The organism is Ruminococcus sp. AF37-20, assembly GCF_003460465.1.
In the GTDB taxonomy this organism is placed as follows: Bacteria; Bacillota; Clostridia; order Oscillospirales; family Ruminococcaceae; genus Hominimerdicola; species Hominimerdicola aceti.
The window spans coordinates 115,343-173,013 of the sequence record NZ_QTVE01000003.1 but is presented as its reverse complement, the minus strand read 5'-3'; the positions used below and the strand labels follow the sequence as shown (position 1 = coordinate 173,013).

Sequence of the window (57,671 nt, the reverse complement as noted above, 5' to 3'; positions counted from 1 at the left end):
TTACTATAAACTATGAGGGCGGAAAGATAGCCGCCCAGATAAACTGCCTGGGCGAGCATAATGTAAAGAACGCTCTTGCGGCGTTCTGCGTGGGTCTTGCGCTTGATATTCCTCCTGAGGATATTGTAAAGGGCATTGCTCAGTTCAAACCGGAGGGTTTAAGACAGAATGTTACCGTCATTGACGGAGTTACATATATAGTTGACTGCTACAACGCTGCGCCTGACTCGATGAAAGCGAGCCTTTCGGTGCTTTCACAGGCACAGGCGGAGGGCAAGCGTATTTGCGTGCTTGGAGATATGCTGGAGCTTGGCAAGAACTCAAAGACCTATCACAAAAATGTGGGAGAGTATGTTGCGGCTTCAAAGGCTGACCTGCTTTACTGCTTTGGCGAGGACTCAAAGTGTTATATAGAGGGTGCTGAGAAAAAGGGCTTTGCAAAGGAAAATTGCAGGCACTTTGAAAGCAGAGATGACCTTGCGTCGGCTTTGAAAGAGGTAGTTGCAAAGGGCGACGCTGTGCTTTTCAAGGGAAGCAGAGGAATGAAGCTTGAAGAAGTGTTCAATGCGCTGACAAAATGAGTTGGAGCGTGCAGGCGGTGATACTGGGGTGTGAAATGGTGCTGGGATATGTTCTCGGCAGAGTGTTCATACCATATTTCCGCAGGATAAAAACAGGCAAATTCGATTTTTATATAGGCGACAGGTTCGCAAAGGACGGCTCTGAGCCAAAATTCGGCGGAGTTGTCATAATGCTCTGCGTTATATTCGGCATTGTTACGGGAGTTATATTTTATGGCTCGCAGACGGTGCTGAGTTTTGAGAACGGAGAGTTTTCAAGGCGTGTGTTTATCGCTCTGGGCGGAGTTTTGATGCTCACGGCTATCGGGCTTTCGGAGGACTATGTTAAGGAGAAAAAGCTTGGCATAGGCATGAAGCCTTTTTACAAGATATGTATGGAGTATCTTATATGTCTTGGAGTATGCGTGGGGCTTAGATACTGTGGAGGAGTGCAGACGGCTGTGCTTATGCCTTTTCACTTGGGCTATGTGCAGTTCGGCGGGCTTTTTTATCCGCTTTTTCCGCTGTTTATGACAGTGGGGATAAACATGGTGAAGATACACGATTGCGCAGGCGGTAAGACCGACACGGGTGCTGACGGGCTGTGTGCTGTAACGGCTTTGATATTTTCGGCAGGATTGTCAAGCGGTCTTGCGGCAGGGGCAGGCTCTGACGCCGCTCAGCTTTTTGCTGTTTGCACAATGGGTGCGGCAGGAGGCTTTCTCTTTTGGGGGTGCAGTCCTGCGAAGCTTTATTTGGGCGAGTCGGGTGCGCTGGCGATTGGTGGTCTTATGACTATGGCGGTGCTGCTTTCGGGAGAATATTTCGTTTTCCTGCTGGCAGGTGCGGCGGTGGTCGTTGACGGAGCTTGCGGGCTTTTGCAGTATATCGTGTTTAAGGCAAGAAAAAAGCTGCTTATGAGGGGCTATACGCTTCATGAGCATTTGCAGAAAAAGGGTCATGGGGATCACACCGTGATCGGGATATTCGCTGTGATGTCTGTGGCAGGGGCTGCGGCGGCGATAGCATTTTTGATATATTCGGGAAAGTTTTTCATATAGAGATTTTGTTGGGAGGTTGTTTGTTTGGCTATAAGAGGTCCTAGACGTGAGCGTGACGGAAGCATAGTGTATAATAGTCACGTTCCTCTTAAACAACCTGTGGCACAGGCAAAAAGAAAACATAGATTCAGATTTATACTTACGGAGATAGACAAGCCGTTTTTCATTCTTGTAATGGTATTGCTTGTATTCGGACTTCTGATGATGTTTTCTGCAAGCTATGCGTGGGGTCTGAGTGAATATAACGATGGATATTATTATCTGGTGAGCCAGCTCAAGTCTGCCGGACTTGGTCTTCTTCTGATGTTTGCCACGAGCTATCTTGACTATCACTTCTTTCAGAACACTAAGATAGCATATATTGCGTTTATCGCCACATATCTTCTTACGTTTTATACAGCTCTTTTCGGAATAGACGTTGCCGGTGCAAAGCGTTGGATACAAATAGGTCCGATCAGCTTTCAGCCGTCGGAGCTTCTGAAGGTAACGTTCATTATTATTTTCGCATACATAATGTCGGTAAATTATCCTAAGTTCAAGGATTGGAAATTCTGTATTATACCGTTTACTGTGATAATGGGCGCGGTGGCGCTGGTGCTTATTTTTCAGAGGCATATGTCGGCTGTTATGCTGGTGGGTATCATGGGAGTGTCTATGATGTTCATAAGTGGTATGCCAAAAAAGACCTTCTGGAAATTTATCGGTGTGTGTGCTGTTTTCGGGGTGCTGCTGCTGATATATAAAATGGCGTCAGGCTCAGGCTTTTCTTATATTTCAGATCGTATACAGAGCTGGAAAAATCCTGAATCCGACCCTAGCGGAAAGACCTTCCAAACCTATGAATCTCTATTGTCTATAGGCTCGGGCGGCTGGTTCGGACTGGGCTTTGGCGAGTCAAGGCAAAAATACTATCTCCCTGAGTCACAAAACGACTTCGTTTTCGCTATTATCTGCGAGGAGCTTGGCTTCGTGGGTGCAATGGTAGTGGTACTGCTGTTTGTGCTTTTTATAATCGAGGGCTTCATGATCGCTTCAAGAAGCAAGGATCGTTTTGGTATGCTTCTTGCGGCTGGTATAACAATACAGATAGGCTCGCAGGCACTTTTCAACATTATGGTAGCCTGCAACGCTTTCCCTAACACGGGTATTTCACTGCCGTTTTTCAGCTACGGCGGTACTGCACTGATGATACAGCTTGCAGAAATGGGTATCATGCTCAACGTTTCACGTCAGTGCATCAAAAAAAAGTAAAGAGGTATTAGTTCTATGCTCAGAGTTTTACTTGCAGGCGGCGGTACGGCAGGTCATGTAAATCCTGCTCTTGCCATTGCGGAAATAATAAAAAAACATTATCCTGACGCTGAGATAAGCTTTGCGGGAAATCCTGAAAAGCTTGAAGCTAGGCTCGTGCCTGCGGCAGGATATAAGTTCTATCCTATAAAGATAGAGGGCTTTCAGAGAAAGCCTAACTGGGTAAATCTCAAAAGAAATATCCATGCGGCAGAGTGTCTTGTAAAGTCAGGAAGCACTGCAAAGAAGATAATAAAGGAAGCAAGACCTGATCTTGTTATAGGAACCGGAGGCTATGTTTCAGGGCCAATAGTCAGAAAAGCTGCTAAAATGGGCATAAAGACGGCTATTCACGAGCAGAACGCTTTTCCGGGCGTGACAAACAAGATACTTGCAAAGTCTGCAGACGTTGTTATGCTCACTGTAAAAGAGGCAGAAAAGTATATGCCCGAAAATGCTAAGACGGTGGTGACAGGTCTGCCTGTAAGGGGGGCTTTCAACACCATGTCAAAGTCGGAGGCTAAAAAACAGCTTGGCTTTGATGAAAATGAAATATGTGTGCTTTCAACAGGCGGAAGTCTGGGTGCGAGAGTGCTTAATGAGAATATCGCAAAGCTGCTCAAATGGTATCAGGACAATGATGTTAAGGTGTGTCATATACATTCCTACGGCACTTATCAGGGATATAAGGACTATCCTGAAAAGCTCAGGGCTATGGGCATAAATATCAACAACAGCAGACGTATCATAAAGGATTATATCAATATGCCTGTGGCAATGGCTGCGGCTGACCTTGTTATATCAAGGTGCGGAGCGGCTTCGCTGGCGGAGCTTGAAGCAATGGGCAGAGCTTCTGTGCTTATCCCGTCGCCTATGGTGGCTGAAAATCATCAGTATTACAACGGCATGGTATTGCAAAACGCAGGAGCAGGCTTTGTTATCGAGGAAAAGAATCTGACGGAAAAGCTTTTCATTGATACTGTAAAGGGGCTTATAGAAGACCCTGAGAAGCTAAGACAGTGCTCGGAAAACGCTGCAAAGCTTCATGTTGCCGATACTGAGGACAGGATATTCAAGGCTTTAGAGCCACTTATTAAGGGATAAGGAACGTAAAATTTAAGGGGATAAAATAATGGATAAGAATTACAGACAGTATAACAAGAGGGCTTCAATGGACAGCATTGAAGTGCCTGATGTTGACAAGATAAAAAAGCTGTCAGATAAAAAGTTCAAGGGCAGCGGAGTGAACCGCACCGCCGACGAGATTTTTGACGGAGAAAAGTTCAACAAGGCAGGGGAGTTCGACCGTGCCACAAAGACTTACGATGACCCTACCAAGCACAAGGAAGAGGACGACAAAGAGGACGATTTCCTTGAGGACGCTGCGGCTATGCCTGCGCAGGCGGCGACAGGACTTAGCAAAGGAGTAAAGGTAAGAGGAGCATATGTAAAGCGTGGCAAGGTGATAAAGGTGATCGTTACGGTGGTCATCATACTTGTGCTTATGGTGTTCTTCTTCCCACCGCTGTTTTTCAACGACGCAGACAAGAGCGTGGTGAGATATGACGACAACGTGTTCAAAACAATGGGTATGACGGATTTTAAAACATATGCGCTGTCAAATTATTCTGTATACAACGAAGAAGCTTTTGGTTCTGAGTTGAGTTCAAGCTATCGTTTTGCAGATATAGTGTTCAATATCAAAAACCCGTCTCCTTTTGAGATAAAGATACCGCAGTATGAGATCAGCCATGTTTCTTCTGAATATGACAACGCGGTATGCTATGCGACCAGCGTTACAACAAACAGTGACGGTGAGGTCATAGGCGACACTGTTCCTCCGTTTTCCAGCAAGGAGGTCACTGTAAGGATACTTGTGAATATCACTGATATGGACGATAGTACATTTGACGATTGCGTTACCGGCATGATACTTTCAACTAAGGATATGAAAAAGAAGATAGGCAAGGACTCCTATCTGCCTTGTCTGCCTGCTTTTATGCCTGTTTCAAACGCTACAGAGATATATATCAACAAATAGCTTTAACCTATATGGGCGATCCTGCATAAGATAAGTCAAAACCTTAAAAGGAGCGACGCTTATGCAACGGCTTATCATTCAGGGAGGAAGCAGGCTGAACGGAGAGATAACCGTTCAGGGAGCAAAAAACGCAGCTCTGCCGCTGCTGGCAGGGTGTGTTCTTATAAACGGAGAGATCAGGCTACATAACTGTCCTGCACTTTCGGACGTATTTGCGGCTTGCCGCATTCTGTCGGTGCTTGGGGCAAGGTGCAGCCGTGAGGACGGCTGTGTTACTGTGGACGCAAGGGGTGCTGTAAAGACCTTTGTGCCAGATGAGCTTATGAGAGAGATGCGTTCGTCTATCGTTTTTCTGGGAGCTGTTCTTGGAAGAACAGGTGAATGCAGGCTGTCATTTCCGGGAGGGTGTGAGCTTGGTCCGAGACCTATAGATATGCACCTGTGCGCACTTAGAAAAATGGGCGTCAGGATAAACGAGGAGTATGGCGTGCTTAGCTGCACCTGCCCGAGAGGGCTTAGAGGGGCGAGGATAGACCTTTCGTTCCCCTCTGTGGGAGCGACTGAGAACATCATGCTTGCGGCTGTTCTGGCAAAGGGTGACACGGTGATATACAATGCGGCAAGAGAGCCTGAGATATGCGATCTTGCGGAGTTTCTGAACTGCTGCGGTGCAAGGATAAGCGGCGCAGGGGGCGGAACGATAACAATAAGCGGTGTGGAAAAGCTTCACGGCTGTGAATACTCTGTCATGCCCGACAGGATAGTTGCGGCGACTTTTATGAGCGCGGCGGCGGCAACAGGCGGTGAGATAGGTCTGCTTGGAGCAAGGGCAGGGGATATCCGTGCGGTCATTCCTATATTTGAGCAAATGGGCTGTCAGGTATTTCTTTATGAGGACAGGATATTTATAAAAGCGCCTAAACAGCTAAAAGCTGTGCGGACGGTGAGGACTATGCCTTACCCGGGATTCCCTACGGACGCTCAGGCGATAGTCACGGCGGCACTTGCTAAGGCAAAAGGCACCAGTGTGGTGGTGGAAAATATTTTTGAAAACCGCTACCGCCATGTTGACGAGCTTGTGAGAATGGGTGCGGATATAAAGACAGAGGGAAAAGTGGCTGTTATCGAGGGCGTGAAGGAGCTTTACGGAGCAAAAGTCCGTGCGCCTGACCTTAGAGGCGGTGCGGCGCTGGCTGTGGCGGCGCTTTCGGCAGAGGGAGAAACATCTCTCACTAATATAAAGCTTATGGACAGGGGCTATGACTGCATTGAAAATGCTTTTACGCTTCTGGGCGGAAACATAAAACGTGTAAATTATTAGCAGTTAGGAAAGAGAAAAATGAACGGAACTTACAAGGAAAACAGAATGAACTCACAGCAGCCTGCGGCACGTCGGCAGACAGTGAATATGCGCAATGTGTATGTTGCCGGATTTTTTGCGGCTGCGGCGCTGCTGCTGGTGCTGAGTATGTTTTTGTTTTTTAATGTGTCGGAGATAAAAATAGAGGGCGTTACCCTTTACGAGCAGGATCAGATCCTTGGCGTGGGGGGCGTTTCAACGGGACAGAACCTTGTGAGGACGAATACGGATATAGTTGAAAAGCGTTTAAAAGATACTCTTGTGTATCTTGATGATGTCAAGGTCACAAAGAAATTTCCGTCAACACTTGTTATAACCTGCACAGAGGCTGAAAAGGCGGCTGATATCGAGTATAAAAATTCATACTATGTGCTGTCTGCTTCGGGAAAGATACTTGAAACGAAAAATCCTGCTCCGACAGGGGATATACCTGTTGTAAAGGGCTTTGAGCTTAAAAGCCTTAGTCAGGGCGACAAGCTTGCTTCTGAGGATTCATTTAAGGCGGATATCCTTAAAGAACTTCTGAATGATCTTCATGACCTGAAATTTAAAAATATAGACTCTATTGACCTGACCACCCGTTCGGATATTAAGCTTATGTATGATGGCAGGCTTGAAATAAAGCTTGGAAGCTCAGTGGATATGGAATACAAGCTTACATATCTTAAGGCGGTAATTGACAAGAGCATTACTGACGATTACGAGGGTACGCTTATTTACAATGGTGCTGACAGCGGCATTTCGGCTATTCCGAAATCGCAGGACGAGTCGTCAAAGCCTGACGACACAAGCTCTGCAAAGCCTGATGACAGCAGCAGTGCGGTGTCGGCTGATACTAATATTGATGACGGCAACACATGGAACAATGGTGATGCTTGGACGGGTGACGATAACCAAGGCTACGACGATGATACCAACGCATGGGACGGCAATAATGACGCCGACAATGCAGGCACAGATCAGTGGACAAACGAGAACGGAAACACCGACTGGGAATATGATAACGGCGGCAATCAGGGGTATACCGACAATGGATATGCTGACAACGGCTATGTGGACGATCAGACGAACACAGATTGGTAGGGGTCAGGATAACTAATTGTATAGTATACACAAATGAAACTGAAAAATCAGTCGTTTTATTGATAATTAATAAAAAATTTATAATGGTTTCATTTAAGTTCTTTACTTTTTGACAAAAGTATGATAATATATTATTGTATCTATTTATGTGCATATTCGGCACATAGGCTTTTTTGCATTTTATTTTTGATTTGATAAATTGATATGTAAAAATACGGAGAAGTATGAAAATTCGCTTTTAGGAGGAGTTCTATTATGGGTTACGAGTATGTTGAAGAGCCAGTCGTAGGCGCAAAGATCAAGGTAATCGGTGTCGGTGGCGGCGGTGGAAACGCACTTAACTGTATCGCACAGGCAGGCATCGAGGGAAATGTTGAATATATCGCTGTTAATACTGATATTCAGGCACTGCATAAGTCAGCTGCACACACACAGATCCAGATAGGTGAGAAGCTTACTCACGGTCTGGGCGCAGGTGCAAAGCCTGAGATCGGCGAGGCTTCCGCTCAGGAAAGCAAGGACGAGATCGAGAACGCTATCAAGGACGCTGATATGGTATTCATCACAGCAGGTATGGGCGGTGGAACAGGTACCGGTGCTGCACCTGTAGTTGCTGAGATCGCTCAGTCACTTGACAAGCTCACTATTGCAGTTGTTACAAAGCCTTTCAAATTTGAGGGAGCAAAGAAGATGGAGAGAGCAGAAAAGGGTATCGAGGCTCTTATCAAGCACGTTGACGCTCTTATCGTTATCCCTAACCAGAACCTTATCACAAACGAGATGCGCCTCACTATGAAGCAGTCTTATGCTATCGCTGATGAAGTTCTTAAGACAGACGTTATCGCTATCGCTGAGATCATTACAAGACATGATGAGATCAACGTTGACTTCGCTGACGTTACTACTATTCTTAAGGGTGCAGGCAGAGCGCATATTGCTATCGGTCACGGCGAGGGCAAGGATAAGGTACAGGATATCATCAATCAGGTCATTTCTTCTGACCTTCTTGAAACTTCTATCAAGGGTGCAAGAAGACTTATCGTAAACGTTACAATGAGCGAGGATCTCCTTATCAGTGATATGGACGAGCTTACTGCTGCTATAGCAGACGCTGCTGACGATAACGTTGAGATCATTTTTGGTAACGGTACAAATCCTGATACCAAGGACGCTATGGACGTTACTGTTATCGCTGCTGACTTTGTTGACAGAGATGACGTTCCTGAGGCTGCTGCACCAAAGGCTGCGACAACATATACTGCAAATTTTACTCAGAAGGCTGACGACGCAAAGGCTGACGCTGAAGCGATGCACAAGGCTGGCGTTAAGGCTGCTGATAATCCAAATTATTACGACGATATCTTCAATATCTTCAAGAACAAGTAGTAATGCTTTTAAAGGCGGATCGGCGTTTACGCTGTCCGCCTTGTTTGAATCAAAATCGGAAAACGTTTACATAGTTAAAGAGATTTTCGTATTCTCAGAAAGTTATCATGATATTGAAAATTTTTCGCAAAAGCACTTGAAATCTTACGGAAAATTTGATATAATTATTCTGTGATAAATATGATTTTAAGACATTTTGTATAAATTTCAGTTGCTATTTTGTATGGAATAATGAAATTTTTGAAAACGGCTTAAATCAGTTGAAAAATAACGTGGTTTATTGTATAATAGAGATAATCACTAATGTGGAGGGATTGAAATGGCTAGTAATGGTTATTTAAGAACGGTTAGAGTCGGCGGATTTGATAAGCAGGACGTTCTTGCTTATGTAGACGACCTTACTTCTAAAATTTATACTCTTGAGGCTCAGGTCAATGACCAGAACGAAACTATCGAACGTCTTGAGAAGCAGGGCGGCGCTCAGAAGCAGGACTTCGAGGGCAAGAAGGAACTTGAGAAAAAGGTAGAAGAGGCTAAAAACAAGATAGCCGAGCTTATGGCTAATACTGATACAATGAAGGTTCGTATCGCTGACTATGAGCAGCAGGTAACTGAAAAGGACGCTGAGCTTGAAAAGCAGAAGCAGGAGATCGAGGATCTTAAAGAGAAGCTCGAAACTGCTGAGGCTAATGCCGGCACAGCTACTCCTGCATTCGATCTTGGAAGCGTGTTCATGGAAGCTCAGAACACAGCTAATAAGGTCGTTCAGGAAGCTAAGAAGGCAGCTAAGCAGATGGAAGATGAAGCTAAGCAGCTTCAGGATCAGGTTCTTGCTGACGCAAACGCACAGGCACAGAAGCTTGTTACAAATGCCCAGACAGAGGCTGATACTACACTTCAGACAGCTAAGTCAAGCGCTGCTGCAATGACGGCTGCTGCTAAGCAGGAGGCTGAAGCTGTTACAAGCGCAGCTAACAAGCAGGCTGCCGAGGTAACTTCTAAGGCTAACGCTGAAGCTGAGGCTGTTACATCTAAGGCTAACGCAGAAGCCGCTGACGTAACATCAAAGGCAAATGCTGAGGCTGCAAAGGTAGTAAGCGACGCTAAGAACGAAGCTAAGAACATCAGAGCGCAGTCTGCTGATCTGAGAGAGTCTGTTAAGACACAGTTCACAAGTCTGAGCGAAACTGTTCAGCAGCTCGTTACATCACTTAACGATCTGTATGGCAATAGTATCGGTGCTGTAAACACTGCAAGAGATCTTATTGACGATGGTCTTTCTCTTGTAAGCGATGATGACGCTGAATAACAGTTTGTCATGTCTGAAATAAGAAAGGTGCGTTCCGAGGAGCTTAAAGCGGTGAGCGGAGAGCTTAAATGCGGTGACAAGATATTGCTTTCGGGCGTTGTGTACACTGCAAGGGACGCTGCACATAAAAGATTCAATGCTTTGCTTGACGAGGGAAAGGAGCTTCCTATCCCTTTGAAAGACGCTGTTATCTACTATGCCGGACCTACTCCTGCACCTGAGGGAAAGCCTATCGGTTCATGCGGACCGACCACTTCGGGAAGAATGGACAGGTTTGCACCGAGGCTGCTTGATCTTGGATTGGGCGGAATGATCGGCAAGGGCGAGAGATCACAAGAGGTTAGGGACGCCGTGATAAGAAATGGTGCGGTCTATCTCTGTGCTATAGGCGGTGCGGGCGCACTTGCCTGCAACTGCATAAAGTCTTGTGAGGTAGTGGCTTTTGAGGAGCTGGGCTGTGAATCTGTGAAAAAACTTTACGTTGAGGATTTTCCTCTTGTTGTGGCTGACGATTGCCACGGAGGGGATATTTTCAGCGATGGCAGAGCAAAATACTGCCGTGTATAACATCAAAGTTGCGTAAATTGCGGTCAGCCGTGTATTTCGACACGGCTGACTTTTTGTTTGTTGAAAATCACAAGAATACATTCTTAAAACTGTGGTATGTTACAAATATTTTCACAGGGACGGCGGATTTCGTCAATTCTCTTGACTTTTATGGTCTAAAATGGTATCATAACATTACGCAGGCAATAGAAGCACGTCTTGCGGTAATTTCTATGATTAGGTGGGCGGTATTTTTTGAGAGGCGATCGGCAGGATCAGCAGAAAAAGCTTTCAGATGAGCAGCTTGTGCTAAATGCACAGAGTGACAAAACGGCTATCGGTGAGCTTATTGCGAGATATATCTGTACGGTGGAGTTTCTGGCAAAAAAATATGGCGCCGAGGTTCACGAGGATCTTGTCCAAGAGGGGCTTATGGGGCTTCTGGGTGCGGTTAGGACCTATCGTGAAGACAAAAATGCGAAGTTTTCAACTTACGCTACAAAATGTATAAAAAATAAGATCATTTCGTCTGTTCACAGAAATGCACTTCTTTCAGGCGGCGAGGAAGCTGACCTTGAGGCTATTCTTGGCGGCGGTGGCACTGTACCTGAGGAGGTCGTAGTGGAGCGTGAGGAGCTGAATGAGCTTTATGATAAGATCACTTCTGCACTTTCGGAGCAGGAGTGGCAGGTATTTCAATCGTTTTTGAGAGGAATGTCATACAATCAGATAGCATTAGGCTTGGGCACGTCGGAAAAGGCGGTAGACAATGCAATGCAGAGAGTCAGACGGAAATTGAGATCACTGTTGAGATAGGAATATGGCCGTATAGCTTAATAGCAGAGCGTTGTTTATTCAAAGGTGTCGGTGCAAATCCGACTAGGCACAATTTTATGTAATGAGGTAAGAACCATGTACGAAGACAAGACATTAGTATGTAAGGAGTGCGGAAACGAGTTCGTTTTCACAGCAGGAGAGCAGGAGTTCTATGCTGAGAAAGGTTTCGTAAATGAGCCACAGAGATGTAAAGCTTGCAGAGATGCAAGAAAGGCTGCTACAAAGTCTGAAAGACAGACTTATACAGCAACTTGTGCTTCTTGCGGCGGCGAGGCTGTTATTCCTTTCAAGCCAAGAGAGGACAGACCTGTTTACTGCAGCGAGTGTTTCGCTAAGATGAAGGAGCAGGGCTAATTTTCTGCATAATTGAGCTGCCTTTGGGCGGCTCTTTTTTTGTTTGTGGTTATTTGATCTGGCGGAAAGCGGAGGGGGTCATGCCCTCGTATCTTTTGAAAAGCTTGCAGAAATAGCTTTCTGAGCAAAAGCCTGTTTCCTCGGCTACCTGCTCGATGCTTTTTTCTGTACCGGTGAGCAGGGCTTTGGCTTCTTGGATACGACGTTTTGCGATATATTCCATTGGACGCATACTGAGTTTTTTGCGAAAAAGCAGACAAAGGTGCTGTTTAGTTACTCCTGACACACTGCAAAGCTCGTCCATTGTGATAGGGGAAAAATAGTTGTAGTTTATGTAGTCCAGTGCTTTCATAAGGGCGGAGGATACTGACGTGGCAGGGTCTTTGTATGCGATAAGGCGGTAAAACTCCATAAGAAAATCATACAAATAGCCGGAGGCTTTGTAATTGCCGAAAATACTGTCGGTTCGCAGAGCATTGTGCATTTTGCGGAAAATATGCTCGAGCATTTTTGTGTCGCTGAGGTGAAAGGTTTTAAGCTCGGTAAGGCCGAACTGGGTAAGGATATCCTTGGCGGCATATCCGCAGGGGACTATCCAGTGGATATCCCATATATCCTCTTCCGGATAGTATTCGTGGGGCGTTTCAGCGGGTATGAATATGGCGGTATCATGTGGTATGGGAATGGCTTTATTCTCAAAGATAAGCGTGCCGCTGCCTTTGGTGCAGTAGAGGATCTGGTCATAGTGGTAGCCCTCAGGTCTTATAATGTGATCCTGACAGTGCTGCTGACCCATATTTTGCAGATATAGCGGCAGGGACTTTTCGTTTCCCAGGATAGGATAATCGGCAAAGAACAAAAATATCAACTCCATATTCATATTGTTATAAATTAATAATATCATTCATTGACTTGCCTGTCAATAGCTGATAAAATAATTACAGTAATTTATAAACTTGTAAAGGAGAACAGCTATGGATATTTTTAAGCTTGCGTCGGAAAATTCGCCAAGATCGAAAATGATATATCATGAGGATACTCAGGCGCTGCACATTGGCACGCTTGATAAGCACTGCTATTTTGTGCCGTTTGCAAAGGGGCAGGATCCTTTTGAGGATCGTAAAAATTCTCAGCGAATGGAGCTTTTAAACGGCAACTGGGGTTTTCGCTATTATGACAGCATAATAGACCTTGAGGACGATTTTATTCATGAAAAGTTTGAGAACACTATCCCAGTGCCGTCAAACTGGCAGCTTTACGGCTATGACAAGCCGCAGTATACGAACGTGTGCTATCCAATACCATTCGACCCGCCTTTTGTGCCTGACGATATACCTGTGGGAGTTTATCAGCGTGAGTATTGCTACTCACATGACGGCATGGACAGGGTGCTTGTGTTCGAGGGCGTGGATAGCTGTGTTTATTTGTATGTGAACGACAGCTTTGTGGGATATTCACAGGTTTCTCACGCTACGGCTGAGTTTGATATTACACCATATCTTGCTGAGGGCAGGAATATCATTACTGCCGCTGTGCTGAAATGGTGCGACGGAACTTATCTTGAAGATCAGGATAAGATAAGGCTTTCGGGAATTTTCAGAGATGTTTATGTGCTGTCAAGACCGAAAATGCGTCTTGAAAATTATATCGTGAAAACTGTTCTCGGTGAAAATGGCTCTGCAAAGCTTAGCTTTACGGCTTTCGGCTGTGATGTTTCTGCAAGGCTTTGCGATGATGATGGTGTTACAATGGCTCAGTTTTCGGCTTATGACGGTGAGAGGGCTGAGATAAAGTTAGAAAACGTCAAGCTTTGGAGTGCTGAAACACCTTATCTTTACAGGCTTACTATCAATGCAGGCGACGAGGTTATCGGCGAGGAGGTTGGCTTCAGAGATGTAAAGGTGGATAATGGCGTTGTTAAGATAAACGGCAGGGCGGTGAAGTTCAAGGGTGTAAATCGTCATGACAGCTATCCTGACACGGGATATTATGCTTCTTATGAGCAGATGAAAGCTGACCTTGTGCTTATGAAAAAGCACAACATAAACGCTGTGAGAACGTCGCATTATCCTAACTCCCCAGTGTTTTATCAGCTTTGCGACAGACTGGGGCTTTATGTTATTGATGAAGCGGATCTGGAGTCACATGGCTGTGTGGAGGTCTATTATGATTACAAGTGGGACTATTCCGATTATAACGGCATTGCAATGCTTGCCTGCGATGAGAGGTTTGGCAATGCCATAAAAGATCGTGGGGAATGTCTTGTAAAGCGTGATATAAACCGCCCTTGTGTGGTGTTCTGGTCATTGGGCAACGAGAGCGGATATGGCAAAAATATGCTCGATGAAGCTGAGCTTATAAAGAGGCTTGATGATACAAGGCTTGTGCATTATGAAAGCACACACTGCCTTGACGGAACTTCCGACAGCGTGCTTGACGTAGTTTCAGGTATGTATTGGGATCTAAACGGGCTGAAAGGCTATCTTGAAAAGCCTGAGGAAAACAGACCTCTTGTGCAGTGTGAATACTGCCACGCCATGGGAAATGGTCCGGGAGATCTGGAGGATTATCACAATGTGTTCTATTCCAATGAGCGTTTCTGCGGTGGCTTTGTGTGGGAGTGGTGCGACCATTCTGTACCGCTTGGTAAGACGGCTGAGGGTAAGATAAAATACGGCTATGGCGGTGATTTCGGAGAAAGACACAATGACAGCAATTTCTGCATGGACGGTCTTGTTTATCCTGACAGAACGCCACACACGGGACTGCTTGAGGTAAAGCAGGTATACAGACCTGTGCGAGTAACAAAAGGGGAAAGCGAGGGAAGCTTTGTTTTTTCAAGCACGCTGGAGTTTGTGAACGCCGGGGATATTCTCGATTGTCGCTATGAGATAACGGACAAAAACGGTATTATACATATCGGCAGAGTGGATTTTGACATCGAGCCTATGGGAAGCACTGTGGTGAATGTTCCCAATGATACAGCGGAGTATGAAAATGAAACATTCATAAGGTTTATTTTCACTGCAAAGGAGGACACTGACTATTGTGAAAATGGCTATGAGGTGTGCTTTGACCAACTGAAAATAGCTGATGGCAGGAAAGCGGTTGTGGAAAAGGCGAAAGCTAAGGTAAAGGCGGAGGAAACTCCACTTTGTATCACTGTGACAGTGGGAGATGTTGTTTACCGCTTTGACAAGCGTAAGTCGGCGTTTGTTTCTGTGAAATTCGGTGGCAGAGAGCTTCTTGACAGACCTTTGCAGTATAACTTCTTCCGTGCGCCTACGGATAATGATGTCATGAAGTACAATTGGTACAAGGTGCATCTTAATGACTTTGATGTGAAAAGCTACGGCTGTGAGCTTTCAGCGAGCGAGAACAGAGCGGAGATAAGCGTCACACAGTCTTTTGGCTGGTCCATACAACAGCCGTTTTGCAGGCTGAAAGCTGTTTATGTTATTGACGGCAGTGGGCTTGACATAAAATGCGAAGCGGAGTTTTCAAATAAGATAGATATGCTTCCAAGGTTCGGCATAAGGCTTTTCATGCCAAAAGATTTTTCAAGGGCGGAATATTTCGGATATGGTCCTACAGAAAGCTACATCGACAAGCGTCAGGCTTGCTATGTGGGCAGATTTGCGGCTGATATAGGGGATATGCACGAGGATTATATAAGACCGCAGGAAAATTCATCGCACTATGGGTGCAGATATCTCACTGTGAGCGGTGTGGACACTGAGGTGAAGTTTACCGCTGACAAGGATTTTTCATTCAACGCTTCGCAGTTCACGCAGGAGGAGCTTGCGGCAAAGGCGCATAACTATGAGCTTGAAAGGTGCGAGAGCAATGTTATCTGCGTTGACTATGCAATGGCAGGGGTCGGTTCTAACTCCTGCGGGCCAAGGCTTGCAGAGAAATATCAGCTTGAAAAGCCTTTGATAAACGCAAATTTTCATATTCAGATAAGTAAAATATAAAGGAGTTTTTATGGATATCTGCGAAACATACTCAAACAGAAAGCTTTTTTGCAATGATTGGGAATTTTACAAGGCGGCTTTCGGCTCTGACTACTCAGAGGACTTTGCATTTAAGCCTGTGGACATTCCTCATGATTGGCTTATTTATAATACAAATGACCTATATGAAACTTCTACAGGCTGGTACAGAAAGAATTTCTCTTACCAAAAGAAAGAGGGCATACGCACTTTTATCCGCTTTGACGGAGTTTACATGGACAGCAAGGTGTATGTGAACGGCACTTTGGCAGGGGAGTGGAAATACGGCTACTCGGCATTTATGTTCGATATCACCGACCTTGTTAAGGACGGAGAGAACATTATTACTGTCCGTGTGGATCACCACTCGCCAAACTCAAGGTGGTATTCAGGAGCGGGCATTTTCAGAAAGGTTTGGCTTTGCGAAAGCCCTGAGATACGTTTCGGCAATGACGGCATTTATATCACCACGTCAAAGCAGGAGGACGGCTGGCAGGTGACTGTGAAGGCTGAGATGCTTCGTCCTGTGGGTACTCCTCTTGGTGGCATACGCATCAGGAACACTATTTTTGACAAGAACGACAAAAAGGTAGCAAGCTATGAGTCTGACGCTTGTGGGGCGGATATTTCCTGCATACCTGAGGCGGTGCGTGTGAAAGGCGTGAGCTATTCTCTCACCGCTCAGACCATGACAGTGAAAGACCCTGAGCTTTGGGATATCACCTCGCCTGTGCTTTACACTATGGTGTCTGAAATTCTTGTGGACGGCAGCTGTGTACAGCGTGTAAGTCAGAAATTCGGCTTCAGGACTATCAAATTCAAGTGCGACAGCGGTTTTTATCTCAATGGCAGACACGTTAAGCTCCACGGCTCATGCGAACACCATGACAACGGCTGTCTTGGGGCAGTTTCCAATCCTGCGGCTATAAGGAGAAGATTTAAAAAGCTACGCAAAATGGGAATCAACGCTATCAGAACCTCTCACAATATGCCTGCGGAGGAGTTTATGGACATCGCTGACGAAACAGGTATGCTCATTCTCTCTGAGGGCTTTGATATGTGGGAGAGGTCAAAGACTGACTATGACTATGCTAGATTTTTTGATGAGTGGGTAGAAAAGGACGTTGCTTCATGGGTGCGCCGTGACAGAAACCACCCTTCTATCATAGGCTGGAGTGTGGGAAATGAGATTTTTGACACTCACGCTGACGAGAGAGGTCAGGAGGTAACGGCTTGGCTCAAAAGGCTCGTTAGGCTCCATGACCCTGATGGCAACGGCTATGTCACATTCGGCTCTAACTATATGCAGTGGGAGAACGGTCAGAAATGCGCTGATATTCTCAAGCTTGCAGGCTATAACTACGGTGAAAGACTTTATGAGGAACACCACGCCGCTCACCCTGATTGGATGATATACGGAAGCGAAACGGCTTCTGTTGTTCAGAGTCGTGGAATTTATCATTTCCCGCTGTCTGAAACCTTGCTAACTGACGATGACGAGCAGTGTTCATCTTTGGGCAACAGCTGCACAGGCTGGGGTGCAAAGAACACTGAGGCTTGCATTATCCCTGACCGTGACGCTGAATACTGTGCAGGTCAGTTCATTTGGACAGGCTTTGACTACATAGGCGAGCCTACTCCATACAGCACGAAAAACTCATACTTCGGTCAGTTCGACACAGCAGGCTTTGCAAAGGACAGCGCATATGTTTTCCGTGCAGAGTGGACAGACTATAAGGCTGAGCCATTCGTGCATATTTTCCCATACTGGGATTTCAGCGACGGACTTCCTTGTGACGTGAGAGTTTGCTCAAATGCTCCGAGAGTTGAGCTTTTCAAGGACGGCGTTTCAATGGGTGCATATGATATCGACCACAAGCATGGCAAGGAGCTGACAGCGAACTATATCATACCATATGAAAAGGGCGAGCTTAAAGCTGTTGCATATGACGAGAATGGAAAAATCATCGCAGAGGATATCCAGCGTTCATTCGGAGACGCTGTTAGGATAGAAGCTGTTCCTGACAAGACAGAGATACTTGCAGACGGCTCTGACCTTGTTTATATTGAGATATCTGCATTTGACAAGGACGGCACTTTCTGCGCAAATGCCAACAATCGTGTGAATGTAAGCGTTGAGGGTGCGGCAAGGCTTATGGGTCTTGACAACGGCGACAGCACTGACTATGACCAGTATAAAGGCACATCACGCAGACTTTTCTCAGGAAAAATGCTTGCTGTTATTGGTTCGACTGATAAGACGGGGGAGATAAAGGTAACGCTTACATCAAAGGGTCTGCCTGACTGTGTTGTGACCCTTGAGGCTGTTAAGGCAGAATATGACAGCGGTACATCATCGCTTGAAAACGTGGGCTTTGCTCCTACTGAGTGTGGAAGAACAGACGAGATACCGGTGAGAAAGATAGAACTTTATACTGATACTCTTACTCTTGACAAGGATAACCCTGAGATAACAGTGAGATATAAGGCACTCCCTGCCAATTCGGATTATGCTGAGGATATAGAGTTCAGGGTAACAAATGAAAAGGGCATAACATCTAATCTTGCAGAGTGCGAGGTAACAGCAGACAGCATTAAGGTGAAAGCAAAGGGTGACGGAAGCTTCTGGCTTCGTGCAATGTGCAAAAACGGCACTGAGCGTTATCACATCATTTCTATGCTCAAATTCACTGCTGAGGGTCTTGGAAACGCACTTACCGACCCATATCAGTTTGTTATCGGCGGACTATTCACAAGGGCGAGCGACAACGTTTCAAGCGGCATGAAAAAGGGTGTAGGCTTTGCAATGGGCAAGGTAACATCATGGGCGGCATATGATAATCTTGACTTCGGCAGTGCAGGCTCTGACACTGTTACGGTGCAGATATGGGCGAACACTCTTGACCCTGTTAAGATAAGCTTCTATGACGGCATACCTGAAGAGGGCGGAAAGCTTCTTGGCACGTTTTGTTATCACAAAGAGCCTGAGTGGATGATCTTCAAGCCTGAAACTTTCAAGCTTTCAAGAAAGCTCAAGGGTATTGAGACCCTTTGTATTCTTACTGAGGACGGCTTCCAAGTGGGCGGTTTCAACTTTGAAAAGGTGAGCCGTGAATTTGCGGTGAATAATGCGGCTGAGGCTGACAACATTTATGGTGACAAGTTCACAAAGGGCGAAAAGTGTGTGACCGAGATAGGCAACAACGTTATGCTTGATTTCGGTGAGTTCGATTTCTCTGAAAAACAGCCGAGCAGGCTCGTTATAAGCGGAAAGTCACCGCTTGCCCTCAACAGCATACATCTTATTTTGAACGGCAGCGAGGGCGAAAACCGCATACTCTGCGAGTTCAGGACAGATGACAGCGAAAATTATGCCCAGAAGATCTTTGATATCTCAGGTATCAGCGGCAAACAGAAGGTTTCATTTGCGTTCTTGCCGGGAAGCAACTTTGACTTTGAATATTTCAGATTTGAGTAATAAAAACGCTCCGTACAGATTTTGTACGGAGCGTTTGCTAGTTCTGAAAGTTTATTATCTCGCCCGTTATCATAGGGTAGGCAATAAGCTTGGCGGAGTCAAGGTCTTCTTTGTGCATATCAACAGCGGATATCTGATGTCCGTTGTAGGTGGTGTAATAGTAAATGCCCTTGTGGGTATTGCAGCAGCTTGTGTAAATGGTTATCTCATACTTGCCCTCTGCCACCTGGCAGCAGCCTCTTTGCTGGTCAACTGAGTTTAAAATGTGGAAGAACTGGCTCACACTGCTTTGCTCGTCAGGGGCGGAACGTGAGTTCATTTTCACAAATGCTGCTCTTATAAATCTTGACTGCGAGGACAGGTCGCCCGGTAGTCCCATTGCGCCCATGCCACGGCTGTAGGAAGTAAGGTCAAGCTTGTCTGAAAAAGTGTTTTCGGGCTGTTTAGGGGAAAGTCCACGGAAATCGTTTAGTCTGAACATCTGCATATCAAAAGGCGGATTGTTTGTCAGCACGCCCACGGGATTGTTATAGACCTTTATGCCTTCTTTTACAGATTCCACTACGATACAATCGTTCTTGTCGGCTATTATCCAATGGAGCTGACCTGACGGCATTTGTGGGCTGAACTGAGTTTTGGTTATGTTTATCTTTTCTATAAGCGTCCTTGCTTCTGTCACGTTTGCACACTGACAGAGTATCCACGGGATAAACTCGAATTGTGCAACGTTGTCTTTGCCGTCTATATCATCACGGTAAAAGGCGTTGCCAACAAAGTTAAGACCTGCCATGGCAAGACCCTTTTCATTGGCGGCGTCATAGAAAAGAGGATAATCCTGAGCGACATGAGCTGTGCCTATTACCGCATAATGGGTAGCTATCCTGCCCATATTAACAAAGTTAAGGGGAAAGTTTCTTGGCATTATGACTATTTCCTCGCCGTAGGAGCTTTCATAGTCAAGAGTTCTTCCAAAATAAAAATCGTTAGTTTTATAAGTTGCCGCAGTACACATTTTGTTACCTCCAATTAAATTGTTTTCGTGGGTGCGAATCGTTCGCCCGCCTGCTGACAAAGCTATCCGCAGGACTCGTTATATTTAATATAACACTTTTTGCAGTTAAAATCAATGGCATTGACTTATGTTAAAAAAATTGTTATAATAATGGTAACATCGCATAATGATAGTGTTTTGTTGCCCTAAGATGATAAATGAAAGGAGCGAAACGGAGTTGACGTGGAACAATGTAAAGAAAATAGCAGGCAGAGTGGTGGCGGTGATAGTTCCTGTGGCGATGCAGTTTCTGTGGTATCTTCTCATACTTAAATGGCTCAGCAAGGCGGCAGGGCTTCTCAGTATCGTGCTTACTGTGCTGTCATTTCTGTTTGTGCTTTATATCAACACAAAGCGTGAGGAGAGCAGCTACAAGACCCTTTGGCTTATTGTGATACTTACTTTTCCTGTGCTTGGCGCAGTTATGTATATAATTTTCGGCAATAACAATACTGCAAAAAAGCTTGAAAAGAATATCACAAAGGCAAGGCTTCACATGGACTATGAGCTTCCTGACGGAGAAAAGTGCATAGGGGAGCTTAGGCGTGAGGACAAAAGACTTGCTCAATCGGTGAAAAGAATAAGCGACGCAACGGGCTTTCCTATGGTGAAGCTTGACAGTGCAGAGTATTTTTCCGTTGGGGAGGAAATGTTCGCTGATATGTGCAAGGAGCTTGAAAAGGCGGAGAAATATATTTTTGCAGAGTATTTTATTTTGCAAAACGGCAAGTTTCTTAACACTATGGTGGATATAATGGCGAGAAAGGCGGCTCAGGGCGTTGACGTCAGGATAATGTATGACGACCTTGGAAGTATCGCAACATATTCTCTTGCAGACGCTTTGAAGCTTGGTGAGAAAGGTATAAAATGTGTGCCTTTCAATCCGTTCCTTTTTATAAAATCACAGCTCAACAACCGTGACCACAGAAAAATAATGGTGGTGGACGGCAGAGTTGCATACAGCGGCGGAATAAATCTTTCGGACGAGTATATAAACATAGGCTCGAAATATGGTCACTGGAAAGATATCGGCTTTAAGATAACAGGCGAGGGCGTAAAAAGCTACACCTATATGTTTATGGAGTTCTGGAACGCTTTTTCAAATGACATGATACCTCATGACCTTGTGGGGGAGAGTTTTGAAAAAGAGGGCAAGGGCGGCGACGGCTATGTTTTGCCTTATTATGATTCCCCTATGGTGGACGAAAATGTGAGCAACACGTTTTTTTCTGAGATGCTCTATGCCGCAAGCGATTATGTGTGGTTCTACACACCGTATCTTATGCTTGGCGACAGCCTTTTTGACGCTTTTATAAGGGCGGCTAAACGTGGGGTCGACGTGCGCATCATAATGCCAGGTATCGCTGATAAAAAGGTGGTTTTCAGGCTTTCGAGAAGCTATTATCGTCAGCTTATCGAGGCAGGAGTGAAGATATATGAATACACCCCTGGGTTTGTTCACGCAAAGGGCTGTATATGCGATGACAAGCTTGCGGTGCTTGGTTCGGTAAATCTTGACTATAGAAGTCTGTTTTTGCATTTTGAGTGCAGTTCTATATTCTATGATTCGTCTATAATAAAGACTTTCAAGGCGGATATCCTTGAAACCCAGAGCAAGTGCAGACAGCGCACGCTTGAGGACACAAAGCGTGGTTTCTTTGGACGGCTCATTGACGGCGTGCTAAGGATATTTGCACCATTGCTTTAACAATATTTTTATAATAAGATAAGAATTATGCATTGATGATTATTATGAAATGTGGTACAATATTAAACAGACAAGATCTTACGGAGGTGAATAAAGTGGCAAACAGCGACAGTTGCGGGTCTAACGGGCGATCGTGTATATATGTGAACACAGCCGACGGGCTTCGCTTTGCGTTGCCGTTTTATTCGTTGTGATCTGATATATCTGCCCGTGTGTGACCTGTCATGCACGGGCATTTTTATGCCTGTTTGTCCCTCACGTCATAAAAAAATGAAACGGAGGACAAGCAAATGAAGAAAAATGAACTGAACAAAAATGTAATTTCAAACGAGGACGCAGTAAAGAACATTCATTGCGACGAGATAACCGCTGTCATCAACAGCAATGATTCACCGAAGGCCATGATGAACAGGCTTGATGATTATCATGGCAGTGATATTGCAGAGGTAATAAGTACGTTTTCTGTTCCCAACAGAAAGAAATTCTACCGTGTGTGCAGTCTTGAAATGCTGGCAGAGATATTTGAATATCTTGACGAAAAACAGGCAGGGGAGTATCTGAGAGAAATGGATATCCACAAGGCTTCGGAGCTTATATCGGAGCTTGACACTGATACTGCGGTGAACATTCTGTCTGAAACGGACAAGGACAGGAGAAGCCTTATTATAGACGCTGTTGCACCTGATGTACGCAGTGAACTCAAGCTTATCGCTTCATTTGATGAGGAAGAGATAGGAAGCAGAATGACTACGAACTGCATTATCATTGACGAAGACATGACTGTAAAGCAGGCAATGAACGCTCTTGTTAGTCAGGCGAGAAAAAATGACAACATCTCAACGCTGTTCGTGGTGGACGAAAATAAGGTTTTCAGCGGAGCTATAGATCTGAAGGATCTTATCACGGCTGACAGCGAGGTGGAGCTTGAGAGCATAACGGCAACTTCTTTTCCATATGTTTACGCCAACGAGCAGACTGCCGATTGTATCGAAAAGCTGAAGGATTATTCAGAGTATATCATACCTGTGCTTGACGATTCAAACAGGCTGCTGGGAGTTATCACAGCGCAAAACATCATCGAGGCATCAGATGATGAAATGGGCGAGGATTATGCAAAGCTTGGCGGTCTTTCCGCAGAAGAGGATCTCAACGAGCCTGTATTGCAGAGTGTGAAAAAGAGATTGCCTTGGCTGCTTGTGCTGTTGGGACTTGGCATGGTGGTGTCCACAGTGGTGGGAGCGTTTGAGAAAGTTGTTGCACAACTCACTCTTATTGTGGCGTTTCAATCGCTGATACTTGACATGGCGGGAAATGTTGGTACACAATCCCTTGCAGTGACTATCCGTGTGCTTACAGACGGAAGCCTTACCGCAAAGCAGAAGCTTCACCTTGTATCAAAAGAAATGCGAGTCGGACTTCTGAACGGCACTCTTATAGGAGTGCTGTCGTTCATAGCGGTGGGGCTGTATATTTTCTTTTTCAAGGGCAAGGGGTTGGTATACTCCTTTGCGATGTCGGGTTGTATAGGCATTTCACTTATACTCGCTATAATAGTATCCAGTGCAGTGGGAACGCTCACGCCGCTCTTTTTCAAAAAAATAAAGATAGATCCTGCCGTTGCGTCAGGCCCTATGATAACCACGCTGAACGATCTGGTGGCAGTTGTGGCTTACTATGGAACTAGCTGGATATTCCTGCTGAATGTTTTGAAGCTGGGGTAGAAAAAATCGAATAAGATAAAAAAGCCGATCGCATCCATTTGGGTGCGGTTGGCTTTTTCAGGTTTGGCTATTAGATTCAAGGCAATGCCTATCTTATTGAATAATTTTGCATTTGGAGTTTTCTTCAATTTCTGAAAAGACCTTTTTTTGATCGATTATTGAATCATAGTATGACTTCCTTATTTCTTTGACCAAAACTAATTTGTTATTCTCAATTTTTTTGAATTGATAAATGCCATAGATCTTATGGTTGAAAAAGTAAATGAAAGATACCAGTTTTTCATCTGACAAAAGTTCACCATTTCGTGCATCATATTGTTGATTTATATTTGAATTTTTGTAGCTTTAACTAAATTGAATGGCTCAATCATGTTAGTTTTATACAAGTATAAATTGCAAAATGTATTATAATTTCGGGTTATAAGTTTATTTGTTGGTATCTTGAAAAGTATGTCAATATGTGTTATACTTAGTAACATAAGTAACTCAGGGGGAATCAAATGTTAGCTGTATGTATGACCTTGATAGACAACGATAAGGATCAGACGTCTTTTGAAGATTTTTATTTCAGAAATCGTCAGATAGCCTATGCTTTTGCATACAAGATCTTGAATAATTCTGCGCTGGCAGAAGAGGCTTGTGCAAATGCTTTTTTCAGCATCGCAAAATGTTTTAAAAAAATTCACAATTATTCTTTGCACGATATGGACGCATATCTTATTAGAACTATTAGAAACGCCTGTTATGCGATCTATAATAAGGAAAATCAAAATCCAACATCGTCTATATTTGATCTTAAGGCGGAAGATGAGCCGAGTGAGGATTTTTATGATGATATTGACTTAGATCTGCTTATAGATGCGGTAAGAAAGCTGGATGATAAACTAAAGTCTGTGATAGCATATAAGGTCTATTATGATCTGACCGCTGATGAGATCGCACAGATCATGGGCATTTCTAAGAGAACGGTATTTAATTATCTGAACAAAGCCAAAAGACAAATTTTAGATTTGATCGGTGGTGATCGTTTTGAATGATAAGTTCAGACAAGCAATAAAATTAGGCATAATTGATGAAGACTATAAGGATTATTTGGCTGTCGAGAAAATTCCACATGATTTTTCGGAAAAATATGAGCAGAGAATTGGCGAGCTGATAAAAACTAACAGAAAAAGCGGTCACAGACATATAAAGATCACTCTAAGATTTGCTGCGGCGATAATAGCTGCGGTGCTTGCGGTCGGCTCTGTTACAGTTGCCGCCGTACCGCCGCTGCGTGAATGGTTTGTTGGAGTTTTTGTACAGGATAATAATGGAAACGCTGAAATAACGCATATAAAAGATAATTCTTTGGACGATTTTAGCATTTATAATTTTGTTAAGTATGTACCGACATTCGTACCTAGCGAATTTGAAATCAAATCTGTTGTCACTAACGATACAAGGCATGAAATACATTATATATCAGGCGATAAATACATAAACTATTCGCAAAGTTCTTTGACAGTGTCTAATCAGGTAGATACCGAAAATATGAAGACTGAATGGGTAGATATTAACGGCAAAAAAGCATTCATTTCATATGACAGTGAATATACAATAATTGCATGGACAGATGGAACTTATGCTTTTGAAATAGACGGTAATTTGTGCAAAGATGACATAATTCGTATGGCAAATTCAGTTAAGTCTACAAATTAAAAATTCGTGATTTATTGCGAAACGAGAAAGGAAATAAGTATGATTATTAAGAAAATTGTTACGGGAATTGTTGCATTGGCTATTGTAAGCACTATGGCTGTTACTACTGCATTAGCAACTACGTCAGCAACCAAAGAGGTATATGGTCAGTCATATGCTTATTATATCCATCGTGTAAAAGTTAAAACCGATAAGGATAATCAGTATACTATAGACGATGTTTATTATCGTATAAATCAAAATAAGTAATATTAAGAGGACTAAATGAAATACGTTTTTATTAACCTGAAAAATTTTGCCGTAAAGAATGTACTTATCTTTATTCTATTTATTGTTTGCGCCGTTACTGATGTGCTTATAATATTGTTTTCACATGGTGCATTTCAGAATTTTAAAGCAAGCAAGGATTTTGAAAAGCAAAAGAAGTATGTATTTAACTATACTTTTTCATTTGGCGATATAATAGATACTCAGGAAGACAGTGATGGCAGGATCTTGTCTTATTTTGGAACAGATTCTATAACTCCTGTTCAGCTTCGGGAGGTGCTTGACAAGCTTGATGATAATTCTAAATCGTCAATGCCGGGTATGTATTTTAGTTTAATGTTTGATCAAGAAGAGCTTAAAATTGATGAGTGTTTTGACGACGGTCAACCGTATCTTATGTCTGCGGTGCGCATTCAATATGATGAGGAGCTGAATGATTATAGTTTATACGAATCGTATGTCGACAACATGAGTATCCGCAAAGGCAGATATTTTACTAAGGAAGAATATGCTTCAGACGAAAATTTGGTCGTGCTGCCTAGCGGCGCAAAAGACGATATGATCGGCAAGAATGTTGAACTGCTTGGCAAAAGCTATAAGGTCATAGGCATATTCGGCAATACTGTACAAGAGGAATTTCAGGTGCCATTTAAAACGTTGGGTGATAACTGCACTATTTCAAGCATAAGTTTTCTTGATGACAATGCTCTCGATACAGAAAGCTTTTTTAAGCTGAAAAAAGCTTTCAGCGAAGTTCTAACGTGTAATGTTAATTTTCCTCCGATAGACACGATCGATATGGCTGAAATAAAATTCTACAATTCCGTTATATTTATGTCCGTAGCCGTTGCGATAGCTTCTGCAATAAACCTTGCAATGCTTTTCAGATACATAATAAGATCCCGTGCTAAACAGACTGCTATATTCATGCTGTGTGGCTGCACGTCAAATAAAATAAGACGGATGTATATAGCCGAGATAGGTATGATATCAGTGACGATATATGTGATATTTGCATTGGTATTCAATTATGCGCTGCTTCCTAAGCTTACTTTGTTTTTTGAGTATATCAAGGTCGCATATAATTTCAGGGTATATATGACCATATTTGGAATATATATTATTTCTATTTATTTGTTCCTTAACATTGTGATATTGTTTACGAATAAAAGATCCCCTGTGAAAATGATGAAAGAGAGGGGAAAATAATATGATAAAATATGGTTTAAAAGAATTTGCAAGAAATATCTACAGCAATGTTTTTATCGCTGTTCAGCTCGCCATTGCATTTATTATAATGTCGGCGGCTGTTTCTTCTGTTCTTTCAAGAATAGAGATGTATACTCCTGTAAAGAAATACTTTCCTGATGGCAAGGGACTATATATATGTAATATATATGATGCTACTCTTCTTGACGGTGAGCTTAAAAATATTGATGATGTGGAGTCGGTGACAAGCGGATATGATACAAGCTTGTATTATTCTCCGTCATCAAAAGATCTATCTAATGGACTTGGTGACGATAGAATGAGCGTTAATGCTTTATCTGAAGATATGATAAAGTCATTTACGCCGCAGATGAGTTCGGGAAAATGGCTGTCTAATGCGTCGGCTAACGGAGATTTGATACCTGCTGTTGTGACTGAAAACAGCAACTACAAAACGGGTGACATAGTTACCATTATGCACAAAGAGAAAGTAGGGGAGATGTCCCCTGATGATGAGGATTTTGACTATGCTGATCCTTATAAGTATGAGTATGTTAAGAACAAGGTGGAAATTGTCGGTGTCATAGCTGACGGCTCACAGTTGCTGGGGTTTTCATCTGCATATTTAGGCACTGAGGATAGCATAAAAGAAAAGCCTGATTTCAGAGATCTTTATGCTAATGTCAATAAGTATGGCAACATGATGCTGATAGTTCCGACAGACTGTCTTAAAGATATAAACTGTAAAATATATCCTTGCGGCAACCAAATAGTAACGTTAAAGGATAATGTAAGCAATGAGCGTTTTAAGGAGCTTGAATTATATCTGAGGGATTATGGCAGGGTTTTTGACTTTGAGGATTTCAGAGAAAATTCGCTTGTCTATATTAATGGTCAGCTTATCAAGCTTGTTCCAATGCTTATATGCGTGATAGTTCTTGTTATTGTAAGCTCAGTTTCGGCTTCGGCAGTGAACATAAAAAAGAGACTTGGAGATTATGGTATCTATTATCTTTGCGGAGCAAAGTGGAACGCATATATCAAGATAGATCTTGTGTGTGATCTTATGACCGCAGTTATGGCAGCCGCCATTGCAGTGTGTATTTCAAATGTTCTTACTATGAGCAAATTTATGGGAAATACAGTGATAAGTTTTGGTTGGCTGCACTTGATCGGCTGTGTAAGTATCGTTATCTTGAACATTCTGATCTCACTTTTGATACCGGGCGTTATAATGAGACGAAATACACCAAATGAGATCTTGATGATAAATGAATAAGAGAGGCATTATAATGATAAAGCTTGATAAAATAACAAAGATATATAATCCAAAGAAAGCCAATGAATATGAGGCTTTGCATGGGGTATCATGCGAGATATCAGACGGTGAAATGGTAGCGATAATTGGAAAATCAGGCGCAGGAAAATCCACACTTTTGCATATCCTTGCCTGCATAGACAGCTATCAGAGCGGTGAGTACACAATTGACGGCACTTTGGTAAAAAATTTATCGGAGGGGCAGTATGCACAGATAAGGAATGAAAAGATAGGCATTGTAATGCAGGACTTTGCACTTGTTGAGGATTTTTCTGCCCTTGAAAACGTATTGATCCCATTGGATTTTGCAAAGAAAAAGATAAAGAATAAAAAAGAAAAAGCTCTTGAAGCATTAAAAGCTGTTGGTATGGGGGATCTTTCTAAGAAGCCTTGCAACAAGCTTTCGGGAGGACAGAAGCAGCGTGTTGCTATAGCCAGAGCAATTGTCAACGAGCCTGCCATGATACTTGCGGACGAGCCTACAGGAGCGCTGGACACAAAGACCTCGGCCGAGATAATGGAGCTTTTCAAACGCCTTAACAAAGAGGGAAAAACAGTCGTTATCGTTACTCACGATCCAAAAGTCGCAGAACAATGCAGTCGTGTTATCGAAGTGTCTGACGGTAAGATCATATAGAAAAAATCCAATTCCCGCACATCAAATGCAAAGATCACATCGTAATATCGGCTGTTTAGCGTGATATTCTGTGGGTGTGACATATCCTAATAATATGATACGAGCTTTTTTATCTTTCTTTTCTTTATATCTGTTTAATAAGAGTAAAATTGTCAGAATAAAAAAATTGACCGCACCCGTGAAAGGTGCGGTCATTAGTATTTTGTGGCGGATTTTGTGGCGTAGCGTTAGTTTTGGTTTAGTCTGTATGTTTTTGTCCTGCGTGAGAAGTGTGAAAGAAGTTTGCTGTCAATGAACTTGCTTACTGCTGTGATGGCAGGTCTTGCACCTGATTTGATGTTGTAGGTGTCGGCTGTTATCTTATCTATCGCCTTTGCAAGCACGTCTGCACTGAACAGGGAGTCCATATTCAGCTCAGGGTGAAGCCTTTTGATGACTTTTATTTCGCTCGCAAGCCGTTTTTCAACTATCTTTCTGTACACCGATCTTGATATCTCGCTGAAAGTGTATTTCTGTGAGAAGCGGTTGATAAGCTCGACGTCAAAATAGTCGGAAAGGTCGCTTATGAGCTGTGTTTCCTACTTGCTGAATTGTAGCACATAAGCACATGGCATGTCAACAACAAGGGCGAGCACACTTTTTTAAGTCCGTTACAAGACACTTATTTGACTTTATAAGCCAAAAACGCTTAGCCCTCAAGTCTGCATTAATAATTCTTACGATACTTACGCAACAAATTCGGGTTTGTAGATGGGCTTATGCGAGTTAGACTTGAAGATGTATGCGAAAAAAGGTATCTCTAATTTGAAACTATCTGAGGCTGTTGATAAGAATGGTGCATACGATGTATATGGTGCATCAGGTTTAATTGGAAAGATTGATTTTTTTCACCAAGGTGAACCATATGTTGCAATTGTAAAAGATGGTGTTGGAATAGGTAGAACAATGTCGCTGAAAAAAACTCATCTGTAACTGGAACTTCTAAATTTGCGAATACGCTCCCTTTTTTGATGTTTTTTTGTGTATTCATACAAAATATTGGCGTTTGGCGCAAAATGTCAGGATAACCCATTGACGTGTTGTGCATAAATTGGTAAAATGATATCAGAGTGTTTATATACAGCCATTTTTTTCGTTGTGCTCTGCGAGATGCACCAATTGTTGTGCATTTCGCGTGATATAATTATCTCATAAAATAAAAAAGGTGCTTTTATCATGAGTACATAACATGGTTTAGTAAAATATGACAAGCGTCAGCAGCGATATTGCAAAACGCATAACTACAGCGAGTCGCTGTGGAAGTTTCAGGGAATAGTAGCTTTATCAAAAGCTTTTTCACCTAATCGGATTTAATTCCATTAAATAAAATTCGGCTCCAAAGCATTTGAATCTTGTGCTGACGCTTGTTATTATTTTTTTGAGGTGACAAAATGAATGATATTGATAATGATATCATAAGGATCTCAGAGGAGCTTGATGTTCCTTTAAAAAAGCTTTATATGCTTAGCAACAACCGAATACGCTATCATAAACGAAATCAGAGAAAGTGTTATTCAAATTACCGCAAGGTGATAATACATCGTGGCAGAGGGCATAAAAACAGGGTGTTAAAAGTGCCGAACGAATATCTCAAGCTCGTTCAAAGAAGGATACTTGAAAGGTATCTTTACACGCTGTCCGTATCTGAGTATGCCACTGCATATTGCAAAAACTCCTCGCTTTTGAAAAATGCAGAGCCGCATATTGGTCAACAAAGAGTGCTTAAACTCGATGTTTCAGGCTTTTTTGACAGCATTGATTTTGGCAAGGTCTATGGGGTCATGTGCGAGCTTGGATTTTCTAAGCCTGCAACAACGCTGCTGACAAATATATGCACTCATAACAGCATACTGCCACAGGGTGCGCCAACATCTCCGCAGATATCGAATTTGGTGATGAAAAGATTTGATGAGAGGATAGGCAAGTGGTGTGGAGAGCGTGGCATAAATTACACAAGATACTGTGATGATATGACATTTTCAGGTGGAAAAGCTGTGCTTAACGCCAAAGAGATAACGCAACTTGTGAGCAGGGCGTTGCGGAAAATGGGGTTTAAGCTGAACATGAAAAAAACGACGCTTATCGGCGCATCGCAACGTCAGCAGGTAACGGGGATAGTAGTCAACGAAAAGGCGCAGATCTCGTCGAAGAAGCGTCGGGAGATACGTCAGGAAATATATTACTGTGAGAAATACGGAGTTTCCCAAAGCCTGTTTTTCAAAGGTGCTGACATTGCGCCTGAGAAGTACATAAATTCGCTGCTTGGCAGGATATCCTTTGCATTGCAGATAGACCCTGCGGACGTGAAAATGCATGAGTATTTCAAGGTGGCGAAAAAACTCAAGAGTGAGGTGTGCGGGGAAAAGTAGGGCAGAACATGGAAGGTATGAAACTTCAGATAACAAAAGCTCGGAAACAGCACAACGTGCTATCTCCGAGCTTTAAACTTTGGTGACCCGTACGGGAATTGAAAATCTCGGCGCACTTTTCGTGACTTATCGAGATATGCAAAAACGCCCGAAAATACGGCATTTCAGAACAATCCACAAAAGTTCGTTTATACTGTTTTTTGCTAAGTTTTTGCACCCTTAGCGGACAAATAGCGGACAAAATATCCGACATACCCTTGTATAATTTTCGATATGGAGGATATAAAAATGAGAAACATTCTCGATGAACTTTACGACTATGACCTGTTTCATTTGACCGAAATAGAGGACACTGACGGAACGTACAGAACTGCCCTCGACAGGCTCGTCAAGGCGGAAGCCGAACTGAAGAAAGCCTATCCCGACAGCACTGATATTCTCAATGAGTATCAGTCAGCGGACATTGACCTGCACAACATCTCCAATCGCAATGAGTTCCGCAAGGGCTTCAAGGTCGGCGCTCAGCTTGTCCTTGAAATGATAAAGCCTATTAAGTGAGGTGGACGGTATGAGCAGATACAAAAGTGAACAGACCACCTATAATCCACTGAAAAAGAAATACGTTTCTCTGTGGCAATTGGACACTAAAACCGTGACCGTCACACACTTCAATGTAGATACTCAGATTGAGGAAAGCAAGACCTACCACACCGACTTCATTAGGTATCATCTTCATTTCTCTGACAGCCATTGTCCCGACAGGCTTCGCAGGCTCGTCAAAGAGGGTAAGATCATGCAGTATCTTGACGATATAGAGCAGAAAGTCAGTGATGCTATCTCCTGTCAGGTGGAGTTTTGGAAGCAGACAGATAGTTGTTATCAGAAAGCTGTCCTCAGCGGTGATGCTGAAAAGATGATCGGTCTGGAGAATTGCTTCATATATATGGCGAGAGAATCGGTGTTTGAGTGTATGGTTTATATTTGAGATTAGACGGCTGTGCCTTCGGGTGCAGCCGTTTTTAAGTTGTTACAATTAGAAAATTTTGTCAATAATATAGAACTTGTTATTTTCTAAAAAATCATTTATCTCCAAAAAGGCTTTCCCAACACGATTTACTGTAAGCTTCAGCCTATAAAAATCAACTTCCCCAGCGCCATTTCTATATGGATATATATAGGGGAAATTATCTTGCTCTTTCCTCATTTCGACGAATTCTTCGTCCTGATTGAGTTCGTAAAACGATTCATCTACGCATATATCTGCCCAAGGAAATAAATCCGTTATTACAAGCTCATATGATCTTGTTCCAAAACCAAATATTGTTTTTTCAAAAATGGCTACTTCTTTTCCTTCTTCATCATCTTTTTTTAGAATAAAATCGCCTTTTCCAGAACATTTGTTAACCCATTCCTGAACCTCTAATATTAGTCCATCTTGCTTAATGGCATCGAGCATCCATTCTTTTGCAATAAGCAATGAAGCCCACCTTCGTTGAAATTCGCTTTGACTATTAGCTAATTCTAACAATTGAGCTTTCGCTTTATGAAGGTCATTATTGTAGGGAATATTGATTTTCCACCCTTTTTCGGTTTTGATAACCGTTTGCTTGTTTATAGATGTCCAAATACACTTGTCTTGCTCAGGCGAGTAAAGGATGATGATTACTGGCAAAGAGTGATTCAACCAATAATCTAAGTGTTTCAATTCGCCACGGTATACTATAGACTCATCCTTTTTTTCATCAAAATAAGAATCTCCTGTTTTTATCTGAGCTGCTATTAGCTTACCAGACAGATAACTTTCGTTACTGTTTGGTGCTTCAATAATTGCATCTATTCCATAATCTAAAATAGTTTGTTCTCTAAAAGCAAAGCCGAGTTTTGTTAATTCACAGTCAGCTTTACATACACCTAAACGACTTGTAAGTCCTGAATCCATATTTTTCTCCTTTTAGAGACAATGTATGAGTATATGATTGGTGTTTATGTTCCAGTTGAGGTGCTTTTAGGTTCAGCAATCTACTTCTTGGGATTATTAGAGGAGCAACGACTCCAGAAATCTTTACACCAAGCCAATAATGATTCTATATCAGCTTCTATATCACTTAATTCAGGGAGAGATACTGGTCTTTCCAATGATTGTGAATGCTCATAAGCTGAATATTTTGTCATCATTTTTTCAAATACAGCAATATCGTCTTCTTTTACATTATATAAAAGCCGCACTTTTAATGAACCAACTGAATAACCAAATCGTGTAACAATAGATTGTAATAAATCAGTTTCTATTCCATGTTCAACTATTATTCGCAGCTTTGAACAAAGCGCTTTAATACCATCATTGTAACTTTCATATTCTTTGTTCTTAAATTGCTTTTTTAGAAGAATAATCTCATTGTTTTTCAAGCTTTTCAGAGCATCCTTCATTTGTTTAGCTCCATGATAACTTGGTTCTTGAGGTTCTCCAAGAGGTAGATGCCTAAGTTCAACTTGCTTTACTTTTAACGCTTCATGCCCTTCTTCATTATAATGAGTAGCATTATATGCTTCATTACATGAAAACAAGAGTTGTGCAAATGCAAGTCTATGGGTGAAAACGATTACTTGTCGCTCATGCGATAGCTTCACCAGTCTTTTAGCAACCATCTCTTCGTATTTTTGGTCAAGCGAAGTAATAGGATCATCAAAGATAAATGGTAAAACTTTATCCCAAGACGACAAATCAGCGAGAAATGCAGACAAGGAAACCACTCTAAATTCACCTTCACTTAATACTTCGCCTGTTTTCTTCTTTTGAACAGCACCTCTTAATGCTACTTGGTGATATGCCTTGCCTTTTTCTGTTTTGGGAATAAGCTCTACTTTAATCTTATGATTAATGTCCAAGGAGTACATTTCGTCCTCGAATCTTGAAATGTAAGTATCTGTAATCAAAATCTGAGTTAGTTTTCTTTTGACTGTAGTGAGAGCATTGGTAGCGCAGCTTGACGACCCCAATTGTATCTGGATATGTTTTTTACGAACAAGTTTGTTTTCATTTATCCATTTTCTTGCAAGTAAATTATTTACGAAATTAATCTGCTTTTCTCTATTGTCAATGATATCTTGTAAAGCTTTTATTCTTGCCGAATAGTCGGTTAAGAGCTTTTCTTTTGCATCCAGTAAGGACTTTATTTCCGCTGAGACAGGAATAGAAGTTTTTGTATCATAAGTATACTCCAAAAGCCACTTACACCTTGATTTAATAATCTTATATTGCTCAATGATTTGCCTAATGATATCATCTTCAACGCTGCTTGCTCTTAATACTGACTCAATTTGCTCTATATTGATACTGGAGAAGATTGTTTGCAACTGATCTACTGTGTTTTCAAAGACTGAATGTGCTTTTTCTGATTGCTTTATTGCTGTTGATGTCATATACCTATAGAATTCAGTAATTCTTGTGTTTGCTTCTTCAGAAATGTCTTGCTGACATAAAATACATTTCCCGTCTACAATTATACTGTCGGAACGTTTTGATGTTGATTCCTGAGAAAACTTGACAGCAGCAACCCACATTTTTTTCCAATAATCCGAACCCGTTTTGCTTATAATAGATACTCTTTTTAGTTCTTCTATCAAATGGTCAGCTTCTTGTTTAGTATCTATCTGTGTCTTGCGTTGTGATAAGTATTTGTCGCTAAAGCTATCACCTGTTTTAGTGATAAGATCAATCAACGCTTGGTACTGTTTCTCTACAAGTTCTCGTTGCGCCTTTAAAGCATTTAATTGTTTGGACGGATCTTGGTTTTGTAAGCCTTCTTGCAAGGCACTAAGCTGCACTTGTTGGCTTTTGTCCCAAATTATATCTGCCATAAATTGATCATATGATTTAATCGTTTTTAAGGCATAATAGTCAGTTATTAATTTTTGATTACTGATTGCTTTATCCAGAGGTGTTTGCTGACCTAAATTTTCACTTCCTAATTCGTCAAATTTAGTTTTTATGCCTTCATATACCACCGCGATTATTGAAAGTATGGATAATATATGTGGTTCATATATTACTTCGTTCTTTTCTTCTGCAAACTGTTTGGCAACAGAAGTGTCATAGATATTCAAAGGGCAAGTGCTTTTCAAGCTTGGTTTCCAGTGAATTTGATGTTCTTCGCCATCATCGCTATATGTAAGTATCGCTTGTGGACTTGGGCAGTTAGCTTCGTATACATTGCCCAAAATCGCATTTGCATTTTTAGGAGATACAGCACTTTTCAAAATCCTGACATATGAGGATTTGCCACACCCGTTCTCTCCATACACGATAGTAAGATTATTGCCAAATTCCAAAGGTCTTGTAGGCGATAAAGCACCAACACCTTGAACTTCGGAAATGCTTTTTAATATAATAGGGCAATTGCTGCCGCTTGAAAACTCTACTGTGGTTGGAAATGTGGTCAATGGAGCAAACTTGCTGTTCTCTCCAAGATATTCAGCTTTTGCTAACGAAAAAGCTCTGGCAGTTAGCTTCTCAACGTCCTCATTTCCTTGCCAAATCTGACAGAATAAGTCTTTTTGCCACTTATCAGCCTTATCAAACCAAGCCTTGATTAAAGATATTGCATTTGCCTGTGTTTCAGCCATTATAACACATCCCTCTTATTTTACAGCATATATCATTCCCTGGGAATCTTGTACTCATTTCCAGTATCATCTCGAATTATCAGCCATTCAGAATTTGTTATAAGTGAAATATTGGATGGTAATTCTATAGATGCTTCTTCCATTTTTGTGATAGGCGGCTTAATGTATTTCAATATAAACTGCCCCATCTCTTTTCCTGCTTTGTCAGCAAGTAAATTCCATGCATTATTTCCGATTGCATAACGTCCACCATGCTCTACATAAGCTTTTTTCAATTTTTCCAACAATACTGATGGTGTAGGATCAAATACAATAAGCACAGGAGTAAGTCCTGCTTTCTCAGCTTCATATGGAAAGCTGAGTTCTTCACTAAAACGTCCTTGACCGCTTGCAGCAATCGTTACCCTTAACTTCAATTCATAAACTTCTTTATCATCCTCTATATAGCAATCAATCTGTCTTCCTTGGCGGGTAGGCTCACCATTTTCGTCAATTCTTCTAACAGGTGAATTGGTATGTGATTTTGGTTCGCCACCAAGACAGCTTGATAGAATAGGCTCGAATAGATACCCGGTTTCCTGAGCACTTCTATTATCGATATCATAAATCAACTTACGCCATCTCATCCATGAAAACAACAAATCATCAGAACAATTGCCGTACTCCAACAATCCCCTCAATCCTATCTGATCAGGAAGCGGAAACTTCTGAGTCTTTAATATATGATAATACTTATACCTTCTTCTATAAAGCTCTGAAAGATTTTTCAAATATAGATAGATTGAGTTGCTTGTATTTGTTGCGCCACACAATTCAAGATAATGAACAGCATCTTCTATAGACTTGTGCGGTAATGAAGAAATATCTGACATTGGAATTTCAAAGAAGTTTTTATGCGCTAATGCTATATATGAATCATCCATCCAATCAGGAGTAGCGTTAAACAAATCGAGATATGCAATATGGATTAGCAATGATACATCTTCTGGTGAAACTTCAACCAAGGCATTACCAGAACCGTGTTGAGAAAAAGAACGATAAAACACTTTCTGCTGTTTGGATATAGCCATAATTACACTCCTTAATATTATATACTGAATGCTAACTGTTCGTATTTAGGTGCTTGTAAAGCGGTCAACATCTGCACCGTCTTAGACAATGCAGGACTTAAGGCAGATGCTTTTGTAACTTCAAAATCTATTAACCCAGGAGAAACCTCATCAATAGGAAGTTCGTTATCTGCTTGCATTATCTTATACGCCATTTGTTTCGCAAAGACAGGGGGGATTGCATTCCCGATCTGAAGAATCTTCTGTGCATCAGTTCCGCAAAATCTGAAAGAATCAGGAAATGTCTGAATTCTCGCACATTCTCTTAATGTTAAAGTTCGATTTTGCGTCGGATGAACAAATTCTGAAGGGGAGGCACTTGTTATTGTTAAACAAGGCTCATCATAAAACAAGCGTTTTAGTCCAGATGGAGCCCCACCTCTTTTTTCGGTTGGAGTACCATCACAAACACGACGATTTGCTCTTCGCTTGAAAGAGTCGTGTTGCAAATGTTCAGGCAAATCTTTCATGCTTTGCCCACACTGTAATGCATCTATTCTTTGCTGCTGCAGTGCATTTTGTTTTCTAAATATATGATCGATTTCATGATTCTCTTGAGTTTCCAAATCAGCGATAGCGTCTCTTAGTGTAATGTTTGAGTTACGGTAAATCGAACCTGTTGCATTTATTTCAGGATTTGGAAAAGAAAAGTTGATTCCTAATCTGTTTCCTACAATAATCACTCGTTTCCTTCTCTGAGGAATTCCATATTCTTGCATATATACTTTTTTCAGAAATACAGAGTAACCGATTTCAGATAGTCTTTTGATACATTCAACAATATAGTTTCCTTTAGCTGTAGTTAAGATACCTTCTACGTTTTCCATCATAAACCATCGAGGGAAAAAATGCTCAATAGCTTGGGTGTAGTTCTTAACCAGTTTGTTTCGAGGATCGTCCCAAAATCTACTGCCTGCTGTTGTAAAACCTTGGCATGGAGGGCCGCCTATAATCAAGTCAAGATCACCTTTTTTTAGTCCAATTTCATCCCGTAACTTCTCAAAATCACAGGTTGAAAGATCAAGTTTTCTACATTTATTTCCTGCGAAGTTAGAGTTATATGTTTGCACTGCGGCATCAGCATTATCAAATGCAGCCAGGATGTCTATACCAGCTTCATGAAATCCAAGTGAACAGCCACCTGCTCCTGCAAATAAACTAATTGCCCGTAACGGGCTATGATTCATTATAATATCCATAACAATACTCCTTTGAAATTATTATAGCATAACTACACTGAAAAAGCAACTAAGAAATAGAGCATTTCACCTATTTTTCGTCATGTCACAACTATGAACCCACTGGATTCAAAGTTCCTCTCACTCCGCCTCAGCTTCCAAAGCATACACAAAACTCATTACGTCCTGCTTCATTTTCTCATAGAAAGCACTCAGCTTCTCATCGGGCAGGCGGTTCTCGGCTTCATACTCATCGAGCTTATCCTGCATCTGCTTTGTGAACACCTTGCGCTGCTGGTCATACTTCTCCACAAGTGCAGGATCATCAAGCACCTCAGCAGACAGTTTTGTTTTCTGCTGACCAATATAGTTACTGAGTCTTGTGCTGTATACTTTATAAGTGCCGTTCTCTCTTTTGCGCCTTTTGGCATTCTTGACTTCATGCTGATAGGTCGCCTGACAGTTCTCTGCTTCACAGGCGACAGCATTTTTCTTTCCGAGGAATACCTTACCGCAATACTTACACTTGCAAACATATAGCTTCATCTTATGTATCGCAAAACTGAAATCATAGAAGAAGTTCACAAGGGCTGTATCTGCTATGGTGTAAATATCGTTACGGTCATTTCCCCGTATGATTATCTTATCAAAACTGAGCCGAAACGCTTTCATGTCGCTCTCAGAGTTGAAGTCGAAGTTCCAGTCATCACGCATGACCTCACGGATATGGTTGAACACATCATTGACATACTCGGTTGACTTCTTCAAGGCACGGGTATTGAAGAATGCTCCTGCCTTGTCTATGTCTGCTCTCGCTTCGGTGAACACATCACGGAGCGTATCGGAATAGTACCTTGTAAAGAAGTTGAAGCTGTTCAGGCGGTTATCATCAAATCGTTCCAATATCTCACGGAACACCGCGCCTCTGCCGTTGATAGCTCCGATAAGCTCATCTGTGAGCTGTTCATAGTCAAGAAAATTGCTCCTGAACTCCGTTATGTCTCTGAACACATCATCAAAGCTGATAACGGTGTATGCGTCCTCGGAGATTTTTCCCCATACGCTCTCGTTATCCTCGGTAACAACAAATATCACGCTTTTTGCCTGCTCGTCGATGCGATAGAGCAGGATTTTTTTATCTTTGCCCATATTACACTCCTTTTCTATAACGTTCAAGATAGAATACGTTATGATAATTATACCATTGCACCCCGAAAAAGTCAAGATAATAACGTTTAAATCATGATACGTTATGATAAAACCGAAGTAATTAACGCAATTTGCACAGATTATAACGTAATATTATGGATTTACTAAGTGCCGTTACGGTAAATTGGATTGTCAGGAGAGAACGATACCTGACAGCGGAGCAGCATACTTCATGTTAACCGCAACAATTATAAAGCGCTTTATAAAATATCAAACGAAAGGACGATGATAGATCGTTGAACAATGAAACACAGTGGGCTCAGCCCACACCCCTCCGTCCCGATGGGACGAACCTCCTGCCGTTCCCTGTGAACGCACTGCCACCTATAATAGGTGATATGGCGCAGGCGATAGCGACTACCACCTCAACCGATGTTGCAATGGCAGGCACTACGATACTCTCGGCGGTGAGCTACTGCTTTTCGGGAGTATACCGTATGTCGGCAAAGCGTGACCATACGGAGCCGCTTGTGCTTGACACCCTGACGATAGCAGAGCCGAGCTTCAAGAAGTCTCCCGTTATGTCGCTGATAAAGCGTCCGTACATTCAGTTTGCACACGACTGGAACGAGAGCAACAAGCAGGACATCTTCACTTCTCAGGCTGAACGCAAGCTGTTGCAGAGCAAGCTCGAAGCTCTTGAAAAGAAAAAAGATGTGACCGCTGAGGAGATCGCCAAGCTGCAAACAGAACTGAGCAACATTCCGCCCAGCAACTTCCGCAGGATAGCCGTGGACGATGTTACACCCGAATCCCTTGTGAACCTGCTTGAAGAAAACGGAACGCTCCTGATGATCTCGGACGAAGCGGGAATGCTCGGAAATTTCAGCGGACGCTATTCCAACAACGTTCCGAATCTCGACCTCCTGCTGAAATCGTGGAACGGCGAAACATATATCAGCGACAGAGCGACCAGGGCGAGCATTGTTCTCAAAAAACCTTACATGAGCATCTGCCTTGCGTGCCAGCCCTATGTCTTTGACGGTATGATAAACAATCCTGTTTTCAGGGGTAGCGGTCTGATAGCGAGGTTCATGTATTGTTTCCCCGTCAGCAATATCGGTTCACGCAAGTACGATACACAGGCTGTGCCTGAATCCGTTTCCGTGAATTACAAGGACTTGATTTATAAGCTCCTCGGAGCGAAGTTCACCTACCATGACGAGAAAGAGCTGTATCTGCATTTCGATGCCAAGGCATACGGTGAGTTCGTTGACTACTACAACAACTTCATCGAGCCGCACCTTGTCACGGATATGGCATTCTGCAAAGACTGGGGCGGCAAGTATCACGGCGAACTGCTCCGTCTGTGCGGTATCATTCACTGTATCAAGTGTGCGCTGAACGACATTGAGCCTGTGGAGAGCCGTGTGACACTGGATACGTTCTGCAACGCTATTGAGATCGGTGAGTATTTCCGTGAACAGGCGATATACGCTTACAGCTTAGGTGACGTTGATATCGGCACGATCAAGGCTGAACGTGTGCTGAACAAGTTACGCTCCAAGCATATTCAGCAGATCAGACTGAACGATCTTTACAAGCTGTGCAGATGCACACTGTTCAAGAATGCTCAGGACTTCGCTGAGACTATGGAGATGCTGGAGGAGTACAACTATCTCCGCCGTGAGACTGTTCCGGCAGCAAACAGCTGTAACCGTTCGAGGGTAATGGTCTATATCAATCCTCACATCCGTACACAATAAACATTTTAGACATTATAGGAGCTATTGTGCTTAAAATGCTTAAAGTTCACAACATAAAAACCGTAGAAAGAGAGAGGTTTATTACTATGAATACAACAGAAAAGAAAGCAATCGTAGACAACATTCTGGAGCTGCTCATTCAGCTCACCGAGGACGGAGAAAACACCGTTCCGCAGACTACCAAAGCACCGACCGCCAACAAGGTCGAGATGTTGACTATCAAGGAGAGTGCCGCACTCATTACTGGACTTTCCGAACACACCGTCTGTCAGCTTGTGAAGCAGGGCAAGGTGAAGTCCGTCCGCACAGGCGAGGGCAGGAACGGAAAAATCCTTGTGAACAAGGCTGACCTGATCGCCTATTTCAATGGGAAGGGGCGTGAAAAATGGTCGATATGGAAAAGGTAAAAGCGTTGACTTCTATCCTTGAAAAAAGAAGCGGCCTTGATATTCGTGAAGCTGTTGCTCGCAGCATTCACTAACTCAACGGTTATGAGAGCTATCTCTATGAAAAAGAGATAGAATACCTGCTCGAAACTCTCGATGTCGAGGAGGAGCCGCCGTTCTGATTCAGGAAATCGAACTTGCTCATTTTTGAGCGGGTTCACTTCATCAAAATCCCCATAGGCTATTACTCATTTTTGAGTAAAACTCGTGTGATGATTTTGAAAAAATGTAATGCGGATTTTTGAATAAATGCGCCCACATTTTCGGCTGTGACCTCAGCCGATCAGCCTCGCAGAGCCACATTAGCATTTTTGATAGTCCGAGTAGGCTGTCAAAAGTGCTATGGGGTTACTGGCGGCGCACCGCAAGTAAATCCGGCTCTCCGAGCCGTTTGGTTTGCCGATATCCTTATCGTTGCAAGCCAATTTGCCCGTCAGGGCTTTGCATAGCACATAGCCGAGTCTTGTGCGAGCAATCTCCCTCATCAGAGGGTACGACTATAATTATAAAGGAGATTATTAACATGATCACAAAAACTATTTCAATGTGTCAGGGCAAAGGCAGCCTTTCACATAACAACAGGGAGTTCACTGCCAAGAACATCGACCCGTCCAGAACTGCGGATAACATCGTGTTCGTTCAGCAGGATCTGGGTGATGCTTACCACCAGCTTTTTGATGAAGCGGTAGAGAGATACAACGCTCATCAGAAAAGAAAGGATCGTATGATCGACGACTACTTCCAGCATCTGTTCAACCGTGAGCCAAGCAAAAGTGTTATCACCGGAGCGAACAAGCAGAAGAGCTTCTATGAAGACTTGGTGCAGATCGGCACAAAGGACGATACAGGTGTCGGCACTCCGGATGCAGAGATCGCAGTTGCCTGCCTGCGTGAGTACATGGAATATTTCCAGGCGAGAAATCCCAACTTCTACGTCTTTAACGCCGTTCTGCATCTAGATGAAGCAACGCCGCACCTGCATATCAACTACATTCCTGTTGGTCACTATGACAGAGGTCTTGATACCAGGAATGCTATGGCGAAAGCTCTTGAGGAAATGAACTTCGGTCATGATGCAAGAGCGATCAACCGCTGGAGACTCAAGGAGTGGGCTGTTCTCAGCAATATTTGTGCTGAACACGGTATTGAGATCAGTGAACCGCAGAAGTCCAGAGGTTACAGCTACACTGTCGAGGAGTACGGCAAGCATCAGGATGAGATAAAAGCTCTCAATGCTGAAATGGCTCAGGTCGAAAGTGAGCTTGCTGAGAAGCAGGCAAAGCGTGAAGATCTCAACCAGCAGATTGAACAGAAAACAGCACAAGTCAATGCAATAATCAACTACATTCCCGACTATGAAAAGGAGTTCAAGATCGAGGATGAGTGCGATCAGCTTCGCAGAGAGCTTGTCGGTCTGCTTGACGGTAAGCTGTCTATCATGAAGCACAAGGATGCTATCATCGCCAAGGTGCAGAGGCTCTGCAAGCTTGTCAAGAAGGTCAATGATAACGCTTACAAGTCCGGCAATACGATCTACTCTCTCCATGAAAAGCTCGATGCTGCGATGAAAGAGTATGATGATGTGTGTCAGCGCTGGAAATGTGCAGCAGAAGAACGCACGGAGCTTCGCCGTGATAACGCTGAACTGTCAGCTGAGGTCGATGACCTGACAGAGTTTGTGAGCCTGATGAAACGCTTAGAGCCGCAGAAGTATGCTGAGGTCAAGCAGGCACAGGCGTATGTTCACAGTCAGCGTGAACAGGAAGTACAGCAACAGTCCGCCGCCAAAAAGAAAAAGTCGTGGGGACTGGAATAATATAAAACAGAACAAAAGATGAAACTTTATGACATACCCTGAAAAGATACGTAAAATCTCTTGACAAGCCCAAAATATTGCGCTAAGATTATAGATGTACAAGGGTATGTCATAGATTTTTAGGAGGTAATCTATGGCAACAATAAAGAAGCGTGGCAACAGCTATCTTATCAGAGTGAGCTGCGGCTACGATATCAACGGCAATCACAAGGAACAGTCCATGACCTGGAAACCCGATGAGGGTATGACCAAGAAGCAGATTGAAAAGGAACTGAACAGACAGGCGGTAATGTTCGAGGAAGCTGTCAACCACGGCTACAAGACATCTGCTATGAAGTTTCAGGAGCTTGCGGAGGAATGGTTCGAGAACTACGCAAAGAACGCCCTCAGAAGCACTACCTATGAGAGAATGCTCCAGCTCACGCACCGTGTCTATCCTGCGATAGGGCATCTGCGTATCGACAAGATAACCGCAAGGCATTTGCAGAGCTTCGTGAACTCACTCGCCAAAGAGGGAGCGAACGAAAAGACAGGCAAGCCCCTTGCACCGAAAACGATACGTCACAACCTGAGCTTTATCTCGGACGTATTCAGCTATGCGGTGAGAATGGATTTGGTAGCGGACAACCCGTGCAGAAAAGTGACTATCCCGAAAGGTGAGGTCAAGGAGAAGCCTATTTACTCCCAGGAGGAAATGGCACAGCTCCTGACGGCTATCAACGGTGAGCCTACGAAGTACAGGGCGTTTTTCTTTCTGATAGCATACAGCGGTTTCCGCAGGAGTGAGATGCTCGGTCTTGAATGGAAGGACATCGACTTCGAGAATGACATCATCAGCGTCAAGAGAACGAGCAACTACACGTCAGAGCGTGGCATCTATACCGACACTACAAAGACCAAGCGTTCAAAGCGTGTGCTGAAAATCAGTCCGTACATAATGAATATCCTCAAAGAGCTGAAAGACGAGCAGGACGAGGAAGCACTCCGCCTGGGTGACAAGTGGGTAGAGAGCGACAGGCTGTTCGTCAAGTGGGACGGAAGTCCCATGAACAACCAGACTCCCTATGGCTGGCTGAAAGAGTTCTGCGAGAAGAACGATATGCCTTTCTATGGTATTCATAGTTTCAGACACTTCGCAGCTTCTGCCCTGATCTCGTCGGGGCTTGATGTAGTGACGGTATCGGGTGCGTTAGGACATTGCAACTCAGGAACTACTTTGAACGTCTATGCTCATATGTTCCAGACCGCACAGGCGAGAGTGGCTCAGGCGATGGACGGAGCATTCAGTTTTCTTCCGCAGGATAGCACAAGTTAAAACAAGTTTGTCCGCTAAAAAATCGCAATAGCGGACAAGTAGCGGACAAAGCACATTTTCAGTATAAAAGAAAAACTCGGAAACGGCGATATTACGCTGCTTCCGAGCACATTGAATGGTGACCCGTACGGGAATTGAACCCATGATTCCGCCGTGAAAGGGCGGCGTCTTAACCTCTTGACCAACGGGCCGATTTTTCGCTATGAGAAATGTGGTAGCGGTAACTGGATTTGAACCGGTGACACCCTGGGTATGAACCAAGTGCTCTAGCCAACTGAGCTATACCGCCATATGCGTTTCTCATAGCGACTTGATTATTATACACTATTTATGCCCCGTTGTCAACCTTTTTTGCACAAAAAGTTTGGACTTTTTTGATTTTTGCTTTTTTGTACAGTGTTTTTGCCTGCAAATTTACGAAAATCTATCATTTTGCATAATTTGATTGTGCCGATGTGGTCAATGCTGCATAAAAGAAGAATATTTTACATGAATTTTTCCTGAAACTCTTTAACAATTTATTATTTTGTGTTATAATAGATGAAATAGTATAGATGTACATAAAATCATAATATCAAATTCCAAGGAGAATAACATAATGAAAAATGTGTTTATGAATAGAGAGCTGTCATGGCTGAAATTTAATGAAAGAGTCCTTGAGGAGGCTGAGCGTGAGTGCGTGCCACTCTGTGAAAGACTTTCTTTTGCTTCTATCTATCAGAGCAATCTGGACGAGTTCTTTATGGTTCGTGTAGGCTCGCTTACTGACCAGATGGAGGTCGATCCAGACAGCAGGGAAAATAAAACAAATATGACCGCTAAGGAACAGCTCAAAGCCGTTATCGCTAGAGTGGGCGAGCTTAACGAGCGTAAAAATAAGATCTACGCTGACCTTATGAAGAAAATAGCCGAGCAGGGCGTTGCTCTTGTTGATTTTTCCAAGCTTACAGCGGAGGAAAATTCTCAGTTGGAACAGTATTTTATTAATCAGATAGCTCCGCTCCTGTCGCCTATGGTGGTGGGCAAAAGGCAGCCTTTCCCTTTCCTTAAAAATAAGGATATCTATGCCGCTGTTGTCCTTGAAAGCAAAAATTCCAAGGAGAAGCTGGGTGTTATCTCCTGCGGAAGTGAGGTCTTTCCAAGACTTATAAAAGTCGGCTCAACGGGCAAGTATATGCTTTCTGAAGAGCTTATCCTCCACTATGTCCCGAAAATTTTCAAGGGATATACTGTGAAGTCAAAGTCACTTATAAGAGTAACAAGGAATGCTGACATCGACGCTGACGCACTTTACGACGAAGATCTTGATTACCGTGAGTTCATGGCTGACCTTATCAAGAAAAGAAAGCGTCTTGCACCTGTCAGACTGGAGCTTTCAAGGCAGCTTGATAACAATATCGTTGACCTGCTCTGCAAACAGCTTGAAGTAAATAAAAAATCTGTTTTCAGAAACAGCACTCCTCTTGATCTGTCATTCCTGTTCCAGATACAGGATATACTCAGACAGAAAACTGAGCTTTTCTATAAAAAGAGAGTTCCGCAGAGGTTTACTGCCTTTGACGATAACAAGCCGATCCTGCCGCAGATAAAAAAGAAAGACAGACTGCTTTCTTATCCTTTTGATAGCATAAAGCCTTTTATCAATATGCTCCGTGAGGCGGCTGACGATAAAAATGTTGTGTCTATAAAAATGACATTGTATCGTGTGGCAAAGCACAGTGAGGTGGTCGAAGCTCTTTGTGAAGCCGCAGAGAATGGCAAGGACGTTCTTGTATTGGTAGAGCTTAAGGCGAGATTTGATGAGGAAAATAATATCGAGTGGTCACGCCGACTTGAAAAGGCTGGCTGTACTGTTATCTATGGTCTGGAGGGCTATAAGGTACATTCAAAGCTTTGCCTTATCACAAAGCGTTCAGGCACAAAGACTGAGTATTATACTCAGATAGGCACCGGAAACTACAACGAGAAAACTTCAAGACTTTATACCGACCTGTCTGTTATGACCTGCGATAAGGACATCGCAAAGGACGCTATAGATGTGTTCAATGCCCTTGCTTCTGACGATACTGTAAAGAGCGTTGACAAGCTTCTTGTTGCGCCGAATTGTCTGCAAAACAAGGTGCTTGATATGATAGACGAGCAGATAGCCATAGCACAATCAGGTGGAGAGGGCTATATTGGGGTGAAGATAAATTCTCTCACTGATAAGAAGATAATCGACAGATTTATTGAAGCTTCAAGAGCAGGCGTTAAGATAGACCTTGTGGTAAGAGGCATATGCTGTCTTATCCCGGGCGTTGAGGGCGAAACCGACAACATCAGGATAATAAGCATTGTAGGACGTTTTCTTGAACATTCCCGTATCTATATGTTTGGCAAGGGCGAGGAAAGAAAGATATATATTGCTTCCGCAGACTTTATGACAAGAAATACCCTCAGACGTGTTGAGGTCGCTGCACCTATTCTTGACGAGGATATCAAGGCTCAGATAAGTATGATGTTCGACAAAATGCTTGCAGATAATTGTCAGGCAAGAGAGCTTGATTCTGACGGGGAATATACCCTTGTTTCAGACGGAAAAGAACCGCTCAATTCTCAGGAACTTTTCTATGACCTTGCCTATGAAAGAGCTTCAAAGGCGGAGGTCGAGGATAAATGACCATATTTGCCCTGAAGGGTTCACTTGAAGAAATAACACCGGCACAGCTGAGCGAACAAACTTGCTCGGCTGTGTTTATTACCGACTCTGCTCACGCAGAGGAAACCCTCAGAACGGCGAACATAACCTACGAGGGTGTGATATCCCTGCGTGACGTTGTGTTCTGTAAGATAGAATCACAGCCTTTTTGTCTGGCAGGCACGCTTTCTATCCCCAAGCTTCTTGACATAAGGGGAAGTCGCCACAGGATACAGTTTTTTATCGACAACAAAAACATGGTGATAATAGACGATGAGGAGTTCTCGCTCAGGTTAGTCCAACGCATACAGAGAAGCAGGCATAATCAGGGAGAGAGCAGGGAGCATTTTATCTACAATTTTTTCAGCGAATTTATGCTCCGTGACACCGAGCTTCTTGCGGAACATGAGCAAAAGCTTATGGAGCTTGAGGAAAACGTAAACGATGGCAAGACGGACGATTTTCTTGAAACTATAACGCCTATCAGAAAAGAGCTTCTTATTTTGAGAAGCTACTATGATGAAATAATGGATCTGGGCAGAGAGCTTGAAGAGGACGAGAACGGCTTCTTTGAGAAAAAGCAGAAAAAATATTTCGGCACTATCTCAGACCGTGCCGACAGGCTTATGGGCAGAACTGTACATCTTCTTGAATATGCAACGCAGGTGCGAGACGCTTATCAGTCCCATGTCAATGCTCAGCAGAACAAGAATATGGAGTTTCTTACGGTCATATCCACTATATTTTTCCCTCTGACCCTTATCACGGGCTGGTATGGCATGAACTTTCAGAATATGCCCGAACTTAAAGAGGGGTATCCGGGTGTTATAGCCCTTAGCATAATAGTAGTGATAGTGTGTATAATCTTTTTCAAACGAAAGAAAATGCTTTAAGGCGGACTTTGTTCCGCCTTTTTTTCGTGCTAAAGGTCAGAAATGGCGGTAAATTCATATTTCACCTCTTGAATTTGGATAATAATTGTGCTATAATAACTTTATATTTGCGAAAAGAGGTGACTTGTCTGAATAAAGAATTACTGCTATTGCTGTTGAAGCTGGCAGCAGGCTGTGTCGTAATAATGACCTTTATCGTCATTGCCTGCCTTATCACTCCAAAAATAGCACGATTTATTGAAAAACGTCACCCTGAGCTTGCCAAAAAGGACGATCCCGAAAGGGTGGACGGTGAGAATACAGGGAATGATCCTGAGAACTATAAGGTACAGGGCATATTTGATAAGTCCCACATTGACGGCTGGGATCCCAACTATAAGATATATAACGAGGATATCTATGCTCTTAATTTTAAAAAGAAAAAGAAGAATGTCAGCAGTGAAGCTGTTAAAAAAGACGACGGCAACAAGAATAATGACAATGCCTGAATGATATAAGAAAGAGGTTTTATAAATGGCTAAGGATAAGAAAATGGTTGACGCGATAACCTCCATGGACGAGGATTTCGCAAAATGGTATACTGATATATGTATGAAGGCTGAGCTTGTTTCATACACAAGCGTAAAGGGCTGTATGGTAATAAGACCTTACGGCTACGCAATATGGGAGAATATCCAACATATACTTGACACAAAGTTCAAGGAGCTTGGTCATGAAAATGTTTGCATGCCTATGTTTATCCCTGAGAGCCTGCTTCAGAAGGAGAAAGACCACGTTGAGGGCTTTGCTCCTGAGGTAGCTTGGGTAACATACGGCGGAAGTGAAAAGCTTGAAGACAGACTTTGTGTAAGACCAACGTCTGAAACGCTTTTCTGCGAGCATTATGCTAATATAGTTCATTCCTACAGAGATCTTCCTAAGCTTTACAATCAGTGGGTATCTGTTGTACGTTGGGAAAAAACAACAAGACCATTTCTTCGTTCAAGAGAGTTCCTGTGGCAGGAGGGTCATACTATCCACGAGACACCTGAGGAGGCTATCGAGGAGACAGAGAGAATGCTCAACGTATACGCTGATTTCTGCGAGCAGCAGCTTGCTATGCCGGTCGTAAAGGGCAGAAAGACAGAGAGCGACAAGTTCGCAGGTGCAGAAGCAACATACGCTATTGAGGCTCTTATGCACGACGGCAAGGCTTTGCAGGCAGGCACTTCGCATTACTTTGGCGATGGCTTTGCAAAGGCTTTCGATATCACTTATACCGGAAGAGATAATAAGCTTGCACACCCATTCCAGACATCATGGGGCGTTACGACAAGACTTATCGGTGCAGTTATAATGACACACGGCGACGATAACGGACTTGTTCTGCCACCTGCTGTTGCACCTGTTCAGGTAGTTATCGTACCTATAGCACAGCACAAAGAGGGCGTTCTTGACAAGGCTAACGAGCTTTACAACACACTTAAAAATGCAGGCATAAGAGTTAAGCTCGACGATTCAGAGCAGTCACCTGGCTGGAAGTTTGCACAGTATGAGATGAAGGGCGTTCCTGTAAGACTTGAAATTGGTCCAAAGGATATTGAGAACGATCAGTGTGTGCTTGTTACAAGACACAACAGAGAAAAGGTATTCTGCAAGCTTGGCGAGCTTGTTGAAACAGTAAATGAAAGACTTCAGGCTGTTCATGACGGTCTTTATGCAAAGGCACTTGAAAACAGAGAAAGACGTACCTATGTTTGCAAGACACTTGACGAGATAACAAAGGCTCTTGAGGAAAAGGGCGACGGCTTTGTTAAGGCAATGTGGTGCGGCGATGAAGCTTGCGAGGATAAGGTAAAGGAACTCACAGGAGTAGGTTCAAGATGTATCCCGTTCGAGCAGGAAGAGATAGCAGATACCTGCGTATGCTGTGGAAAGCCTGCAAAGCATATGGTGCTTTGGGGCAAGGCTTATTAATAGGCTTTTTGGATAAAAAAATATCGGGTGGCTGTCAATTTGTTATTGGCAGTCACCCGTTTTTTTGTTTGTGATTTTTAGCTGTTTGCTTGGACAAGACTCTTTATTATCGGTATGATAAGGCAGAGCATATATACTATAGTGGCAGGGTTTGTAAAGACGTATCTGCGACATTCTTTCGGTGTAAGCACGTTTTTGCTGTCATCAATGATAAGCTTTTTAAGACTTGTGAAAAGAACCATAAAGCCTACCAGACCTATGACTATCTCAGCAACGCTCATGAAGGTTTCATAGTGTTCAAGTCCTATCGCATCAGATATGGACGAGAAGTTTGCAAGCAGATTGTTTAGACAGTGTATTATAACTGTTGGCAGTATCGAGCCGCACTTTGCGGCAATAATAGCGTAAACAAGTCCTGTGCCGAATGCCGAAGCCGCCTGAGGGATATTTCCGTGCATAAGTCCGAACGCAAGTGCCGAGAAAAGTACCGCCGCACTCCTTCCGTATGGGCTTAGAGCCGTGAGGATCGCTCCACGATAGATAAATTCCTCCACGATAGGGGCTATTATCACAACGTATGAGAACTGCACTATTACTGCAATGGCAGAGGGCTGATGAATGGAAAAATCGCTTGTTGGCACTGTCACTCCGTTTTGACCAAGTATACCCGTGAGGATAGATGTGAGCTGTGACAGCAGAATGTTTATCACAAAGCAGGCTGAAAACCATTTTAACCCTTTTACTGCCGTGCCTTTTTTCGGTTTTATGAAGCTTGATTCTCGTTTTCGGAAAAGTATAGCAAAAACTATCCCAAAAACAAACACGCTCATAAGAGTGATAAACAAATTTGCCGTCATGGAAAAAGTAGTTGAGCTTATAAAAGCGGTCTGCTTTTTCAGATAGCTGAGAACTGCCGAGTAGCTAAGAGTGAATTTTCCTGAGTGGTAAGTGTATGCAACGTAAAAGAATAACACTGCGAATATCCTGTTTAGCAGGTTGTATAAAATGAGCAGAAGTGAAATTTTCACGCAATCTATAGTAAGAAGTTTCTTTTCCTGCTGTTTTTCAGGGGTCAGCAGAGAAACAGACTTTTTGGTAGTCAAATATTATTCCTCCCTTGTTCGGTCTTATCTATATATTATAACACACAACATGGTGCTTTTGCAAATGGTATTTTGTCAGGTATGTGATGAAATGTTATGGATTTGTAAATAAATAAGAGAAATTTTGTGATAACTATTGCATTTTATCAACCTTGTTGTATAATATAATTAGCACTCAAATAGATAGAGTGCTAATTATATGGAACAGTATTCAAAGAAAGTAAAATATTATTAAGGAAAGGTCGAGGTTTTATGCAGACAAAAGAATTTAAGGCAGAATCCAAAAGACTGCTCGATATGATGATCAATTCGATCTACACTCATAAGGAGATTTTTCTCAGAGAGATAATCTCAAATGCAAGCGATGCTATTGATAAGCTGTATTTCAAGTCCCTGACAGACACTTCTGTGGGAATGAAAAAGAGCGACTTCGCTATCAATATCGCTATCGACAAGGAAAACAGAACGCTTACAGTTTCTGATAACGGCATCGGTATGACCGAGGAGGATCTTGAAAACAACCTTGGTACTATCGCAAACTCAGGCTCGTTCGCTTTCAAGAAAGACAATGACCTTGGGGACGATGTTGATATCATCGGTCAGTTCGGTGTAGGCTTCTATTCTACTTTTATGGTAGCAAAGGAAGTTACCGTTGTAACAAAGGCTTTCGGCAGCGATCAGGCTTATAAGTGGACATCTGACGGCGTTGAGGGCTACACAATAGAAGAGTGTGACAAGTCTGACGGTGTTGGTACAACTATCACACTTAAACTCAAGGACGATACTGATGACGAGAAGTATTCAACATATCTTGATCAGTATCAGATACAGTCACTTGTAAAGAAATATTCTGACTACATCAGATTCCCTATCAGAATGGAAGTCGAGCATACTCATTATAATGAGGAGGGTAAAGAGCCAGAAGTACACAAGGCTATCGAAACTCTTAACAGCATGACACCTATCTGGAAGAAGAACAAGAGTGAGCTAAAGGACGAGGATTACAACAACTTCTATATGGAGAAGTTCGGCGACTATGAGCCGCCTATTGCACATATCCATTCAAAGAACGAGGGCGTTGCAACATATGACGCACTGCTTTATATACCTGCCCGCGCGCCTTTTGACTATTACTCAAAGGACTATGAAAAGGGACTCCAGCTTTATTCAAGCGGTGTAATGATAATGGAAAAGTGTGCAGACCTGCTTCCTGACTGGTTCAGCTTTGTAAAGGGCGTTGTTGACTCTGAGGATCTCTCACTGAACATCTCCCGTGAGCTTTTACAGCAGGACAGACAGCTCAAGATAATCGCAAAGAACCTTGAAAAGTCCATAAAGAACGAGCTTGCAAAGCTTCTGAAAAACGACCGTGAGAAGTATGAGAAGTTCTACAGCGTATTCGGGCTTCAGTTTAAGTTTGGCATTTATCAGTCATATGGCGCTGCAAACGAAACTCTGAAAGATCTCCTTATGTTCCCGTCCTCATTTGACGGCAAGAACGTTACACTCAAAGAGTATGTTTCAAGAATGAAAGAAGATCAGAAAGAGATCTACTATGCCTGCGGCGAAACAAAGGAAAGGATCGAAATGCTCCCTCAGCTTGAAAAGATCAAGGATAAGGGCTATGAAGTTCTTTACTTTACACAGGACGTTGACGAGTTCGCTATCAAGGTGATGATAAACTATGACGGCAAGCCTTTCAAGTCCATAAGCGACGCTGATCTCGACCTTGACACAGAGGAAGAAAAGGAAGAGGCTAAAAAGCTTGACGAAGAGAACAAGGATATGTTCACTTTTATGCAGGAAGCTATCGCTGACAAGGTAAAGACTGTTCGTCTTTCAAAGAAGCTTAAAACTCACCCTGTTTGTCTTTCATCAGACGGCAGCATAACTATCGAAATGGAGAAAGTCCTCAACGCTATGCCTCAGAATGACGGCAATAAGGTCAAGGCTGAAAAGGCACTGGAGATAAATCCAAACCACCCTATCTTTGAAAAGCTGAAAGACCTCTATGCTAACGATAAGGACAAGCTGAAAGACTATGCAAAGCTTCTTTACGATCAGGCTTTGCTTATCGAGGGCATGTCTATCGACAACCCTGTTGAGTTTGCAAACCTTGTTTGCGAGCTTATGACAAAGTAATAAAGCTATACAGATACTCTCTTAACATACCGAAAGCCGTGGGAACAGCAGTGTTTCCACGGCTTTTTTGTGCTTTTCAGGTTGATAATTGTAGGTTTTATACAAAACAAAATGAGTTTATTTGTTAAAAAAACAGATTTGAAAAACAAATTTTATGTATGCTGTTGACAAATAAATATGGGTGTGTTAATATAATTATAGTGAAATTGATACATAACATCTTTTATTGGAGTGTTACCTTTCATTTATAGACTGGGCATGACCAACTTTGTACGGACATATTGTGTGGGTTCGTATTAAGGTTGGCTTTTTTTATTTTATAGGGGGATTTTTAATGAAAATAATCAAGGTGATAAATAATAACACCGTAAGCGTCATAGACGATAAAGGAAAAGAGCAGATAATCTCAGGCAAGGGGATAGGCTTTGGGAAAAAATATGGCGACGAGCCTGATAAGGATAAGATTCAGAAAATGTATCTTGTCACAGACTCAGAGCTTAGAAAAAGACTTATCGAGTGCCTGACCGAGATACCATATGAGCATATAAAGCTTACGGCAGATCTTGTGGACTATATTTCTTCACATATCGACGGACGGCTAAACGAGTCGCTCATAATAACACTTTCAGACCACATCTCATTTGCCATTGAAAGAAAAAAGCAGGGACTTGAATTTGAAAACCCGCTTATGGACGCCATAAGCGACTGCTTCCCGAAGGAGCTTGCTCTTGGAAGATATTGCGTGGCGGAGATATATCAGCGTTTGGGCGTTGAGCTGAGGGGTGATGAAGCGGGCTTTATCGCAATGCACATCATAAACGCAAGGCTCGGCACAAAAATGGGACAGATACAGGATATCACCAAAATGGTGAACGGCTGTGCTGAGATAGCGGACGCTTGTTTATCAGGAAAGATAAACAAAACTTCGGTGGCATATGAAAGATTTCTTGTGCATTTAAAATATCTTGCGAAAAGACTCTTCAAATCTCAGGAGCTTCCTAATGTTCTCAGCAGGGACGAGGAGTTCGCTGATATAATAAAAAAGAAATTCAAAAAGCAGTATAAATGTGCAAAGCATATGCAGGATCATATTTTGAAGAATTATGCTAAAACTATATCGGAAGATGAAATGATAACTCTTTCGATTCATCTGAAGAAAATAAGCGGATAGGCATTGTTGCCACAGCTTATATATAATGTATTCGCTGCAGTATTATCATTAACGGTACCATAATGATAATTCAGCTGAGATAAATTGATCATGGAGGATATTATTATTATGAAGGATAAAATTTTCGGCGTATTGCAGCGTGTGGGACGCTCGTTCATGCTCCCTATCGCACTGCTGCCGGTGGCGGGTCTGCTTCTTGGAATAGGCAGCTCTTTCACCAACGCCACAACTATCGAAACCTATCATCTTGGCAAATTCATCTATGAGGGCGGTGTGCTTTACACTATACTCGACATAATGAGCAAAACGGGAAGCGCCGTTTTTGATAACCTTGCGCTTCTGTTTGCAATGGGCGTTGCTATCGGAATGGCAAAGAAGGAAAAAGAAGTCGCAGCTCTTTCGGGTGCTATCGCCTATATCGTAATGAACACCACTATCAGCGCACTTATCACCGCAAAGGGCGGCGTTGAGGCAATGGCAGAAAACTCCACAACGTCAGTGCTTGGTATCACCACGCTGCAAATGGGCGTTTTCGGCGGTATCCTTGTAGGACTTGGCGTTGCGGCACTGCACAACAAGTTCTATAAAACAGAGCTTCCGCAGGTGCTTTCATTCTTTGGCGGAACAAGATTTGTTCCTATCGTTTCAACTGTCACATACCTTATTGTTGGTATCATAATGTTCTATCTGTGGCCTATAGTACAGCTTGGTATCTCAAAGCTTGGCGTGCTCGTTCTCAACTCAGGCTATGCAGGCACATGGATATACGGAATACTTGAACGTGCTCTTATCCCATTCGGACTTCATCACGTTTTCTATATGCCTTTCTGGCAGACGGAGCTTGGCGGCTCGATGATGATAGACGGCAACATGGTAGCAGGCGCACAGAACATCTTCTTTGCAGAGCTTGCTTCAAAGTCAACAGACGTTTTCTCAGTATCGGCAACAAGATTTATGGCAGGAAAGTTCCCGTTCATGATATTTGGACTTCCTGCTGCAGCGTTTGCAATGTATAAAACTGCTCGTCCTGAAAAGAAAAAGGTAGTAGGAAGCTTGCTTCTGTCAGCGGCTCTTACTTCGATGATAACAGGTATAACAGAGCCTTTGGAGTTCACATTCCTGTTTGTTGCACCTCTTATGTACGCTGTTCATTGCGTATTGGCAGGACTTTCCTATATGCTTATGCACATTCTTAACGTTGGCGTTGGAATGACGTTCTCAGGCGGTCTTATAGACATGACCCTCTTCGGAATTTTGCAGGGCAACGCAAAGACCCACTGGATATGGATAGTTGTTGTGGGACTTATCTATGCAGTGGTTTACTACTTCGTGTTCTACTTTATGATAACAAAGATGAATCTTAAAACACCTGGCAGAGAGCCTGATGACGTTGAACCTAAGCTTTATCGCAGAAGCGACGTGAACGAGGCTAAGGCGGCAAAGGTAAAGAGCGCAGACAAGAGGGCTTCAGACGTTGTAAGCGCAATGATACTCAAAGGTCTTGGGGGCAAAGATAACCTTTCAGACGTTGACTGCTGTGCAACAAGACTTAGAGTTACAGTAAATGACGCCTCAAAGGTCATGGACGATATGCTCAAAGCCAGCGGTGCTTCGGGTGTTATCCACAAGGGCAACGGCGTTCAGGTCATTTACGGACCAAAGGTCTCAGTTATAAAATCAGATCTTGAGGATTTTATCGACTCGCCATACAGCGATGACCCTGACAGCATTATCGGCACTGAGGAAGCTTCTGATAAAACAGAAGAAAAACCGCAGACCGAGGGTGCAGAAAATACAGAAACTAACGGCAAGACAATAACGCTTTACTCTCACATGAACGGCACTGCCGTTAAGCTTGAGGACGTTGAGGACGAGGTGTTCTCACAAAAGATACTCGGCGAGGGCGCAGCCGTTGAGCCGTCAGAGGGCAAGCTTTACGCTCCATGCGACGGAAAGATAGACAGCGTTTTTGACACAAAGCATGCCGTAAATATGGTATCGGACGATGGAGTGGAGATACTTCTCCATATCGGTATCGACACCGTAAAGCTTGGCGGACAGTATTTTGAAGCCCATGTCAGCGACGGTCAGGAAGTTAAGAAAGGCGACCTGCTCATAAGCTTTGATATGGATAAGATAAAAGCCGCAGGCTATAAGGTGACAACACCTATCATAATTGGCAACACGGACGATTATGCGTCTGTTGAACCTGCTGCCGAAAACAGCATATCGGCAGGGGATATAATTTTGAAGATCAAATAATTATTTGGAGGTATGTATCATGAAAACATTTAGCTACACAATCACAGACGAAGTTGGTATCCACGCAAGACCGGCTGGACTTCTTGCAAAGAAAGCAAAGGAGTTCGAGAGCGTTTGCACTATCGAAAAGGGCGGAAAGAGCGTGAACATCACAAAGCTTATGGCTCTTATGGGTCTTGGCGTTAAGCAGGGCGATACTGTTACTGTTACCTGCGAAGGTGCAGACGAGGACAAGGCTTCCGAAGCACTCAAGGCATTTTTTGAGGAAACACTGTAAGATCCTATTCGTCAGCTGGGCGGTAAAAGCCGTCCAGCCGGCGGGACGTTTCTGCGGAGTGTTCGCAGGTGCGTCCCATCGGCTGGAAACAGCATGAAGAATAATAAGATCTATGAGAAAAGGGGCGGATATTTATGACTAAGTATACAGGAAAAGGCGTTTACGGTGCGGTAGCAATGGGTAAGATCTCAGTATTCAAAAAGCAGGATACCGCTATAAAACGTATTCACACAGAAGACAGCGAGGGAGAAAAGAAGCGAGTTGCCAAAGCTAAGCAGGCAGCCACAGAACAGCTCCAGAGCATTTATGACAAGGCACTCAGGGAGGTGGGCGAAACAAATGCTCAGATCTTTGAGATACACATGATGATGCTTGAAGATGATGATTATAACGAATCTATAGAGAATATCATCGACAGCCAGAAGGTCAACGCAGAGTATGCAGTTGCGGTGACGGCAGACAACTTTG

Annotated in this window: 48 protein-coding genes and 2 tRNA genes (2 of these 50 running past the window's edge); 39 read left to right on the top strand and 11 right to left on the bottom strand. The window is 43.0% G+C overall.

From position 1 onward, the window contains the following. The 12 genes from murF to DW015_RS03055 all read left to right on the top strand — a co-directional run. Positions 1-581, top strand: the end of a protein-coding gene (gene murF / locus DW015_RS03110) for a UDP-N-acetylmuramoyl-tripeptide--D-alanyl-D-alanine ligase (RefSeq protein ID WP_117904129.1). The gene continues 781 nt to the left of window position 1, outside the view; 581 of the gene's 1,362 nt are visible here — the last part of the coding sequence; the start codon falls outside the window, past its left edge; it ends in the stop codon at positions 579-581. Beyond that, on the top strand, positions 578-1,621 hold the full coding sequence (locus DW015_RS03105; protein WP_117904127.1) for a hypothetical protein: 1,044 nt from the start codon (positions 578-580) through the stop codon (positions 1,619-1,621). Before murF ends, DW015_RS03105 begins: the two co-directional genes overlap by 4 nt. Positions 1,622-1,645: 24 nt before the next feature. Next, entirely contained in the window at positions 1,646-2,872 is a 1,227-nt protein-coding gene (locus DW015_RS03100) for a putative peptidoglycan glycosyltransferase FtsW (protein ID WP_117863108.1), read from the top strand. 15 nt (positions 2,873-2,887) lie between these two features. Beyond that, positions 2,888-4,015, top strand: a complete 1,128-nt coding sequence (gene murG / locus DW015_RS03095) for an undecaprenyldiphospho-muramoylpentapeptide beta-N-acetylglucosaminyltransferase (protein ID WP_117904117.1) — start codon at positions 2,888-2,890, stop codon at positions 4,013-4,015. Positions 4,016-4,043: 28 nt separating this feature from the next. Next, a complete protein-coding gene (locus tag DW015_RS03090) occupies positions 4,044-4,952 on the top strand; it encodes a hypothetical protein (RefSeq protein ID WP_117904115.1) in 909 nt (302 codons plus the stop codon). Positions 4,953-5,013: 61 nt separating this feature from the next. Continuing rightward, positions 5,014-6,273, top strand: a complete 1,260-nt coding sequence (gene murA, locus DW015_RS03085) for a UDP-N-acetylglucosamine 1-carboxyvinyltransferase (protein ID WP_117863110.1) — start codon at positions 5,014-5,016, stop codon at positions 6,271-6,273. An 18-nt stretch (positions 6,274-6,291) separates the two neighbouring features. Beyond that, complete coding sequence (locus DW015_RS03080; RefSeq protein ID WP_117904113.1) at positions 6,292-7,395, top strand: FtsQ-type POTRA domain-containing protein; 1,104 nt, start codon at positions 6,292-6,294, stop codon at positions 7,393-7,395. 255 nt (positions 7,396-7,650) lie between these two features. After that, positions 7,651-8,781, top strand: coding sequence for a cell division protein FtsZ (gene ftsZ / locus DW015_RS03075; protein ID WP_022288359.1), 1,131 nt, complete (start codon positions 7,651-7,653; stop codon positions 8,779-8,781). Between the two features lie 319 nt (positions 8,782-9,100). After that, complete coding sequence (locus tag DW015_RS03070; RefSeq protein ID WP_022288360.1) at positions 9,101-10,090, top strand: hypothetical protein; 990 nt, start codon at positions 9,101-9,103, stop codon at positions 10,088-10,090. A 9-nt stretch (positions 10,091-10,099) separates the two neighbouring features. Continuing rightward, entirely contained in the window at positions 10,100-10,657 is a 558-nt protein-coding gene (locus DW015_RS03065) for a FumA C-terminus/TtdB family hydratase beta subunit (protein WP_022288361.1), read from the top strand. 234 nt (positions 10,658-10,891) lie between these two features. Then, positions 10,892-11,452: a sigma-70 family RNA polymerase sigma factor gene (locus tag DW015_RS03060; RefSeq protein WP_046440300.1), complete on the top strand. Its 561-nt coding sequence runs from the start codon at positions 10,892-10,894 to the stop codon at positions 11,450-11,452. Between the two features lie 96 nt (positions 11,453-11,548). After that, positions 11,549-11,827: a zinc-ribbon domain containing protein gene (locus DW015_RS03055; RefSeq protein WP_022288363.1), complete on the top strand. Its 279-nt coding sequence runs from the start codon at positions 11,549-11,551 to the stop codon at positions 11,825-11,827. A gap of 49 nt (positions 11,828-11,876) precedes the next feature. Here DW015_RS03055 and DW015_RS03050 read toward each other — a convergent pair whose 3' ends face one another. Continuing rightward, positions 11,877-12,707, bottom strand: a complete 831-nt coding sequence (locus DW015_RS03050) for an AraC family transcriptional regulator (protein WP_242993204.1) — start codon at positions 12,705-12,707, stop codon at positions 11,877-11,879. Positions 12,708-12,801: 94 nt separating this feature from the next. Here DW015_RS03050 and DW015_RS03045 point away from each other — a divergent pair, with 94 nt between their 5' ends. Together DW015_RS03045 and DW015_RS03040 are read left to right on the top strand one after the other, a co-directional pair. Beyond that, the gene (locus DW015_RS03045) at positions 12,802-15,804 is read left to right on the top strand and encodes a glycoside hydrolase family 2 TIM barrel-domain containing protein (RefSeq protein WP_117904109.1); all 3,003 of its coding nucleotides are present in this window, start codon (positions 12,802-12,804) and stop codon (positions 15,802-15,804) included. Positions 15,805-15,814: 10 nt separating this feature from the next. Next, entirely contained in the window at positions 15,815-19,300 is a 3,486-nt protein-coding gene (locus tag DW015_RS03040) for a glycoside hydrolase family 2 TIM barrel-domain containing protein (protein WP_117904107.1), read from the top strand. Positions 19,301-19,337: 37 nt separating this feature from the next. On the opposite strand, the gene bsh is transcribed toward DW015_RS03040, so the two are convergent. Beyond that, entirely contained in the window at positions 19,338-20,312 is a 975-nt protein-coding gene (bsh, locus tag DW015_RS03035) for a choloylglycine hydrolase (protein WP_117904105.1), read from the bottom strand. Positions 20,313-20,529: 217 nt separating this feature from the next. Here bsh and cls point away from each other — a divergent pair, with 217 nt between their 5' ends. The 8 genes from cls (at position 20,530) to DW015_RS02995 (ending at position 28,912) form a co-directional block, all read left to right on the top strand. Then, complete coding sequence (cls, locus tag DW015_RS03030) at positions 20,530-22,059, top strand: cardiolipin synthase (RefSeq protein ID WP_242993203.1); 1,530 nt, start codon at positions 20,530-20,532, stop codon at positions 22,057-22,059. A gap of 290 nt (positions 22,060-22,349) precedes the next feature. Further along, positions 22,350-23,780: a magnesium transporter gene (gene mgtE, locus DW015_RS03025; RefSeq protein ID WP_117904103.1), complete on the top strand. Its 1,431-nt coding sequence runs from the start codon at positions 22,350-22,352 to the stop codon at positions 23,778-23,780. A gap of 500 nt (positions 23,781-24,280) precedes the next feature. After that, complete coding sequence (locus tag DW015_RS03020) at positions 24,281-24,817, top strand: sigma-70 family RNA polymerase sigma factor (RefSeq protein WP_117904102.1); 537 nt, start codon at positions 24,281-24,283, stop codon at positions 24,815-24,817. Continuing rightward, positions 24,810-25,481, top strand: a complete 672-nt coding sequence (locus DW015_RS03015) for a DUF4367 domain-containing protein (protein WP_181979821.1) — start codon at positions 24,810-24,812, stop codon at positions 25,479-25,481. Before DW015_RS03020 ends, DW015_RS03015 begins: the two co-directional genes overlap by 8 nt. A gap of 39 nt (positions 25,482-25,520) precedes the next feature. Then, positions 25,521-25,730: a hypothetical protein gene (locus DW015_RS03010; RefSeq protein ID WP_117904097.1), complete on the top strand. Its 210-nt coding sequence runs from the start codon at positions 25,521-25,523 to the stop codon at positions 25,728-25,730. Between the two features lie 15 nt (positions 25,731-25,745). Beyond that, complete coding sequence (locus tag DW015_RS03005; RefSeq protein ID WP_117904096.1) at positions 25,746-26,957, top strand: ABC transporter permease; 1,212 nt, start codon at positions 25,746-25,748, stop codon at positions 26,955-26,957. Between the two features lies 1 nt (position 26,958). Next, positions 26,959-28,236, top strand: a complete 1,278-nt coding sequence (locus tag DW015_RS03000) for a hypothetical protein (protein ID WP_117904094.1) — start codon at positions 26,959-26,961, stop codon at positions 28,234-28,236. A gap of 13 nt (positions 28,237-28,249) precedes the next feature. Then, positions 28,250-28,912, top strand: a complete 663-nt coding sequence (locus tag DW015_RS02995) for an ABC transporter ATP-binding protein (RefSeq protein ID WP_117904232.1) — start codon at positions 28,250-28,252, stop codon at positions 28,910-28,912. A gap of 227 nt (positions 28,913-29,139) precedes the next feature. Here DW015_RS02995 and DW015_RS02990 read toward each other — a convergent pair whose 3' ends face one another. Continuing rightward, positions 29,140-29,394: a hypothetical protein gene (locus tag DW015_RS02990; protein WP_117904092.1), complete on the bottom strand. Its 255-nt coding sequence runs from the start codon at positions 29,392-29,394 to the stop codon at positions 29,140-29,142. A gap of 322 nt (positions 29,395-29,716) precedes the next feature. Between DW015_RS02990 and DW015_RS13335 the strand changes: the two genes are divergently transcribed. The 4 genes from DW015_RS13335 (at position 29,717) to DW015_RS02970 (ending at position 32,305) form a co-directional block, all read left to right on the top strand. Continuing rightward, positions 29,717-29,884 (top strand): hypothetical protein, encoded by a 168-nt coding sequence (locus tag DW015_RS13335; RefSeq protein WP_181979820.1) that lies wholly within the window; start codon positions 29,717-29,719, stop codon positions 29,882-29,884. Positions 29,885-30,342: 458 nt separating this feature from the next. Then, positions 30,343-31,320 (top strand): reverse transcriptase family protein, encoded by a 978-nt coding sequence (locus tag DW015_RS02980; RefSeq protein WP_117904089.1) that lies wholly within the window; start codon positions 30,343-30,345, stop codon positions 31,318-31,320. Between the two features lie 288 nt (positions 31,321-31,608). After that, positions 31,609-31,878, top strand: coding sequence for a DUF6809 family protein (locus DW015_RS02975; RefSeq protein ID WP_117904087.1), 270 nt, complete (start codon positions 31,609-31,611; stop codon positions 31,876-31,878). Between the two features lie 10 nt (positions 31,879-31,888). Beyond that, the gene (locus DW015_RS02970) at positions 31,889-32,305 is read left to right on the top strand and encodes a hypothetical protein (RefSeq protein WP_117904085.1); all 417 of its coding nucleotides are present in this window, start codon (positions 31,889-31,891) and stop codon (positions 32,303-32,305) included. 48 nt (positions 32,306-32,353) lie between these two features. On the opposite strand, the gene DW015_RS02965 is transcribed toward DW015_RS02970, so the two are convergent. From DW015_RS02965 to DW015_RS02945, 5 genes are all read right to left on the bottom strand, one after another. After that, positions 32,354-33,259, bottom strand: coding sequence for a DUF4365 domain-containing protein (locus tag DW015_RS02965; protein ID WP_117904083.1), 906 nt, complete (start codon positions 33,257-33,259; stop codon positions 32,354-32,356). Between the two features lie 80 nt (positions 33,260-33,339). Continuing rightward, positions 33,340-35,943, bottom strand: a complete 2,604-nt coding sequence (locus DW015_RS02960; RefSeq protein WP_117904081.1) for a hypothetical protein — start codon at positions 35,941-35,943, stop codon at positions 33,340-33,342. Between the two features lie 32 nt (positions 35,944-35,975). Continuing rightward, a complete protein-coding gene (locus tag DW015_RS02955; protein WP_117904079.1) occupies positions 35,976-37,013 on the bottom strand; it encodes a restriction endonuclease in 1,038 nt (345 codons plus the stop codon). A 17-nt stretch (positions 37,014-37,030) separates the two neighbouring features. Beyond that, on the bottom strand, positions 37,031-38,251 hold the full coding sequence (locus tag DW015_RS02950) for a DNA cytosine methyltransferase (protein ID WP_117904077.1): 1,221 nt from the start codon (positions 38,249-38,251) through the stop codon (positions 37,031-37,033). Positions 38,252-38,371: 120 nt separating this feature from the next. Then, on the bottom strand, positions 38,372-39,379 hold the full coding sequence (locus DW015_RS02945) for a hypothetical protein (RefSeq protein ID WP_117904075.1): 1,008 nt from the start codon (positions 39,377-39,379) through the stop codon (positions 38,372-38,374). A 296-nt stretch (positions 39,380-39,675) separates the two neighbouring features. Between DW015_RS02945 and DW015_RS02940 the strand changes: the two genes are divergently transcribed. The 4 genes from DW015_RS02940 (at position 39,676) to DW015_RS02920 (ending at position 44,722) form a co-directional block, all read left to right on the top strand. Then, a complete protein-coding gene (locus tag DW015_RS02940; RefSeq protein WP_117904073.1) occupies positions 39,676-41,145 on the top strand; it encodes a YfjI family protein in 1,470 nt (489 codons plus the stop codon). Positions 41,146-41,231: 86 nt separating this feature from the next. Next, the gene (locus tag DW015_RS02935; RefSeq protein WP_117904230.1) at positions 41,232-41,552 is read left to right on the top strand and encodes a helix-turn-helix domain-containing protein; all 321 of its coding nucleotides are present in this window, start codon (positions 41,232-41,234) and stop codon (positions 41,550-41,552) included. Between the two features lie 562 nt (positions 41,553-42,114). Next, positions 42,115-43,407 carry a plasmid recombination protein gene (locus tag DW015_RS02925; protein ID WP_117904071.1) on the top strand — a complete coding sequence of 431 codons (1,293 nt, stop codon included), beginning with the start codon at positions 42,115-42,117 and terminating at the stop codon, positions 43,405-43,407. Between the two features lie 133 nt (positions 43,408-43,540). Next, complete coding sequence (locus DW015_RS02920; protein WP_117904069.1) at positions 43,541-44,722, top strand: tyrosine-type recombinase/integrase; 1,182 nt, start codon at positions 43,541-43,543, stop codon at positions 44,720-44,722. Positions 44,723-44,838: 116 nt separating this feature from the next. Here DW015_RS02920 and DW015_RS02915 read toward each other — a convergent pair. Continuing rightward, a tRNA-Glu gene (locus tag DW015_RS02915) sits at positions 44,839-44,913 on the bottom strand. 21 nt (positions 44,914-44,934) lie between these two features. Then, positions 44,935-45,011, bottom strand: a tRNA-Met gene (locus tag DW015_RS02910). A gap of 261 nt (positions 45,012-45,272) precedes the next feature. Between DW015_RS02910 and ppk1 the strand changes: the two genes are divergently transcribed. The 4 genes from ppk1 to proS all read left to right on the top strand — a co-directional run bounded on the left by ppk1 (position 45,273) and on the right by proS (position 50,248). Continuing rightward, complete coding sequence (gene ppk1 / locus DW015_RS02905) at positions 45,273-47,381, top strand: polyphosphate kinase 1 (RefSeq protein WP_347501003.1); 2,109 nt, start codon at positions 45,273-45,275, stop codon at positions 47,379-47,381. Further along, positions 47,378-48,292 (top strand): CorA family divalent cation transporter, encoded by a 915-nt coding sequence (locus tag DW015_RS02900; protein WP_046440278.1) that lies wholly within the window; start codon positions 47,378-47,380, stop codon positions 48,290-48,292. The genes ppk1 and DW015_RS02900 overlap by 4 nt, the downstream gene beginning before the upstream one ends. 74 nt (positions 48,293-48,366) lie before the next feature. Beyond that, complete coding sequence (locus DW015_RS02895; RefSeq protein WP_242993202.1) at positions 48,367-48,780, top strand: hypothetical protein; 414 nt, start codon at positions 48,367-48,369, stop codon at positions 48,778-48,780. Positions 48,781-48,805: 25 nt separating this feature from the next. Further along, positions 48,806-50,248: a proline--tRNA ligase gene (gene proS / locus DW015_RS02890; protein ID WP_038670602.1), complete on the top strand. Its 1,443-nt coding sequence runs from the start codon at positions 48,806-48,808 to the stop codon at positions 50,246-50,248. Positions 50,249-50,325: 77 nt separating this feature from the next. On the opposite strand, the gene DW015_RS02885 is transcribed toward proS, so the two are convergent. Further along, entirely contained in the window at positions 50,326-51,351 is a 1,026-nt protein-coding gene (locus DW015_RS02885) for a type II CAAX endopeptidase family protein (protein WP_117904065.1), read from the bottom strand. 252 nt (positions 51,352-51,603) lie between these two features. Between DW015_RS02885 and htpG the strand changes: the two genes are divergently transcribed. The 5 genes from htpG to ptsP form a co-directional block, all read left to right on the top strand. After that, the gene (gene htpG / locus DW015_RS02880; RefSeq protein ID WP_117904063.1) at positions 51,604-53,493 is read left to right on the top strand and encodes a molecular chaperone HtpG; all 1,890 of its coding nucleotides are present in this window, start codon (positions 51,604-51,606) and stop codon (positions 53,491-53,493) included. Between the two features lie 334 nt (positions 53,494-53,827). Next, positions 53,828-54,664 (top strand): PRD domain-containing protein, encoded by an 837-nt coding sequence (locus DW015_RS02875; protein WP_117904061.1) that lies wholly within the window; start codon positions 53,828-53,830, stop codon positions 54,662-54,664. A 108-nt stretch (positions 54,665-54,772) separates the two neighbouring features. After that, positions 54,773-56,926 (top strand): PTS transporter subunit IIABC, encoded by a 2,154-nt coding sequence (locus DW015_RS02870; RefSeq protein ID WP_117904059.1) that lies wholly within the window; start codon positions 54,773-54,775, stop codon positions 56,924-56,926. A gap of 19 nt (positions 56,927-56,945) precedes the next feature. Beyond that, positions 56,946-57,203: an HPr family phosphocarrier protein gene (locus tag DW015_RS02865; RefSeq protein WP_022286557.1), complete on the top strand. Its 258-nt coding sequence runs from the start codon at positions 56,946-56,948 to the stop codon at positions 57,201-57,203. Between the two features lie 134 nt (positions 57,204-57,337). Then, positions 57,338-57,671, top strand: partial view of a phosphoenolpyruvate--protein phosphotransferase gene (gene ptsP, locus DW015_RS02860; protein WP_117904057.1) — the 5' portion only. 1,301 nt of this gene lie beyond the right edge of the window; 334 of the gene's 1,635 nt are visible here — the first part of the coding sequence; it begins with the start codon at positions 57,338-57,340; its stop codon lies off the right edge, out of view.

Bases quoted from the DNA above. Each gene is read 5' to 3' on its own strand.
- DW015_RS02875 (WP_117904061.1), top strand. From the start codon at position 53,828: ATGAAAATAATCAAGGTGATAAATAATAACACCGTAAGCGTCATAGAC.
- DW015_RS03050 (WP_242993204.1), bottom strand. From the start codon at position 12,707: ATGAATATGGAGTTGATATTTTTGTTCTTTGCCGATTATCCTATCCTG.
- mgtE (WP_117904103.1), top strand. From the start codon at position 22,350: ATGAAGAAAAATGAACTGAACAAAAATGTAATTTCAAACGAGGACGCA.
- DW015_RS03010 (WP_117904097.1), top strand. From the start codon at position 25,521: ATGATTATTAAGAAAATTGTTACGGGAATTGTTGCATTGGCTATTGTA.
- DW015_RS03005 (WP_117904096.1), top strand. From the start codon at position 25,746: ATGAAATACGTTTTTATTAACCTGAAAAATTTTGCCGTAAAGAATGTA.
- DW015_RS03045 (WP_117904109.1), top strand. From the start codon at position 12,802: ATGGATATTTTTAAGCTTGCGTCGGAAAATTCGCCAAGATCGAAAATG.
- DW015_RS03080 (WP_117904113.1), top strand. From the start codon at position 6,292: ATGAACGGAACTTACAAGGAAAACAGAATGAACTCACAGCAGCCTGCG.
- DW015_RS02975 (WP_117904087.1), top strand. From the start codon at position 31,609: ATGAGAAACATTCTCGATGAACTTTACGACTATGACCTGTTTCATTTG.
- DW015_RS03105 (WP_117904127.1), top strand. From the start codon at position 578: ATGAGTTGGAGCGTGCAGGCGGTGATACTGGGGTGTGAAATGGTGCTG.
- proS (WP_038670602.1), top strand. From the start codon at position 48,806: ATGGCTAAGGATAAGAAAATGGTTGACGCGATAACCTCCATGGACGAG.
- murG (WP_117904117.1), top strand. From the start codon at position 2,888: ATGCTCAGAGTTTTACTTGCAGGCGGCGGTACGGCAGGTCATGTAAAT.
- DW015_RS02965 (WP_117904083.1), bottom strand. From the start codon at position 33,259: ATGGATTCAGGACTTACAAGTCGTTTAGGTGTATGTAAAGCTGACTGT.
- DW015_RS03040 (WP_117904107.1), top strand. From the start codon at position 15,815: ATGGATATCTGCGAAACATACTCAAACAGAAAGCTTTTTTGCAATGAT.
- DW015_RS02995 (WP_117904232.1), top strand. From the start codon at position 28,250: ATGATAAAGCTTGATAAAATAACAAAGATATATAATCCAAAGAAAGCC.
- DW015_RS02970 (WP_117904085.1), top strand. From the start codon at position 31,889: ATGAGCAGATACAAAAGTGAACAGACCACCTATAATCCACTGAAAAAG.
- DW015_RS02945 (WP_117904075.1), bottom strand. From the start codon at position 39,379: ATGGGCAAAGATAAAAAAATCCTGCTCTATCGCATCGACGAGCAGGCA.
- DW015_RS03020 (WP_117904102.1), top strand. From the start codon at position 24,281: ATGTTAGCTGTATGTATGACCTTGATAGACAACGATAAGGATCAGACG.
- DW015_RS03065 (WP_022288361.1), top strand. From the start codon at position 10,100: ATGTCTGAAATAAGAAAGGTGCGTTCCGAGGAGCTTAAAGCGGTGAGC.
- DW015_RS02920 (WP_117904069.1), top strand. From the start codon at position 43,541: ATGGCAACAATAAAGAAGCGTGGCAACAGCTATCTTATCAGAGTGAGC.
- htpG (WP_117904063.1), top strand. From the start codon at position 51,604: ATGCAGACAAAAGAATTTAAGGCAGAATCCAAAAGACTGCTCGATATG.
- DW015_RS02935 (WP_117904230.1), top strand. From the start codon at position 41,232: ATGAATACAACAGAAAAGAAAGCAATCGTAGACAACATTCTGGAGCTG.
- DW015_RS02865 (WP_022286557.1), top strand. From the start codon at position 56,946: ATGAAAACATTTAGCTACACAATCACAGACGAAGTTGGTATCCACGCA.
- DW015_RS02960 (WP_117904081.1), bottom strand. From the start codon at position 35,943: ATGGCTGAAACACAGGCAAATGCAATATCTTTAATCAAGGCTTGGTTT.
- DW015_RS02980 (WP_117904089.1), top strand. From the start codon at position 30,343: ATGAATGATATTGATAATGATATCATAAGGATCTCAGAGGAGCTTGAT.
- DW015_RS03000 (WP_117904094.1), top strand. From the start codon at position 26,959: ATGATAAAATATGGTTTAAAAGAATTTGCAAGAAATATCTACAGCAAT.
- DW015_RS02870 (WP_117904059.1), top strand. From the start codon at position 54,773: ATGAAGGATAAAATTTTCGGCGTATTGCAGCGTGTGGGACGCTCGTTC.
- DW015_RS02955 (WP_117904079.1), bottom strand. From the start codon at position 37,013: ATGGCTATATCCAAACAGCAGAAAGTGTTTTATCGTTCTTTTTCTCAA.
- DW015_RS03055 (WP_022288363.1), top strand. From the start codon at position 11,549: ATGTACGAAGACAAGACATTAGTATGTAAGGAGTGCGGAAACGAGTTC.
- DW015_RS03070 (WP_022288360.1), top strand. From the start codon at position 9,101: ATGGCTAGTAATGGTTATTTAAGAACGGTTAGAGTCGGCGGATTTGAT.
- DW015_RS02900 (WP_046440278.1), top strand. From the start codon at position 47,378: ATGACCATATTTGCCCTGAAGGGTTCACTTGAAGAAATAACACCGGCA.
- bsh (WP_117904105.1), bottom strand. From the start codon at position 20,312: ATGTGTACTGCGGCAACTTATAAAACTAACGATTTTTATTTTGGAAGA.
- DW015_RS02925 (WP_117904071.1), top strand. From the start codon at position 42,115: ATGATCACAAAAACTATTTCAATGTGTCAGGGCAAAGGCAGCCTTTCA.
- DW015_RS02950 (WP_117904077.1), bottom strand. From the start codon at position 38,251: ATGGATATTATAATGAATCATAGCCCGTTACGGGCAATTAGTTTATTT.
- DW015_RS03090 (WP_117904115.1), top strand. From the start codon at position 4,044: ATGGATAAGAATTACAGACAGTATAACAAGAGGGCTTCAATGGACAGC.
- murA (WP_117863110.1), top strand. From the start codon at position 5,014: ATGCAACGGCTTATCATTCAGGGAGGAAGCAGGCTGAACGGAGAGATA.
- ftsZ (WP_022288359.1), top strand. From the start codon at position 7,651: ATGGGTTACGAGTATGTTGAAGAGCCAGTCGTAGGCGCAAAGATCAAG.